Annotated in this window: 55 protein-coding genes and 1 riboswitch (2 of these 56 cut by a window edge); of the genes, 29 read left to right on the forward strand and 26 right to left on the reverse strand. The window is 54.5% G+C overall.

Annotated features, from left to right (window positions below):
- The 6 genes from NI000_RS19090 to NI000_RS19115 form a co-directional block, all read right to left on the reverse strand.
- A protein-coding gene (locus NI000_RS19090; protein WP_253413167.1) for a phosphodiester glycosidase family protein crosses the window boundary here: on the reverse strand, window positions 1-368 show its 5' end (the start). It extends 646 nt beyond the left edge of the window; 368 of the gene's 1,014 nt are visible here — the first part of the coding sequence; its start codon is at window positions 366-368; the stop codon falls past the left edge of the window.
- A gap of 469 nt (window positions 369-837) precedes the next feature.
- A complete protein-coding gene (locus tag NI000_RS19095) occupies window positions 838-960 on the reverse strand; it encodes an AgrD family cyclic lactone autoinducer peptide (protein ID WP_088833989.1) in 123 nt (40 codons plus the stop codon).
- Window positions 957-1,514: an accessory gene regulator B family protein gene (locus NI000_RS19100; RefSeq protein ID WP_253413051.1), complete on the reverse strand. Its 558-nt coding sequence runs from the start codon at window positions 1,512-1,514 to the stop codon at window positions 957-959. The genes NI000_RS19095 and NI000_RS19100 overlap by 4 nt, the downstream gene beginning before the upstream one ends.
- Window positions 1,511-2,185, reverse strand: coding sequence for a hypothetical protein (locus tag NI000_RS19105; RefSeq protein ID WP_253413052.1), 675 nt, complete (start codon window positions 2,183-2,185; stop codon window positions 1,511-1,513). Before NI000_RS19105 ends, NI000_RS19100 begins: the two co-directional genes overlap by 4 nt.
- 370 nt (window positions 2,186-2,555) lie before the next feature.
- Window positions 2,556-2,939 (reverse strand): hypothetical protein, encoded by a 384-nt coding sequence (locus NI000_RS19110; RefSeq protein ID WP_253413053.1) that lies wholly within the window; start codon window positions 2,937-2,939, stop codon window positions 2,556-2,558.
- Window positions 2,908-3,117: a hypothetical protein gene (locus NI000_RS19115; RefSeq protein ID WP_253413054.1), complete on the reverse strand. Its 210-nt coding sequence runs from the start codon at window positions 3,115-3,117 to the stop codon at window positions 2,908-2,910. Before NI000_RS19115 ends, NI000_RS19110 begins: the two co-directional genes overlap by 32 nt.
- A 281-nt stretch (window positions 3,118-3,398) precedes the next feature.
- On the opposite strand from NI000_RS19115, the gene NI000_RS19120 reads away from it, so the two are divergent.
- Both NI000_RS19120 and NI000_RS19125 read left to right on the forward strand, forming a co-directional pair.
- Window positions 3,399-4,070 (forward strand): class I SAM-dependent methyltransferase, encoded by a 672-nt coding sequence (locus tag NI000_RS19120; protein WP_253413055.1) that lies wholly within the window; start codon window positions 3,399-3,401, stop codon window positions 4,068-4,070.
- Entirely contained in the window at window positions 4,067-5,326 is a 1,260-nt protein-coding gene (locus tag NI000_RS19125; protein WP_253413056.1) for a helix-turn-helix domain-containing protein, read from the forward strand. Before NI000_RS19120 ends, NI000_RS19125 begins: the two co-directional genes overlap by 4 nt.
- A gap of 268 nt (window positions 5,327-5,594) precedes the next feature.
- On the opposite strand, the gene NI000_RS19130 is transcribed toward NI000_RS19125, so the two are convergent.
- Window positions 5,595-6,209, reverse strand: coding sequence for a helix-turn-helix domain-containing protein (locus tag NI000_RS19130; protein WP_253413057.1), 615 nt, complete (start codon window positions 6,207-6,209; stop codon window positions 5,595-5,597).
- Window positions 6,210-6,432: 223 nt separating this feature from the next.
- On the opposite strand from NI000_RS19130, the gene NI000_RS19135 reads away from it, so the two are divergent.
- From NI000_RS19135 to NI000_RS19145, 3 genes are all read left to right on the forward strand, one after another.
- Window positions 6,433-6,870, forward strand: coding sequence for a hypothetical protein (locus tag NI000_RS19135; protein WP_036682434.1), 438 nt, complete (start codon window positions 6,433-6,435; stop codon window positions 6,868-6,870).
- Between the two features lie 180 nt (window positions 6,871-7,050).
- Window positions 7,051-9,090 carry a glycoside hydrolase family 15 protein gene (locus NI000_RS19140; RefSeq protein WP_253413058.1) on the forward strand — a complete coding sequence of 680 codons (2,040 nt, stop codon included), beginning with the start codon at window positions 7,051-7,053 and terminating at the stop codon, window positions 9,088-9,090.
- Window positions 9,087-10,304, forward strand: coding sequence for a glucose 1-dehydrogenase (locus NI000_RS19145; protein ID WP_253413059.1), 1,218 nt, complete (start codon window positions 9,087-9,089; stop codon window positions 10,302-10,304). The genes NI000_RS19140 and NI000_RS19145 overlap by 4 nt, the downstream gene beginning before the upstream one ends.
- A gap of 69 nt (window positions 10,305-10,373) precedes the next feature.
- Here the strand turns inward: NI000_RS19145 and NI000_RS19150 are convergent, their stop codons facing one another.
- Window positions 10,374-10,883 (reverse strand): hypothetical protein, encoded by a 510-nt coding sequence (locus tag NI000_RS19150; RefSeq protein ID WP_253413060.1) that lies wholly within the window; start codon window positions 10,881-10,883, stop codon window positions 10,374-10,376.
- 77 nt (window positions 10,884-10,960) lie between these two features.
- Window positions 10,961-11,761, reverse strand: coding sequence for an AraC family transcriptional regulator (locus NI000_RS19155; RefSeq protein WP_253413061.1), 801 nt, complete (start codon window positions 11,759-11,761; stop codon window positions 10,961-10,963).
- Window positions 11,762-11,882: 121 nt separating this feature from the next.
- Between NI000_RS19155 and NI000_RS19160 the strand changes: the two genes are divergently transcribed.
- From NI000_RS19160 to NI000_RS19185, 6 genes are all read left to right on the forward strand, one after another.
- Window positions 11,883-12,311, forward strand: coding sequence for a disulfide oxidoreductase (locus NI000_RS19160; RefSeq protein WP_253413062.1), 429 nt, complete (start codon window positions 11,883-11,885; stop codon window positions 12,309-12,311).
- A 118-nt stretch (window positions 12,312-12,429) separates the two neighbouring features.
- Window positions 12,430-13,728: an alpha-glucosidase/alpha-galactosidase gene (melA, locus tag NI000_RS19165; RefSeq protein WP_253413063.1), complete on the forward strand. Its 1,299-nt coding sequence runs from the start codon at window positions 12,430-12,432 to the stop codon at window positions 13,726-13,728.
- A 377-nt stretch (window positions 13,729-14,105) separates the two neighbouring features.
- Window positions 14,106-19,469, forward strand: coding sequence for a S8 family serine peptidase (locus NI000_RS19170; protein WP_253413064.1), 5,364 nt, complete (start codon window positions 14,106-14,108; stop codon window positions 19,467-19,469).
- Window positions 19,470-20,103: 634 nt separating this feature from the next.
- A complete protein-coding gene (locus NI000_RS19175) occupies window positions 20,104-21,276 on the forward strand; it encodes a delta-lactam-biosynthetic de-N-acetylase (protein WP_253413065.1) in 1,173 nt (390 codons plus the stop codon).
- Between the two features lie 184 nt (window positions 21,277-21,460).
- Entirely contained in the window at window positions 21,461-22,270 is an 810-nt protein-coding gene (gene racE, locus NI000_RS19180) for a glutamate racemase (RefSeq protein WP_253413066.1), read from the forward strand.
- 69 nt (window positions 22,271-22,339) lie between these two features.
- Complete coding sequence (locus NI000_RS19185; RefSeq protein ID WP_253413067.1) at window positions 22,340-23,542, forward strand: M14 family metallopeptidase; 1,203 nt, start codon at window positions 22,340-22,342, stop codon at window positions 23,540-23,542.
- Window positions 23,543-23,621: 79 nt separating this feature from the next.
- Here the strand turns inward: NI000_RS19185 and NI000_RS19190 are convergent, their stop codons facing one another.
- On the reverse strand, window positions 23,622-24,179 hold the full coding sequence (locus NI000_RS19190; protein WP_253413068.1) for a DJ-1/PfpI family protein: 558 nt from the start codon (window positions 24,177-24,179) through the stop codon (window positions 23,622-23,624).
- Between the two features lie 171 nt (window positions 24,180-24,350).
- Between NI000_RS19190 and NI000_RS19195 the strand changes: the two genes are divergently transcribed.
- Window positions 24,351-24,587 (forward strand): hypothetical protein, encoded by a 237-nt coding sequence (locus NI000_RS19195; protein WP_054972183.1) that lies wholly within the window; start codon window positions 24,351-24,353, stop codon window positions 24,585-24,587.
- A gap of 61 nt (window positions 24,588-24,648) precedes the next feature.
- Here the strand turns inward: NI000_RS19195 and ytvI are convergent, their stop codons facing one another.
- The gene (ytvI, locus tag NI000_RS19200) at window positions 24,649-25,758 is read right to left on the reverse strand and encodes a sporulation integral membrane protein YtvI (protein ID WP_253413069.1); all 1,110 of its coding nucleotides are present in this window, start codon (window positions 25,756-25,758) and stop codon (window positions 24,649-24,651) included.
- 22 nt (window positions 25,759-25,780) lie between these two features.
- The gene (locus tag NI000_RS19205; RefSeq protein ID WP_253413070.1) at window positions 25,781-26,140 is read right to left on the reverse strand and encodes a winged helix-turn-helix transcriptional regulator; all 360 of its coding nucleotides are present in this window, start codon (window positions 26,138-26,140) and stop codon (window positions 25,781-25,783) included.
- A 170-nt stretch (window positions 26,141-26,310) separates the two neighbouring features.
- On the opposite strand from NI000_RS19205, the gene NI000_RS19210 reads away from it, so the two are divergent.
- From NI000_RS19210 to NI000_RS19245, 8 genes are all read left to right on the forward strand, one after another.
- Window positions 26,311-26,613, forward strand: a complete 303-nt coding sequence (locus tag NI000_RS19210) for a heme biosynthesis protein HemY (protein WP_010491539.1) — start codon at window positions 26,311-26,313, stop codon at window positions 26,611-26,613.
- A gap of 36 nt (window positions 26,614-26,649) precedes the next feature.
- On the forward strand, window positions 26,650-26,877 hold the full coding sequence (locus NI000_RS19215) for a DUF1450 domain-containing protein (protein ID WP_253413071.1): 228 nt from the start codon (window positions 26,650-26,652) through the stop codon (window positions 26,875-26,877).
- 160 nt (window positions 26,878-27,037) lie between these two features.
- Window positions 27,038-28,528 (forward strand): esterase-like activity of phytase family protein, encoded by a 1,491-nt coding sequence (locus NI000_RS19220; RefSeq protein ID WP_253413072.1) that lies wholly within the window; start codon window positions 27,038-27,040, stop codon window positions 28,526-28,528.
- A 184-nt stretch (window positions 28,529-28,712) separates the two neighbouring features.
- Window positions 28,713-29,945, forward strand: coding sequence for an MDR family MFS transporter (locus NI000_RS19225; RefSeq protein WP_253413073.1), 1,233 nt, complete (start codon window positions 28,713-28,715; stop codon window positions 29,943-29,945).
- Window positions 29,946-30,038: 93 nt separating this feature from the next.
- A riboswitch (cyclic di-GMP riboswitch) is annotated at window positions 30,039-30,130 on the forward strand.
- Between the two features lie 85 nt (window positions 30,131-30,215).
- Window positions 30,216-30,521: a hypothetical protein gene (locus NI000_RS19230; RefSeq protein ID WP_054972180.1), complete on the forward strand. Its 306-nt coding sequence runs from the start codon at window positions 30,216-30,218 to the stop codon at window positions 30,519-30,521.
- A gap of 115 nt (window positions 30,522-30,636) precedes the next feature.
- Window positions 30,637-31,446: a DUF2935 domain-containing protein gene (locus NI000_RS19235; protein WP_253413168.1), complete on the forward strand. Its 810-nt coding sequence runs from the start codon at window positions 30,637-30,639 to the stop codon at window positions 31,444-31,446.
- Between the two features lie 203 nt (window positions 31,447-31,649).
- Entirely contained in the window at window positions 31,650-32,147 is a 498-nt protein-coding gene (locus NI000_RS19240; RefSeq protein ID WP_253413074.1) for a CBO0543 family protein, read from the forward strand.
- Window positions 32,144-32,632 carry a CBO0543 family protein gene (locus NI000_RS19245; RefSeq protein ID WP_253413075.1) on the forward strand — a complete coding sequence of 163 codons (489 nt, stop codon included), beginning with the start codon at window positions 32,144-32,146 and terminating at the stop codon, window positions 32,630-32,632. The genes NI000_RS19240 and NI000_RS19245 overlap by 4 nt, the downstream gene beginning before the upstream one ends.
- Window positions 32,633-32,770: 138 nt before the next feature.
- On the opposite strand, the gene NI000_RS19250 is transcribed toward NI000_RS19245, so the two are convergent.
- Window positions 32,771-33,952, reverse strand: coding sequence for a THUMP domain-containing class I SAM-dependent RNA methyltransferase (locus NI000_RS19250; protein ID WP_253413076.1), 1,182 nt, complete (start codon window positions 33,950-33,952; stop codon window positions 32,771-32,773).
- A 141-nt stretch (window positions 33,953-34,093) separates the two neighbouring features.
- Here NI000_RS19250 and NI000_RS19255 point away from each other — a divergent pair, with 141 nt between their 5' ends.
- Entirely contained in the window at window positions 34,094-34,738 is a 645-nt protein-coding gene (locus NI000_RS19255) for an O-methyltransferase (protein WP_253413077.1), read from the forward strand.
- Between the two features lie 98 nt (window positions 34,739-34,836).
- Here NI000_RS19255 and NI000_RS19260 read toward each other — a convergent pair whose 3' ends face one another.
- Complete coding sequence (locus NI000_RS19260; protein ID WP_253413078.1) at window positions 34,837-35,610, reverse strand: IclR family transcriptional regulator; 774 nt, start codon at window positions 35,608-35,610, stop codon at window positions 34,837-34,839.
- A 246-nt stretch (window positions 35,611-35,856) separates the two neighbouring features.
- Here NI000_RS19260 and NI000_RS19265 point away from each other — a divergent pair, with 246 nt between their 5' ends.
- The 5 genes from NI000_RS19265 to NI000_RS19285 are packed head-to-tail and all read left to right on the forward strand — an operon-like array spanning window position 35,857 to window position 40,887.
- A complete protein-coding gene (locus tag NI000_RS19265; protein ID WP_253413079.1) occupies window positions 35,857-36,957 on the forward strand; it encodes an ABC transporter substrate-binding protein in 1,101 nt (366 codons plus the stop codon).
- Between the two features lie 9 nt (window positions 36,958-36,966).
- Entirely contained in the window at window positions 36,967-38,082 is a 1,116-nt protein-coding gene (locus NI000_RS19270; protein ID WP_253413169.1) for an ABC transporter ATP-binding protein, read from the forward strand.
- Complete coding sequence (locus NI000_RS19275; RefSeq protein WP_253413170.1) at window positions 38,075-38,932, forward strand: ABC transporter permease; 858 nt, start codon at window positions 38,075-38,077, stop codon at window positions 38,930-38,932. Before NI000_RS19270 ends, NI000_RS19275 begins: the two co-directional genes overlap by 8 nt.
- Window positions 38,929-39,732: an ABC transporter permease gene (locus NI000_RS19280; RefSeq protein WP_253413080.1), complete on the forward strand. Its 804-nt coding sequence runs from the start codon at window positions 38,929-38,931 to the stop codon at window positions 39,730-39,732. Before NI000_RS19275 ends, NI000_RS19280 begins: the two co-directional genes overlap by 4 nt.
- Before the next feature lie 57 nt (window positions 39,733-39,789).
- Window positions 39,790-40,887: a M20 family metallopeptidase gene (locus tag NI000_RS19285; protein WP_253413171.1), complete on the forward strand. Its 1,098-nt coding sequence runs from the start codon at window positions 39,790-39,792 to the stop codon at window positions 40,885-40,887.
- Between the two features lie 85 nt (window positions 40,888-40,972).
- Here the strand turns inward: NI000_RS19285 and NI000_RS19290 are convergent, their stop codons facing one another.
- The 7 genes from NI000_RS19290 to NI000_RS19320 all read right to left on the reverse strand — a co-directional run bounded on the left by NI000_RS19290 (window position 40,973) and on the right by NI000_RS19320 (window position 47,269).
- On the reverse strand, window positions 40,973-41,416 hold the full coding sequence (locus NI000_RS19290) for a hypothetical protein (protein WP_253413081.1): 444 nt from the start codon (window positions 41,414-41,416) through the stop codon (window positions 40,973-40,975).
- Window positions 41,417-41,432: 16 nt separating this feature from the next.
- Entirely contained in the window at window positions 41,433-42,059 is a 627-nt protein-coding gene (locus NI000_RS19295; protein ID WP_253413082.1) for an iron-containing redox enzyme family protein, read from the reverse strand.
- A gap of 349 nt (window positions 42,060-42,408) precedes the next feature.
- Entirely contained in the window at window positions 42,409-43,620 is a 1,212-nt protein-coding gene (locus tag NI000_RS19300) for an MFS transporter (RefSeq protein WP_253413083.1), read from the reverse strand.
- A 190-nt stretch (window positions 43,621-43,810) separates the two neighbouring features.
- Entirely contained in the window at window positions 43,811-44,572 is a 762-nt protein-coding gene (locus NI000_RS19305) for a metallophosphoesterase family protein (protein ID WP_253413084.1), read from the reverse strand.
- A 125-nt stretch (window positions 44,573-44,697) separates the two neighbouring features.
- On the reverse strand, window positions 44,698-45,672 hold the full coding sequence (locus tag NI000_RS19310) for an ABC transporter ATP-binding protein (protein WP_253413085.1): 975 nt from the start codon (window positions 45,670-45,672) through the stop codon (window positions 44,698-44,700).
- A gap of 50 nt (window positions 45,673-45,722) precedes the next feature.
- Window positions 45,723-46,514: an ABC transporter permease gene (locus NI000_RS19315; RefSeq protein ID WP_253413086.1), complete on the reverse strand. Its 792-nt coding sequence runs from the start codon at window positions 46,512-46,514 to the stop codon at window positions 45,723-45,725.
- Window positions 46,511-47,269, reverse strand: coding sequence for an ABC transporter permease (locus NI000_RS19320; RefSeq protein WP_253413087.1), 759 nt, complete (start codon window positions 47,267-47,269; stop codon window positions 46,511-46,513). The genes NI000_RS19315 and NI000_RS19320 overlap by 4 nt, the downstream gene beginning before the upstream one ends.
- A 383-nt stretch (window positions 47,270-47,652) precedes the next feature.
- Between NI000_RS19320 and NI000_RS19325 the strand changes: the two genes are divergently transcribed.
- Together NI000_RS19325 and NI000_RS19330 are read left to right on the forward strand one after the other, a co-directional pair.
- A complete protein-coding gene (locus tag NI000_RS19325; RefSeq protein WP_253413088.1) occupies window positions 47,653-49,275 on the forward strand; it encodes a CapA family protein in 1,623 nt (540 codons plus the stop codon).
- Window positions 49,276-49,401: 126 nt separating this feature from the next.
- Window positions 49,402-50,034, forward strand: coding sequence for a fumarylacetoacetate hydrolase family protein (locus NI000_RS19330; RefSeq protein WP_253413089.1), 633 nt, complete (start codon window positions 49,402-49,404; stop codon window positions 50,032-50,034).
- Window positions 50,035-50,081: 47 nt separating this feature from the next.
- Here NI000_RS19330 and NI000_RS19335 read toward each other — a convergent pair whose 3' ends face one another.
- Window positions 50,082-51,308 (reverse strand): HD-GYP domain-containing protein, encoded by a 1,227-nt coding sequence (locus NI000_RS19335; protein ID WP_253413090.1) that lies wholly within the window; start codon window positions 51,306-51,308, stop codon window positions 50,082-50,084.
- Between the two features lie 103 nt (window positions 51,309-51,411).
- Between NI000_RS19335 and NI000_RS19340 the strand changes: the two genes are divergently transcribed.
- Entirely contained in the window at window positions 51,412-52,248 is an 837-nt protein-coding gene (locus NI000_RS19340; RefSeq protein ID WP_253413091.1) for a DUF92 domain-containing protein, read from the forward strand.
- Between the two features lie 185 nt (window positions 52,249-52,433).
- Here NI000_RS19340 and NI000_RS19345 read toward each other — a convergent pair whose 3' ends face one another.
- The 4 genes from NI000_RS19345 to pepF all read right to left on the reverse strand — a co-directional run.
- A complete protein-coding gene (locus NI000_RS19345; RefSeq protein ID WP_253413092.1) occupies window positions 52,434-54,878 on the reverse strand; it encodes a beta-propeller domain-containing protein in 2,445 nt (814 codons plus the stop codon).
- Window positions 54,879-55,022: 144 nt separating this feature from the next.
- On the reverse strand, window positions 55,023-56,321 hold the full coding sequence (locus NI000_RS19350) for a sensor domain-containing diguanylate cyclase (protein ID WP_253413093.1): 1,299 nt from the start codon (window positions 56,319-56,321) through the stop codon (window positions 55,023-55,025).
- A gap of 180 nt (window positions 56,322-56,501) precedes the next feature.
- Complete coding sequence (locus tag NI000_RS19355; protein ID WP_253413094.1) at window positions 56,502-56,852, reverse strand: LapA family protein; 351 nt, start codon at window positions 56,850-56,852, stop codon at window positions 56,502-56,504.
- An 82-nt stretch (window positions 56,853-56,934) separates the two neighbouring features.
- Window positions 56,935-57,671: the final stretch of an oligoendopeptidase F gene (gene pepF / locus NI000_RS19360; RefSeq protein WP_253413095.1), read on the reverse strand. 1,054 nt of this gene lie beyond the right edge of the window; 737 of the gene's 1,791 nt are visible here — the last part of the coding sequence; its start codon lies off the right edge, out of view; the stop codon is at window positions 56,935-56,937.

Below are 57,671 nucleotides of genomic sequence, written 5' to 3' on the forward strand. Positions count from 1 at the left end.
TTTTCTCCCTTGCCGCGTGTGCCCGGAACGGCGATGCGCAGCGTTTTCGGATCGTTTACGATCAGCAGCTTGCCTTTAAAATTTTTCCCCTCAATGTCTTCAATCTCAACAGGAGGCTTTTTTTCGACGACCGTTGTCGCCGGTTTATGGTCAACGCGCACAAGGTCCTTATCCTTGATTTCGGAATACGTGTCGAACTGCGCCCAGTACCGGTCAACCCGTTTTTTGAGCTCTTCTTCGCCGATGAGGTATTTCGCCCAATCGCGGTGCTGTGTCGAAATGATCGTATCGGCCATCATCAAGCGCAGATTCGTGCCGGTTTCCGTTAGAAAAAACCACAAGCTGAATACACTTCCGAACAAAAACATGAAAAAGAACGTATACAGTGTAATTGAGGCCAAGGTGGATGAACGCCGTTTCTTCTTTTTAACCGGCTTCTTTTTTTTCTTTGCGGCAGCGGCAGCAGTCGTTTGAGTACGAGGACTGCCGGGCATTGGTACGGACATAATTCAAATCCTTTCCATGGTATGGTTAGATTCCATCCTCCTTTATAAACGAAATACAGCGAAAAAAGTTGCATGAAGAGGAATTTCAAAATGTAGACTTGAATCTTGTCGAGGTCTTGGGAGAACAGAAATTTAAGCTGCTTCTTAGTGGAGAAGCTGGCAATCGTCCGTTTCTTTGACGATGTGCTCAAATCAACTTCTTCGGAAAATTTAGGTGTCATTATCGGAGGAAAGGGGCTTGAAGGGGAGAAATAAACCGGCTGATACGGGAATCGACGGGCATGGATAAGGCTGGCAGACCTGCGGACTACCAGCCCAGAAAGCTAAGGCGTTATTTCTTAAGAAGTTCTTCCGGTGTTTCTGGGCGGTTGATCGAGAACGAGTTTGTTCCTACAAATAAAGCGGCCAAAGCCATTAGCAGTGAATTTGCTATGATAGCTAGTTTTTTTTTCAATTCATTACTCTCCTTTCAAAATAATCAATAATTTTGTAGGTATATTTCGTTGTTAGAACTGCCTGCAGTATAAAAGCGGCAGTAAAAACCGTGGATTTAATGAAAAAATTACTAGAGATTATAAGTAAGGTGACTATTTTTAACAAGGGATAAAATTTTTGAGGAATTCGGCTGACATCTTTAATATTGTTAGGAGCTGTAAAGAACAAGATAATAAATGAAATAATATTAAGGTACATGGATATGCTTGTGTACTCGGTAGGTACATTCGCAATGGTTATAAAAATTAGAATTGAAGTAATACAGCAAGCCACTGAAGAAGACAAATGAACTCCGCCGCTAACATAGCGAATCAACAAAAATATACCTATTCCTATAATCGCTTCATCGAAACGATTTGTGATAAGCGATATTAACAAGGAAACGGTTATGGCAAGACTCGTATTGATTGTTAAACTTAATGCATATTTTAATGCTATCTCTGATCCGGCATGTTCATTATGTTTGCGTATGACTTTTGCCAAGTAAGACGCGGCTGAATCGATAGGATTCATCTTTTTGATAACCTTTCTCTTCTTTCTTTCCATAGCTTTTGATTGTGTTTATATGCAAGTACGATGCCGGTTAAAAAAACGACTGCCAATGAGACAGGAATTGCAATATGAAATTTGGATTCTTTGAATATCATTGTCTGTACTTGAATAGCACATACACTTAGGATAAGAATACCTGACAGCCAAAAATTATATTTTTTCATCGAATCGTTTATTGTAAAGTGAAAGCCTATTTTATAACGTTGTAGAAAAATAATTAGCAGCACTTGAAGGGCTGTAACAATTAATTGCCAAACAACCGAGTGAACTAGATTGGTTTGTATTAATTGCTCAGAAGTTAAATTCATTTGAATTCCTATCGCGGCGACGAGGCCTTCGAAAGTTGCTGTTGCAATGTTAGCAATAATGCACATAAAGAAAGAAAAAATAATAGGAAGTCTGAAGAACAACATAATTAATACGATCTCTGATGCAAGGATTGATAAATACGCAAGGTTAAATTGTCCTAGATAATCACGTACATAAAACGAAATTAAAGATAGAATTATAGCGATAAAAAATACTTTATGTAGTGCATATCGGAAGTATATACGGAAAGAGGATAAAACCAACAACACCATTGCAAAAAATTCGATAGTCGTAAATACGGTTTTTACAAGAAAAGCAACCATGAGGAATCCCCTTTGAAAAACTATTAGTTAGATAGCTATTACAATTCATATGGTAAAAAGGTCCTATCACAATACTAAATTGTTTTTGGAAAACTTTAGAATCGTTTACTTCAAGATAAGTTTAATATACACATAATAAGTACACAAGAAAATTTTTGTCGAAAATTAGCGAATTTTAACTGTAATGCTTTGGTAAGATATACGCATATCGTTTATTCATGTTGGTTACTCTTGTTAGTGGTTGATACGGATACCTCTCTAAATCCCATACAACTAATCGTCTTTCGAATCTTTTATATAGTAATAAAAAGAGAAGGTCACGAAAAAACAGTACTTACAATAAATATCCAAAAAAGTTCCATACACCCTCCTATGTATCCGCTACTTCTTTTACATATAAATAATGAATGAGGGCGATCAAAAGAACGGTGCCCAGACTATAGGCCAGCACGCTTTTTGTTCCTACAAAAAACAAAGACGAAATAATAGCCATCAACAAAATAAGCCCACCGCTCATGATAAAAAATAAACTTTTGGTATAGCTCGGATTCGTAGAAGCGATTTTGGGGTTAAATTGAACGAAGGTAAATCCCACACGCATCTTTGAAAGTATTACTGCTGTTATCAAATTTAGAGAACTTAAGAAAACGGCAGGTAAAAGCGTCGCTCCATAGCCAAGGCAACAAACGCTTCCAATTGAAAACGGGTAATCAGTAAGTACATCAGCATTTGAAAAACGGCTGCAAAACGGCAAGTCCTAATAGCAGCAGTTTGGTTTGCGTGATGAGTGAAATTTGAGTAATGATGAAGGCGCTGATGATAACGCTCTTAAGATGAGATTTAATATTTTGTCGGAACAACGCCAAAGTCAGTACAAATACTGAGGACCAGAATATGATGCATAAAACCGCAAACAAACCAAGCTGCTCCATAATACACATCCTTACGCCGTATTCTTTGTTTGCTTTTCAAACAAACTCTCTAAATCTATCACTACGTTTGGTCAAGCAATCATGGCAAAGAAGCCTGGACTTTGGTAGTGTTAGAGGTAGAGGACTGACGTAACCAAAGCAGGCTTTTTTTGCTCCAAAGCTACAGTGTACAAGAGTCCGTGCTGAACTTCAAGCGACTTTATGCCATGTTTTGGCATAGGAACGGCTCGGTCCGAAGCGGGATGGAGCGATGATCTGCAGACAAAGAGAGGATACGCCTAATGACGGATGACGTATATTGCGGAGCATGGTGGGACGAATTTAGCGCCTTCTTTTCAAATGAAGATTTGTGGGATAACGGCAGCCGAAGCTTGCTGTTAAAGTATTTTGCGAAGTTTGCGGTCCGGGATGGAGGGCGACGCGTGCTTGATGTCGGCTGCGGGCCGGGAATCGGTACGATTCGCTTGAACGAGATGGGCTTTCTCGTGACGGGCGTCGATATTTCTCCGGCCATGGTCGAAAGTGCCAAGGCAAGGCAGGTCGAGGCGTATTTGTCGGATTGCGACCCGATTCCCGAGGAAGACGGGACTTTCGACTATGTGTTCTGCTGCACGGTGGTGGAGTGGGTGCGGAATCCGTACGGGATGATTCGTGAGATGGCCCGGGTGATCAAGCCGGGAGGCGGAATGGTTATCGCTTGTCTCGGTCCCGGCAATTTGCCGCATGAAGATGCGCTGAAACGTCTGCGGGGCGAGCCGACTAATTACAATATGCTGATGCCGGTCGAGCTGCATCGGCTGCTCTTGGACTGCGGGCTGAAGATCCGATCCATGACCGGTGCGCGAAGCCGTCATATCTCTCAAGAGACGTATGCCAAGCTCGATTGGATCACCAAATCGTACTGCAGCAATCTATGGATTATTGGAGCGGATAAGGAGGGGAGCTTGCTATGAACCTGGATCATTTCGGGCAGCTTATTCGATCCAGGCGCGAAGCCGTCCCGATGCTGCAGAAGGAGCTTTCTGAGGGCATTTGTACCCGCAGTATGATTTCGCGGATTGAAAATGAGGACTACTTTCCGCATATCACGATCGTCGAAAAGCTGCTGGACCGGCTTGGGATGCCGATTCTCGATTGGCTGGAACGGATGAGTGTGAAGGACCCCGATCAGAAAGCACTGGGGCTTATTCTCGATTACCTTCAGGAGAGATACGAGAAGGAACGGGATTGCGAGACGATCCGGAAGTGGATGGAACACTTGAAGGGGATACGGTTTGAGGTAAAGCCGGAGCACCGTGCCGGTCTGCATGCTCTACGGGCATTTGTCGAGGACGTTCAACAAAATTTCAAGGAAGCCGAGAGCGAATACAAGCAATGGATTGATCTGGCCCGAGAGCTGCAAGACGTTCCCATGCTTGCCGCCGGCCTAAACCGGCTTTCGTTCATGTATGTGAACATCGATCCGGGCCATGCCTCCGTATGGATTGAAGAAGCTTACGCTCTCGTGCAGCGCCACAGCGTTCCGCAGGAGCTTTCCATTTCCGTTCAACTTACGATGTCCGCCTATCGCTACGGAATCGGAGAGTACCATACCGCCATTTCACTCCTTCAGGCTATCAAAAGCAGGAAGAGGCTTTCCCCGATCTCCCGGTTTCGTTCGCATAATTTGCTGGGCAAATGCTACCAGGCTGTTGGGAAGTATGCGGATGCGGAGGAAGAATACAAGCAGACTGCCGCTTATTTTGCGTACCATCCTTCGTTTGAGCTGATCTTTAACAATAATATCGGGGATTTGTATGCCGATATGGGAGAGTACAAGCTGGCTTTCGAGCATCAGCGCCGTTCCTTGGAAATCGGAGAGGCGACCAAGCAGCCTTATTTTGTCGAGATTGCGCGGCTGCGGCTGGCGAAGCTGCATAACCGATGCGGCGAATACAAGGATGCGGAAACGATTTGTCGCCAGATTATCGGGCATAGCTGGAATAGCCGTAACATTCACATGGCAAAACTCATTTTATCCGAAACACGCTTCGCTTTGGGGGACGAGAGCTGTACCGGAATGCTGCTGGAGGTCGTTCAGTTTTTTCAAGAGCAGCCGGGAACGGATTCCGTCGAATACTTGAAGGAAGCGTATAAGCTTCTGGCCAAAGTCAACATGGCGCCTGAGGATACGGAGAAGCTGTTTCGTACCCAGGTGCGAATTTATTAAGGGAGGTTACACTTTTGAGGGGGTGACAAATTTCGTAACGTGGATTAATTTGGAGTATGGCAGCACTTAAAGAAGGACAACCTTCAGGGCGAGCGGCTAAAAAACTATGAACACTCTCAGCGAATGCATTCTAAACAGGAGCCGGAAGCATAGAATAATACTAACCGTTATTCACTCCCGCTCCTACTGGCAGAATCGGATACAAAAATAGCCCGCGGCAGTCGTTCGCGCTCACGGGCGGTGATAGACACAATGGTGCAGGATGAAGCTAGACGTTCTTCTCCGCTGTGGAGAAAGCTGCCGATTTGCCGCTTTTGCTGAAGGAAAATTCCAGACTCTTTTTGGTGTTGATCGCCACTTTGCGCAGTAGTTGTTCGTGGTATTTCCGTTGGCGGATTGCTGAGATGGTGACGAACGGGCCCTCGCCGTTTTCATTAAAATAAAGCCGGCCGCGCCTTTCGTCATATTTGCGGATGTGATTGAAATTGACGTAAAGATCGGTGTCCATCTTCTTGAAATCGTTCTCTTCCAACCGGTCCAAAAAGCTGCTGAAATCAAGCAGCGACTCAATGCTCCTCGTTATTGTCGCTCCTTTCTGGTAATACGTAATTTCTTTCATGCCGATCTCGATGAAGTAGACGTTCGACAGGTCCATATCCTCGTTTTGCTTGGGGGCCAGGGACGATGCAATATGACTGCTCATCAGATGCCCTGCCTTAATCATCAAATCGGTATAGGGGTAGCCGTATGCAGCCGACAGCTTCTGAAGCGTATCCGGCGACGGGGTTATTTTGTCATTGGTCGAACGGTTTCGCTCAAGCTCAAGATCCCGGATGTAGGCATGGGAAAGACCGCTTTTGCGAGCCGCTTCTCGCAAAGACATCGAACCTCGAAGACCCTCAAGAAATTTTCCGAAATCGGGAATAGGTTGTCCCAAACCTGGTCACTCCTCTCTGAAACTATTGTAATGGACAAACGTATGAAAGGAAATAGCAATTTCTAAAAAAGCGTTTATCATAGTTATCTGCCTCTTGACTCTATGTAATACGAATACTACATTAGAAGTAGCACACTTTTTTAGCTTTACAAAAGGGGGTGGGATTGTAATGAGAGACAAAGTTATGAATCGTTGGAGCACCTACGAACCCTACTATATTGAATTTAATGGTTATAAAGTAGCAGATATCGTCATTACCAGCCATGCGCTCAGCCGATGGTCGGAGCGTGTGGAGAACGAGCAAGGCGGAATTGAGCATATTTGCTCCTTTTTGTGGGAAAGATTGAAGAACTGTAAAGTCCAACCTTATTATGCAAATGAAAAAGACGTTTACCTGATTGACGATGACCTTGTGATGGTCGCCGAGTTTGTCGAATTGAAGGATGAAACCGATATTGCAGGCAATCCTCTGCATAAAATGATTGTCGTTACGTTCTTGGGCCGCGTATCCCAGGATATTCAACTTCGCGATTTGAAAGCCTATTACTCCTGGCTGCGCCACACCCGTCGCATGACCTTGGTGAAACACGGAAGAAAACGCAAATAAGCGGCACTTGCCCATAACCATATTCATAACGAAGGCTGGCCTCTACAGGTCGGCCTTTTCTTACATTTACTTTTAGTATACCATAATATACCAAAGGATGCGACGGGTTTTTATGTCGAATGCATAAATTCCTTCCACTCATGGGGAAAATTAGGGTGAGCAGGAAGGGGATGAAGCGTTATGGCCCGTGATTTGCCTATAGGCAACGGCAACGTGCTTATTAATTTTGACGTCCATTACAATGTTCGTGATATTTATTTCCCTTATGTCGGTCAGGAGAATCAAGCGCTGGATCATTTATCGCATTTTGGCGTGTGGACGGCGGAAGATTTTTTCTGGATCGACCACCCGGAGCTGAAGAAGCAGTCCGGCTATTTGAACGATACCCTGATTACGAACGTCGTCTGTACGCACGAACGGCTCGGCCTCAAGCTGCAGCTTCGTGACGGCGTGGACGTACAGGAGAATGTCTTTATCCGCAAGGTGGTCGTGGAAAACGACTGGGACCGGGAACGCGAGGTGAAGCTGTACTTCCATCTGGATCTGCATTTGTACGGCAACGGCGTGGGCGATACGGCATACTACGACCCGGAATTGAGATCGCTTGTATTTTACAAGGGGCACCGGTACTTGTCGTTGTCGGGCCGGGGGCCAGATCAGAAGGAGGCGGGAGTGACTTCGTATGCGACCGGGCAAAAGGAAATGAACCGGCTCGAAGGGACTTGGCGGGATGCGGAAGACGGACGGCTCGGCGGCAATCCGATTGCACAAGGGTCGGTTGACGGAACGGTCGAGCTGGCCTTGCGGGTACCGGCCAAGGGTGCAAAGGAAGCCTGGTTCTGGATTTGCTTCGCCCGGGCAGATCAGGAGATCCGCAAGCTGGAGCGCACGGTCCGTTCGGCTACGCCGCAAGCGCTGCTGCAGCGCACGTACAACTACTGGGGGCAATGGCTCGGACAGGATCGGCACGATTTGAAGCTGCTTGAGCCGGACATCGCTTCCTTTTACAAGCGCAGCCTGCTCGTGGTCCGCACGAATACGGACAACCGGGGGGCCATCTTGGCTGCCAACGATTCAGACATTTTGAAGTTTGCGCGCGATACGTATTCGTATATGTGGCCGCGGGACGGCGCGCTAATCGCGCATGCGCTTGACCGAAGCGGATACCATGCGCTGACGAAACGATTTTTCCAGTTTTGCAAGCGGGGCTTGTCGGAGGACGGCTATTTGCTCCACAAGTACAACCCCGACGGCTCCGTCGGTTCGAGCTGGCACCCGTGGGTCAATGCCCACGGCGAGAAGCAGCTTGCCATCCAGGAGGACGAGACGGCGCTTGTACTGTTCGCGCTGTGGCATCACCATCGTCAGGCCCGGACGCTGGATGAAGCGCGCGACGACTACGACAACCTCGTCCTGCCTGCGGCCGATTTCATGGCGCGTTATACCGACGCTTCCGGATTGCCGCTGCCTTCGCACGACCTGTGGGAGGAACGCTACGGCGTGCATTTGTTCACGGTCGCGAGCGTCTATGCGGGGCTGCTTGCCGCTGCGGGCTTCGCCGAGCATTTCGGGGACAAGCTGAGGGCGATGCATTACCGGGATAAGGCGGGCAGCGTGAAGCAGGCGGTCGAGCACTCGCTTTATTCCGAGCAGGAGCAGCGGTTTATCCGTTCGCTCTATTGGAATGACGAGAAGCAGGCGTACGAGCCGGATTTAACGCTGGATGCGAGCATGTACGCGATATTCGACTTCGGAATGTTTCCGCCGGACGACCCGCGGGTCGTTTCTACCATGAAAGCAATCCGCCAGCAGCTCTGGGTGCAGACGGAAGTGGGCGGGCTTGCCCGGTATTCCAACGATTATTATCATCAGGTGACGAAGGATGTCGGCAAGGTGCCCGGCAACCCGTGGTTTATTTGCACGCTCTGGTATGCGGAATATGTGATTGCCGCGGCGAAGAGCGAAGAAGAGCTGAAGGAGGCGGCCGATCTGCTGCGATGGACGATGAGTCATGCGCTGCCTTCGGGGATTTTGGCCGAACAGGTGCATCCGTTCAGCGGCGAGCCGATGTCCGTTTCGCCGCTGACCTGGTCCCATGCGACGTTCGTCAAGGTGGTGCAGGAATATTTGGCGAAGCTGAAGCTGTTCCGGCACCAGGAACGGGGCCGCGAGGATCAGAGTGACGCGAAGCTGCTTCATGCGGCGGGTGAGAAGCGATGAAGGCGGTGCGCGTAACCGGTCTGGCACCAGCGGGCGGAACGGGGGCCGGGGCGGCGTCGCCGAAGCTGGAGCTGGTTGAGGTCGAGCGTCCCGTACAGCAGACGAAGACGGACGTGCTTGTCCGCGTGCTCTGCATCGGCCTTGATGGGACGGACCGCGAGATCATGAGCGAAAAGTACGGCGTGCCGCCGGCTGGCGAAACGTCGCTGACGATCGGGCACGAATCGCTCGGCGTCGTGGAAGAGGCGGCTCCGGCCACGGGCTTCGCGCCGGGAGACGCGGTCTGCGCCTTGGTGCGCAGGCCGTGCGCGGAGCCGGGATGCGTCAACTGCCGCAACGGGCAGCAGGATTTCTGCGAAACGGGGCAGTATACGGAACGCGGCATCCGTGGCGCGCATGGGTATTTGTCTGACTATTATGTCGAGGATGCGAGATATTTGGTCAAGGTGCCCGCGGGAAGTCTCGCCTACGGGATCTTGGCCGAGCCGCAGAGCATTGTCGAGAAGGTGTGGAACGAGGTGCAGCGCATTCAGCAGCGGCTCGTCTGGCAGCCGAGGACGGCTGTAGTGCTCGGCTCGGGACCGCTTGGGCTGCTCGCTGCGCTAACGTGCCGGTGTCTGGGCCTGGATACTGTGGTATGGTCCAAGTCGCCGGACGATTCGATCGGGGCCGAACTGGTGCGGGCCTGCGGAGCGATGTACGCGCGGGCGGAAGACGAAGCGGCCGCCCCGGCGGGCTCCGGGGGCACTCCCGCCGAATCCCCGCTGGGGGCGTTCCTGCAACGAAACGGCCGGCGCGCGGACCTCATCTTCGAATGCACGGGCTACAGCCCGCTCGCGTTTGACGCGATGGCCGCCTTGGGGCCGAACGGTGTGCTGGCGCTCCTCGGCGTAACCCCGGGCAACCGGAGCATCCGGATTTCCTCCGACCAGATTAACCAGGAGCTGGTGCTGGAGAACAAATGCGTACTCGGCTCGGTGAACGCGTCGCGCAAGGACTTTGAAACCGGGCTGTACCGGTTGAAGCAGATGGAAGCCCGTTTTCCCGGCCTGCTGGGCAGATTGATGACCGACCGGCTGACGCTACAGCAGGTGCCGCAGCTGGATTTCGGCCGGATCACCGTCAAAGCTGTGGTCGATCTTGTGCCGCGGGAGCAATGGGCCGGACTGGTCCGGCACGAAGCGAACGAGGTGGCGTACAGCTTCTCGGTGTAAGGCAGCGTTTTTATAAGATGCGTAAAAAATAAGCGGGCAGCGCTTTCGAATGTGAAAGCGGCTGTCCGCTTATTTTTGTTTGGGATCACGGCGAGCAATGACGAAGCTTGTCAGCATAACCAAACATACGACTGCCCCGACCGCTCCTGCAACCGTCAAGCTCCATGGCGCTGACGGGGAGCCCTTGGGCGTAAAGGATGCCGGGGGAAAAGACGCCGTATCCCCGTTTCCCAGCTCCCACAGCGCCGTTCGGCCGCAGAGGTGCGCAGTCAGCACTCCGTTTTTCTGGGCGGCGTAGACGAGATACGCCTCGCCTTGCTGCACCGTCATCCACATGGTGCTTACCTGCACGTCGATTTTTCCGGAAGCGACGCCCTTCCAGGCTTCTGTCACCTCGAACGTCGTTGCTCCGTTTTTTCGCTCGCCAACGGCTTTGCCATGAAATACAACTGTGCTGCGGGCGAATTCCTCATTGACGGACGGTTGTCTGGCACAGGATAGCGCGTTTGCCTCTCCTGCAGGCCATATCAGCCCGAAGACCCAGATCAGAAGCAAGGCTGCCGGGAAATAGCGTCTCATCAGGAATATAGTTCTCCTTTCCGCTCGGGTGTTGGAGTCTTCCTCCCCTCAAGACGCGCCGGTCCGCCCAAAAGTTGCTAGCCTCCGCAGTCGTACGGATTGACCTGCTGATGGTGACGGTATTCGGAAGGCGAGCGCCCGTAATATTTTTTGAACTGCTTGGAGAAGTACAGCGCATCGCCGAAGCCGACGGAGGAGGCGACCTGCTCGATCGTCAGCGGCCCCTGAAGCAGCAGCTTCGCGCGCTCCATGCGGATTTTCAGCAAAAACTGCATGGGCGACAGACCGGTGTGCTGCTTGAACATTTTTGACAGGTGCGTCCGGTGGTACCCGAGCGTCTGAGCCATCTGCTCGATGGAGATCGGCTGGTAATACTGCAGCGTCAACCACCGAATCGCCTGTTCCACCTGCTGCTGAATGACGGAGCCTTCCTCTTTCGGCACCTCCTCGCGCATCCGGTCCTGTGCGTATTCGCCGAGCAAGAGGCGCAAGTAGCCGCCCGCTTGCATATCACAGCCGGGTTTGGAGAGCTGCAGCGTTTTTTCCAATTGATAATAAAGCGCTATTAATCGGCGCAGCCGGTCGGAGGAAATCACCGGTTTATCCGGGGAGATGCCGGCCTTGCCTAAAAACTCGTCCGCCCGTTCGCCCTTGAAGCCGACCCAGCGGTACGCCCACGGCTCCGAGGCATCCGAAACGTAGGTGACCAGCTCGCCGGGAAAAATAAAGAAGCTGCTGCCTCGCTCCAGACGGTAATCCCGATGCACGCAGCGAAAACTGCCCCGGCCCGAAACGACCGTATGCACCAAATGATAGTCCAGCACCTGCGGTCCGACCTTGTGCTGCGCTGCGGTCTGGGCGTGGCCTGCGAACAGCACGGTCAGCTCGCCTTTGCCGGGGTGAGGATTGAACGCCGCCTCGTGATAGACATGAGCTATGATGGTACACCTCCGTCAGTTTTGATATGATGTAGACAAGAAAGAAGGGAGAGATTGACGAATGAATTGGAAGCAGACCATCCGGGAGAACGGGCACCATCTGTCATGGGTTGTGGCGCTCACGGCTACGCTGGGGAGCCTGTATTTTTCGGAGATTATGATGTTTGCCCCATGCAAGCTGTGCTGGTACCAGCGCATCCTGATGTATCCACTCGTGATTATACTGGGCATCGCAGCCGTGCGCAAGGAACGACATATGTACCTGTATGTTCTGCCAATGTCCATTTGGGGCGGGGGCATTTCGCTATACCATTACCTCATGCAGAAGACCGACTGGTTCAAGACCGGAGCAGCGGCGTGCGGCCCGGTTCCATGCGACTTGGACTATATCGATTGGTTCGGGTTCGTCACGATTCCGTTCCTGGCGCTGGTCGCATTCGCGCTGATTACGGTTCTGCAAATTTTGATGTGGGTGGCTGAAAAGAAATAAGACGCACTACATTTCTCCATACGAAAGTGGTTTGTGTCCATATGCATTCCCAGCGAAGCGGAGTATAGTCAAAGCAGGTAAGACATTGACGTTTCCACAAGCGGGGAGGCAAAAGAAGATGGCAAAGATTACTTTTCTTGGAGCAGGCAGTACCGTATTCGCCAAAAACGTGCTCGGCGACGTCATGCTCACGCCGGCGCTGCAGGAGTTCGAGCTGGCATTGTTCGACATCGACTTGGAGCGGCTGAAGGATTCCGAGAACATGCTGAACAATCTGAAAATCTCGCTCGGCAGCGGCTGCACAGTGAAAGCGTATACGGACCGGAAGGAAGCGCTGCGCGGCGCGAAATATGTCGTGAACGCCATCCAGGTCGGCGGGTACGATCCTTGCACGATTACGGATTTTGAAATTCCCAAGAAGTACGGCCTTCGTCAAACGATTGCCGATACGATAGGGATCGGCGGCATTTTTCGGAACCTGCGCACCATACCAGTCATGCTGGATTTTGCCAAGGACATCCAAGAGGTTTGTCCGGACGCCTGGTTTTTGAATTACACGAACCCGATGGCGGTATTGACCAATGCGATGATTACATACGGCGGCGTCAAGACGGTAGGGCTATGCCACAGCGTACAGGCATGCGTGCCGCATCTGTTCCGCTGCTTGGGGCTGGACAGCGGGGGAGTGCAGGCGAAGATCGCGGGCATCAACCATATGGCATGGCTGCTGGAGGTGACGAAGGACGGCGTAGACCTGTATCCCGAGATCAAGCGCCGCGCTTCGGAGAAGCAGAAGGAGAAGCATGGGGATATGGTGCGCTACGAGCTGATGTTCCGGTTCGGCTATTACGTGACGGAATCCTCGGAGCATAACGCCGAATATCACCCTTACTTTATCAAGAAGAAGTATCCCGAGCTGATCGAGCAGTTCAACATTCCGCTGGACGAATACCCGCGCCGCTGCATCCACCAGATCGAGAAATGGAAGACGATGCGCGAGGAACTCGTCAACGACAAGAGCCTGACACACAGCCGTTCGAATGAGTACGCATCGTACATGCTCGAAGCGATGGAGACGGATAAGCCGTTCAAGATCGGCGGCAACGTGATGAATTCCGGACTTATTACGAATTTGCCGAAGGAAGCGTGCGTCGAGGTGCCGTGCCTTGTCGATGCGAGCGGCGTGACGCCGACGTATGTCGGGGACCTTCCGCCGCAGCTGGCCGCGCTCAACCGCACGAACATCAATACCCAACTGCTGACGCTGGAAGCGGCCGTCACCGGCAAAAAGGAGCACATCTACCATGCCGCGCTGCTGGACCCGCACACGTCGGCCGAGCTGTCGATCGACGACATCGTGGCGCTGTGCGACGATCTGATCGAGGCTCATGGCGATTGGCTGCCGAAATTTCGGTGAATAAGCTGTCGAAAGTATGGTAAATAAGATACATTGAAAATATTCAAGCGCTATAAGAGACAGGATTACCGATCTCTTGAAGCGCTTTTTTGTAGTGCTTGCATACCATTTTCTTATTTTATTGTATAAATTTACATATTTGTTCTTGTGCATCTTATTTTACAAGATTATACTATCATCATTATCAGCTACTCTATTAAAATCTCATAGGGATATGCTTCGACAATCGAATTCCCTTGCTTCGTCCCTGCTTGGAGGTGATTGTTCGTCGACTCTCATTCCGGTAAGGCATGACTTGAAAGCAACCAGATCCGCAGATGTTCTCTCTGGAGGATGCCACGAAATTGCTGAAACCAAGTCAAAGGAGCGGATGAATATTGTTGAAGCACAAAAAGTTAAGTAAACATCTTTCCCTGGGGATGGCTATTCTCCTATCGCTAACCTTCAGTTATCCGGCCAGTGCCGATAACACAAGCGTCTCTCAAAAGACCGATCTCAAATCCAGCTCTCCCCGCATCGCCACCGATAAAGTTTCTTCCAAGCTCAGCCAGCAGTTTGCCGATGACGAATACGTCACTTACCTCGTTAAAATGAAAGAGCAGACGGATACGACAGCTGCTTCCAAAAATGCCCTGCAAAAATTCACTGCCGAAAAAGCCACGCCAGCTGCAATCAAGCTTGCCAGACGGAGCTCCGTTGTCAGCTCGCTCCGCGAAACGGCTTCCCGCTCGCAGCAATCATTGGAACATTATCTGAAGAAAGAGCTTGAGCAGGGGGGAGTTAAGGATTACAAGAGCTTCTTTATTGTAAACGCCATGGCGGTAACGAGCAGCAAATCCGTCATGGAGAATATCGCCCAGCTCCCGGAAGTCGACAAAATTTTGCCGAATGAAGAGCGGTTCCTGGATAAAGTGGAAATCGACAAAGAAGCTGAGGCCAAAACGGATGCAGTCAAACAGGATAATGTGAAAACGGATGCGATCAAACCGAGCAACGTGGAGTGGAACATCTCCCAGGTCAATGCTCCTGAGGTTTGGGCCAAGGGCATCGACGGCACCGGCATCGTGGTGGCCAACCTGGATTCGGGCGTGGAGTACACGCATCCCGCGCTACAGCGCAAGTGGCGGGGGCTGGACGCTTCCGGGAACGTCGTGAATCCGGAGCTTAGCTGGTACGATCCCCACAGCAGATCGCCGCTGCCGGCTGACGGAGACGGCCACGGTACCCATACGATGGGAACGATGGTCGGTTCGGAGGCGAACGGCACGAACCAAATCGGAGTTGCCCCCGGGGCCAAATGGATCGCGGTGCGGATCTTCAACCCGAGCACGACCGACGCCATTATTCTTGACGGCGCCCAATGGCTGCTTGCTCCCAAGGATGCGCAGGGTAATCTTCACCCCGAGCTGGCGCCGGATGTCGTGAACAACTCTTGGAGCGGCGGCGCGGGACTCGACGAATGGTTCCGGCCCATGGTTCAAGCTTGGCGGGACGCGCAAATTTTCCCCGAATTTTCGGCGGGGAACAAGAGAGCGACGAATCCCGGCGGACCCGGCTCCGTAGCCAATCCGGCCAACTATCCCGAAGCGTTCGCCACCGGCGCGACCGACATCAACAAGAACTTGGCCGATTTCTCGCTCCTTGGTCCTTCTCCTTACGGCGAGATTAAACCGGAGGTTTCGGCTCCCGGGGTCAATATCCGTTCTTCCGTGCCGGGTGGAAAATATGAGGGCGGCTGGAACGGTACCTCGATGGCCGGCCCGCATACGACCGCGATTGCCGGGCTTCTGCTGCAAGCCAATCATTCCTTGACGGTGGATCAGCTCGAGCAAATCCTTATGGATACGGCGACCAAGCGAACGGACAGCCAATATCCCGTCACCCCGAACAACGGATACGGTCACGGCATCGTCAACGCGCTTGATGCGGTCGGGTCCGTCCTGGAGGGAGTCGGTACGGTATCCGGCAAAGTCGTAACCGCCGGGGACGATGACGATGCTCCCGTATTGGAGCATACGCCGTTAACCCTCGTTTTCAAGGGGCTGGATGCCCGGGTTTCCGCCCGCGTGAAAGATAATGTAGCCGTGAACGCCGTCGAATTGTTTGCCAAAGTGGCAGGAACGGATCATTACACGTACATTCCGATGGAGCGCAAGTCGGGCGACAGCAAGGACGGTATCTATGAAGCGACGATCCCTGCGTTTCTGCTCGACACGAAAGGGCTGGAATATTATATCCGCGTGAACGATTACGGCAACAACGGCTTTAACAGCAGCGTGTACAAGATTCCGGTATCCAGCGGCGTTAAGCCGGGCTATTTCCAGGATTTCGAGAAAGACAATATGGGCTTTACCACGGGAGGCGAAGGGGGCGCTTGGGCTTGGGGCGTTCCGAGCAGCGGTCCGGGAAGCGCTTATTCCGGGCAAAAGGTGGTCGCCACCAATCTGACCGGCACTTATCCGGCCAGCGCCAACTCCTATTTGCTTGCCCCGCCGATCGATCTTACGGCAAGTCCGGAAGGAGCCGTGCTTTCCTTTAAGCACTGGTACGACTTGGAAAATAATATCGACTTCGGCAAAGTGTACATCGCCTCCAAGACCAGCGACGATGCTTTCGTGCCGCTGTTGACCTTCACGGGAAGCAGCGGGGGCTGGAAAACGCAGTATGTGGACTTGAAGCCGTACGCGGGCCAAGAGATTTCCCTGATGTTTAATTTGACCAGCGACGCCTCAATGCAGAAAGCGGGATGGTATATCGACGATCTTTCCATCCAGCCGCCGGATCATGCCGCCCCGGCAGCCCCCGGCAGCTTGAGCGCTTCGGCAGACCCTGTCGGCAATGTCACGCTGACTTGGACTCCGCCCGCCGACGAAGATTTGAAGGAGTATAAGGTGTACCGCTCCACGCGTTCCGGCACAGGCTATGAAGCGATTGGCACAGTTACATCGGCAACGTATACCGATACGAATACGGTGGAGAATACCACCTACTACTATGCCGTAACCGCCAAAGATTACAGCGGTAACGAAAGCGTCAAGTCGAACGAAGCTTCGCTGACCGTTCGCCGTCCCGCTATCCTGTTCAGTGACTCTTTCGATTCGAATACGGATAACGGCTGGACCCACAGCGGAGCCAAGGACGAATGGGAACGTGGAGTGCCCGCTGCTCCCGGACCGGTAGAAGCCGTATCCAAGCCTAACGTATGGGGAACGGATCTGGACGGAACTTACGAGAACGGTGCCGACGCCTCGCTCGTTTCTCCGAGCATCAATCTGACGAATGTGACGAATGCAACGCTGGCGTTCCAGCATTGGTTTGAAATCGAAAGCGGCTACGACTACGGCTATGTGGAAATCTCGACAAACGGGGGAGACACTTGGTCCGAGTTGGGCAAATTCTCGCATAACACGAGCGGAAAGCAATGGAGCCCTGTTTACTACAATCTGGATAAATACACCGGGAAAGAGGTCCAAATCCGCTTCAGACTGAAAAGCGACAATACCGTATCGAAAGCCGGATGGTACATTGACAACTTCCAAGTACTGAATGTGACTACCGCCGTGCAGACGCAGAATACGGCTCCCGAGATGAATGTGCAAAAGCCGAAGCCGGTTTATGACAATCCGCTGTACAAGATCTCAAGAACTGAGAAAAGCGAGTTTAAGCCTGTAGTGAACAACGAGAGCGTAGGAACGGAGAGCTTGCCTGCAAGCGCAACTGTCACCGTGCTTGAAACCGGCCGTTCCGTCAAAACGGATGCTGCCACCGGACGCTACAGCTTGACACATGTGGCCGGCAAGTTCACGCTGAAGGCGGAAGCTTACGGGTACTATCCGCGGACCCAGTCTGTCACGATTACCGACGGGACCGACGTCAAAGCCAACTTTAATCTGGAAGCCATTCCTCACGGCCTAATTAACGGCACCGTGAAGGATGAACGTACCGGACAGCCGATCGCGGGCGCGGTCGTGGTTCTTCAGGAAGACCCCCGAGTCGCCCCTGTGACGACGAACGTCTATGGCGGGTTTAATCTGGATGTGATGGAAGGCAGCTATACGCTTTCCGTTTCGGCAAAAGATTACTATGGCAAAACGGCCAAAGTAACCGTTACTCCGAATGGCACCGTGGAGCTTCCGGTCACTCTGAAACCGTTCATCGGCTTCCCCGGTGAAATTGCTTACGACGATGGCACGCCCGAGAATGCAAGAGCCTTCAATGCGGCCAACAATGCCTGGGCCGTTCGGATGACGCCGGAGTCCGGTTCCGCGCAAGTGACGGGCGTATCGCTCCGCTTCTGGAACACGGAATGGCCGCAGCCGGGCGGGACGGCGTTCCAATACGCCATTTATGACGCTTCCGGCGCCGGTGGGGCACCCGGGCGTCAGCTTGCCGGTCCGTTCGACGGCACCGCGCTTCGCAACAATCAATGGACGACGTTGGATTTGGCCGAGCCCGTCACCGTACAGGGCGACTTCTATGTCGTCTATATCCAGACGGTAGCCAATCCGAATTCACCTGGGCTTGCAACCGATGAGAGCGGTAAAAATGCACTGCGCAGCTGGCAGCGCGTCGGCGGCGCATGGAGCGCTTCTCCCAAAGAAGAGGGGAACTACATGATCCGCGCGGTCGTCCGCTATCCGGTGAACGCGCCCGTTATTACGACGCCTGCCGATGACTTCTACACGAAGCAGCCGACCGTTGCCGTCACAGGAACTTCTCCGGCGAACGGAGCGACCATCCAGTTGTATAACGGAACGGAAGTGGCCGGAACCGCCACCGTGCAGAACGGACAGTTCAGCTTGACCGTGCAGCTTAAGCCCGGGGCGAACCTGCTGAGCGCCGAAGCGGTCGTAGGCGGCAAGCCGACGGACCGTTCGGAGCCCGTCACCGTCACGCTGGACCAGACACCGCCGGAATTGGTCGTTCTCTCTCCGGTGGAGGGAGCAAGAACCAATAGTGAGGTGCTTCACGTTACGGGGACGGCGACCGACCAGTTCTTCAGCACGCTGACGGTGAACGGGCAGCGGGCCGAGATTGGCAACGACGGCGCCTTCGCTCATCGTATTTTGATCAATCCAGGCCAGAACCTTGTGACGGTAACGGCAAAAGACCTTGCCGACAATGAAACGACGGTCACCCGTGCCGTGTACGTCGATCTGTCCCTGCCGAAAATCAATAATCTCTCGCCTGCGGCCGATGTTCGACTCACTGCAGGACAGCCGCTTCATGTATCCTTCGACAGCACGCCCGGCCTGAATGCCTCTTTCCGCGTCGAATTGCCGCTGCTGCTGAGCAGCAAGGCGCGTAACGAGATTCCGTTGACGGAAACGAGACCGGGACACTACGAGGGAACTTATCAGACACCGTCGTCCTTAGTACTTAACGGCGGAGTCGTCGTTGTCCGTGTCTGGGATCGTGCGGGCAACCAAGCGGAATTCGAAGCGCCTGGCAAAGTGTACGTAACCGGCACCCAGCCTCCGGCCAATGTGCCGCCGGTCGCAGCCATTTCGGCGCCGGATACGGCGAAGAAGAAGCAGCAGGTTACGTTTAACGGCTCTGCGTCCCGCGATGCGGATGGAAAAATCGTCCGTTACGAATGGAAGTTCGGCGACGGCGGAACGGCTACCGGCGTCAAAGCGAAGCACCGTTTTACCACCGCTGGCACTTATACGGTGCAATTGACCGTCACCGACGATAAAGGGGCTCAAAATACGGCGGTGCACAAAATTACGATCAAGTAAGCGAAAGCTGCTCATTCGGCCTTCTGCGTATCAGTCGAAAGACCTCTGCGGTTTTGCGCAGGGGTCTTAGAGTTGAGAAAATGGTCAATTGAGATAATAGAGGTTACGAGGGGTGGGGTATCCACTTCCGACCGCTGTTGTCCTCGGGAAATTTGATTGAAAGCCGCTTGTTAGCGGACATTTCCCGAAGACAAAGGCGGCCGCTATCGCTTCTCCAGTGGATACCCCACCTCCGTTTGCATCTCTATTTTTGAAAAGCCCACTTGCTCAACAAGCTCCGACCTTTGCACTTCCGCTGCAGAGGTCTTTTTTTATGTGCCATGCCCGGTATGGACTTATTCCGCGAGCAAGGAGGGAAGCAGCAGGAAGACCGTCGAGAGACTTTCTGAGCGCCTTAAGGGGGCCGACAGTATATTTTGTAGCTTTTTAGCCTTGCCTGTAGCATGGTTTTTTGGCTTTTGATTTTTCGATTTAGATTAGTCATCGCTTTTTTTGCGTAATGGACTAGCGATATACGTCGGTTTGCCACATGTTACGTCGTTTGGTAAAATATATACGAACAATTATTCGTGTTCGATCGATGGATTTCTGACCGTACCAAATGACTCCACGACCAACGAAATGGGGAACAGCGATGAACAACAAGACAAAGGCGACTTGGATGCTTGCAGCGGCATTGTCTCTCATGCTTGCAGCTTGCAGCAGTGAGCGCGCCGCCGAGCCGCCCGCGCCGACCGAGTCGCCGAAACCGGCCGAAACACCTAAGCCGACCGATTCACCGAAAACGGTTGAATCCAAGAAGTCATCCGCTTTGTCCGGCGATTCTTCGGTTGTCCCGGCCCCGCCGGCGACCTCCGTCAACTCGGAGTCAGCCAAGGACGCGAAAACGGAGAAAGAGACGAAAGAAGCAAAAGCTAAAGAAACAAAAGAAACGAAAGAAACGAAAACGACGAAGGACAAACCGAACACGTCCGAGCCTGCGGACAAGCAAAGCCAGCTATCCGGCACAGCAGGAGCTGTCAATGATAACGGCAAAGCGGGCGCATCCGGACCGAAAAATCCGGCCGCAGCCGTCACGGGCGGCAAAACGAAGGAACCACCGGCAGCAGGAACTGGAGACCGCAAGGCGCTCTCGTGGTATTACATGAAGAAGCCCAAAGGCCAGGTCCCGAATTTCCCGGCGGAGACGAAAAACTACACGAAAGACATGAAGGCGCTCTGGGTCGGGACCGGGAAAAAAGTATATTTGACCATCGATACCGGCGGTCCGCTTGGAGATATCGATACGTTGGTCAAGTCGCTGAAGGATAACAAGGTGAAGGCGAATTTCTTTATCGCGGGCTATAACGTCAAGAAAAATCCCGATTTCATCCGGACGCTTGTGGCTGACGGGCATCTAATCGCCAACCACACGATGACGCATACGGATATGAATACGCAAACCGACGAGCAGGTGCGCAAAGAAATCGAAGATTACGAGAAGCTTTATAAAGATGTGACCGGGAAGGACATCCAGCCGTATTTTCGTTTTCCGTACGGCCGCTATAATATGCACTTATTGAAAATGGTATCCGATATGGGGTACACGTCCGTCTTCTGGTCTACGGCCATGCGCGACTGGGAGCCCCGCAAGAACGGGGCGGAGGACCCCTACAACGACATCATGAACAATTTGCATGACGGCAACATTATTTTAATGCATCAAGGTTCGCCGGAAAACATCCAGGCGCTGGATAAAATCATCAAAGCCGTCAAAAAAGCGGGCTACGAGTTTGCGCTGTTAAGCGATATCGAGCCTCCGAAGTAGTTTTCGTCCGGCACGCTCCGTTTTGAGCCGTGACCCGCCTCAGGGCGGGTTTTATTTTTGGCCGGGGTCTGTTAAGATAAAATGATCCGAACGGCGGAACAAGCCGAACCGGACACCTTTCCTTTTCGCCCTACATACCATAAACCTAGAAGTGAACAGACCAACATAAAGGAAGCGAATAACCGTGCAGCAAGCGATAGCCATATTGGATTCAGGAGTCGGCGGATTGACGGTGGTCAAAGAGGTCATGCGCCAACTGCCGCAGGAGAAAATCGTTTATTTCGGAGATACCGCCCGGACGCCTTACGGACCGAGGCCGGCCGAGGAGGTTACTCGCTTCACGCATCAGATCGTCGATTATTTGCTTCAGTTTCACCCGAAAATGGTGGTCATCGCCTGCAATACGGCAACGGCCGTCGCCTTGGAGGAGATCCGCGCCAGACTGGCCGTTCCTGTGGTCGGCGTCATTCATCCCGGAGCCCGGGCAGCGATCAAAATGACCCGCAACCAGAATATCGGCGTTATCGGAACGATCGGAACGATCCAAAGTAAAGCCTACGAAACGGCGCTGCGTCAAATTTCACCTCACATTGAAGTCGTGAGCCGGGCCTGTCCTTTGTTCGTGCCTTTGGTCGAGAAGGGCGTATTCCACGGTGAGCAAACCCGGCGGGTCGTCGAGGAATCGCTCAGCGAGCTGAAGGAAACCCCGATGGATTGCCTGATTCTCGGATGTACGCATTACCCATTCCTTGCGGATACGATTGCTTCGGTCATGGGACCGAATGTTACTTTGATTAACTCGGCGGAGGAGACCGCGCGGGAAATCAGCACGATCCTGTATCACAAGGGAATGCTGGCGACCTCCAATAAGCTGCCGGTTCATCAGTTTTTTTGCAGCGGAGATCCGTGGATGTTCAAGATGATTGCGCAAGGATGGCTGAACGAGCAGATCAGGGTAACGCCCGTTGTCTGGCAGGTTCCGAATATTATATAGCTCTCCGGCATATGCATTAGCGAACCCCGGGCCTTCGCGTTCGGGCAGTGAGCTGAGGAGGGCTGTCGGATGACATTTCCTTACGTCGTCAGACGCGGAGATACGCTCCATCGGGTCGCACGACGGTACGGTATGAACGTGACGGCGCTTTATGGGGCAAATCCGCATTTAAAAGAACACAGCTACTTGTATCCCGGCCAAGTTATCCACATTCCCGTAAGAACGACGAGCCGCTACGTCATTCAAGCGGGGGATACACTGTGGGATCTGGCCCAACGGTTCAATATTTCGTTGCCGGAGCTCCAGTCGGCCAACCCTGATGCGGACCCGCGTCGTCTGCGGATCGGACAAACCATTGTGCTTCCCGTAAGCAAAGGCTTGACGATTGTCGAAACGGACGTGGAGTACGATTATGCGGAGCTTATGGATGATTTGGACCGGCTGCTGGACACGTATCCTTTTCTGGAAATGACCGTCATCGGTCAATCCGTGCTCGGAAAAGATATTCCGGCGGTGCGCATCGGCACCGGCCCGCGGGAAGTGCATTATAACGGGGCGTTTCATGCGAACGAATGGATTACGTCGCTGCTGCTGATGAAGTTCATCGAGGATTATGCATCGGCCTATGCCGGAAGGAAGCCGCTGCGCAACCGGGATATGACCGCACTATATGAGCAAACCTCGCTGTGGGTCGTGCCTATGGTCAATCCGGACGGCGTGGAGCTTGTGCAGCAAGGGGTTACGCCGGAGCATCCTTATTATGAGGAACTGCTCCGGTGGAATTACGATTCGCAGCAGTTTTCCCGCTGGAAAGCGAACATCCGCGGCGTCGATCTGAACGACCAGTTTCCGGCCCATTGGGAGGCGGAACGCGACAGGCGGGAGGTGCCCGGTCCGGGTCCGCGGGACTATGCGGGACCTGCGCCGCTGTCCGAGCCGGAAGCGCAGGCGATGGAGGCGTTCACCTACGGGCATTCGTTTCGCCTAGTGATGGCGTTCCATACGCAGGGCAGAGAAATTTATTGGAACTACCGGGGGCAGGAGCCGCCGGAAGCCGAAGAAGCGGCACACCGGCTGGCGAAGGCGAGCGGCTATCGGGCCGTCAAGCTGACAGGCAGCGATGCCGGCTATAAGGATTGGTTCATTCAGGAGTTCGGCCGCTTAGGGTTCACCATCGAAGCGGGAATCGGCATCAACCCTCTACCGATCGAACAGTTCCCGCAAATGTACGACGACGCGATCGGAATCATGCTGGAAGGGTTGAAGCTGTAGAGGCTGCTCCGGCACAGTCAAAAAAGAAGTGCTTCCGCGAAGGTCCAGTGATCCGTGGCGGAAGCACTTCTTTTTCACTTTACTTCAAAAGCTTCAAAAATTCGCGCATGAATCCCGGCAGATCGGGCCAGGCATGCCCGGTGACGAGCTTTCCGTCCACATGAAGCGTGTCCGGGCCATAGGTGGCGCCGAGGCGCTCGATATCGGGGCGGCAAGCTGTATACGCGGTCATGGTGCGGCCCTTGAAATAGCCGTAGTCCGGAAGCGAGGCGAACACCTGAGCCGCATGACATATGGCTCCAACCGGCTTGTCGGCTTCCAGAAAATGAGTGATGATGCGGGGGACATTGGCATCGGAACGGATGTATTCCGGCGCCCGGCCACCCGGTATGATCAGCCCGTCATATTTGGACGGGTCCACTTCCGCAAAGGCAATATGAGACGGAAGCCGGTGACCGAGCTTCTCCGTATAGGTCTCCCAACCTTCGACGAAATCGTGCACGACGGTGTGAAGCGTCTTCTTCACAGGCGAGGCGATGACCGCTTCGTACCCTTCCTCCAACAGCCGGTAGTACGGGTAATACACCTCCAATACTTCAACCGCGTCTCCTGTCAGTACAAGTATTTTCTTGGACATGGTATCACTCCTTGGTAAAGGTTGGAATGTCACTCTCTCATTATGCTGGATGGGGGAAAAGCTGTAAACGGGTTGAAATTGTCGGGATTTGTCGAATCATTTCAGGATTGACGAAAGATGGTGTATACTGGAGTGAGAGGCCATTCGTACAAGGAAAGGGGACGATTCGTCATGTGGAAGCGATTGTGGTCACTGCGGCATTGGGGTCATGTATTCCGCCGAATTCTCCCGCTGCTGCGCTCGCCCAAAGTGCCGATAGGGGAAAAGCTGCTGTTCTTCGTCCCTGCGCTCGTGTATTGGATTATGCCCGATGCGCTGCCATTGATTCCGCTGGACGATATCGCCGTTACGATGCTGCTCATGAACTGGTTCACCGACCGGGCAGAGCGCAAATACGGCGCCACCTAAACCATAATCAATACAACAAAGAGCTGCCCGCCGGCAGCTCTTTTCTTCTCTATAGACGCCGCTATTTGCTCTTCGGAAGCTCCGGCTCGTACTCCTCCGCCGGCATGCGGATCCATTTCTTCAAGTAGCCTTGCTCGTACAGCGCTTTGATCAGGATGATGAGAATCGGCGATAAAATCAGTCCGGCCACGCCGAACAGAGACAGCGACACGATCATGAAGGAAAGCATCGTAAAAGCGGACACCCCGAGCGAGTCGCCCGTAATTTTCGGCTCCAGGATTTGTCTGGCGGAGATTACGACCGCGAGCAGGACGGAGAGCCAGATGGCCAGCGTCGTTTGGCCGACCACGAACAGGTAGATAATCCACGGAATGAACAGCGTCGAGACGCCGAGCAGCGGCAGCACGTCGAAGATGGCGGACAGCAGCGCGATGGAAAACGCATTTTTGATATTCATGACGAGCAGCGCGATGAAGATGACGGCAAACGTCACGCTAATCAGCTTGGCCTGCGCCTTGATATAGGTGACGATGCCGATCAGCACGTTTTCGCGGAGAAAGTGGAACGCTTTCTTGAACGTGTTGGGCGTCTTGTCCTCCGCGATCCGCTTCCAAGATTCGATCTCGATGCTTAGAAAATAGGCGAGAATGATCGCAATGACGAAGTTCACCACGAAAGCCGAAAAGGACGTAAGGACCGTAAACGTGCTGGTCAGGAACGAGCGGGCGATTTCGGTCGCTTTTTTCGCGATTTCCGCCGAATATTCCTTCGCTTTATTCACGATCTCTGCCGTCGGCAGCGTGCCGAAGCGGTCTTGCAGTGTGTCCGTCTGCTTGGCGATTTCCTGTGTCAGCACCGCGGCATATTCGGGCAACTTGTCTTTCAGGTTGACGATCTGGCTCGTGAAGATGACTCCGGCGCCGGTAATCGCTCCCAGAATGATGAGCACGAAAATGATGGTCGAAATCGCGGAAGCGATCGCCTTCTTGATGCCCCTGCGGTGCAGGAAGCGCGCGAACGGCTCGATGATCATGTAAACGATAAACGCCAGGAAGATCGGGGTCGCAATGCGGTACAGGTAACTGAAGACGAACATGAACAGGTACACGGTAATCACAAGCAAAGCGATGTCGAAGATCGTTTTGTAATATTTGCGGTAAAAAGAAATCATAGGTCACCTCGGAATCTCAGGGTCAGCACCATTTGGCCGCCCACAGCTTCATTTCTTTTAACATTCGGTGCAAATCCTCGCCTTTGGGCGTCAGCGTGTATTCGACCGTAACGGGGACGGTCGGATAAGCCGTCCGCTCGAGCACGCCGTTTTCCTCCAAGTGGCGCAAGGTATCCGTCAGCGATTTGGGGCTGATGGTTGAAATGTTGCGCTGCAGCTCGCCAAACCGTTTCGTTCCTCCGAAAAGCTCCCGCAGAACGAGAAACGACCATTTGCCGCCGATCACGTCAAGCGCTTTTTCGATCGAGCACTCGATATGAACCGGCTGCTTGGGGACATAATTGCCGGGGTGCCGGTTTTGTTTGCTTTCCGTCAATGACATCTCGCAGTCTCCTCGCTTTCCATTCGTGCGTGAGTTCATATACCTGTAATCATATCAGAAAGGGGCGGCTTCTTACCAGCATTTGTGAACCGGCTGCGGAAGGTTGCTTTCGTTCCCGGGTTTATATACAATAAGGGGAAAATGCTTATTAGTGGGAGATGTGCCTGAACATGAAATGCAAAATTTCGCGCAATGCCGCCAAAGTGCTTTTGGCTGAGATGGAACAAGAGGAAAACAAAGAATTGAAGCTTCGCGTATATGTAACGCACAAGCACGGCGATCATGCGCACTACGGGCTCGGAATGGACACACCTACGGAAAATGACGTGGTCGTGACCACCGACAGCGGGATCGACGTTATTTTGCAGAAGGACGAGCCGCTGCTGGACGGCGTGCGCGTCGACTACTTCTATTTGCCGGAGGAAGGCTTTGCGGTCACCAATCCGAGCAAAGGCAACCACGGCGACCATTAATCGGCCGCCCGGATGCCTCAGAAAGGATAACTCCGCATGGCCAACGATATTCGCGTCTGCGACAAATGCAAGCATATGAAAATGAAAACCGCGCTGCCGAAGCTGCAGAAGCTGGCGCCTGACGCCGACATCAAAGTCGGCTGCAAGTCCTATTGCGGTCCGTGCTCGCGGTTTGCCTTCATTTATATTAACGGCCGGTACGTGACCGGCGCAACGGAAGACGAAGCGATCGAGAAAGCAAGCAAGTATATTAAGAAGAAATGATGGACGAACCTCCTGGCGCAGTTTGCGGCCGGGAGTTTTTTTTATGGCTGCAAGGCTTTACAAAATCTTCATATGCCCTTTACATCGTCGAAACAATCGGCAACTATGCTAAGAAAAGTGAGTCCAAGAACCTAGTTTGATTCGCCGGAGGGGTATCGTCATGATGAAACGTTGGTTGAAAAAGAGAAAATGGCTGGTCCTGTCGCTCGCCGCAATGACGCTCATGGGAGCGCAGACCGCAGCAGCCGCAGAAGGCGGCATGGAAGCGATCGGCACGAAGTTCGGCATTTGGTCGGGCGGTAAAGAAGTGAAGACGGACAAGGCTCCCGTCCTGATCGACGGCAGTACCTATGTCCCGCTGCGCGCACTGGGAGAAGCGCTGGGCAAGCAGGTGGAATGGAACGAATGGACGCAGTCGATCCGGCTGAAGGAGATGCCGAAGGTTGCAGCCGTACACGAATGGAAAAATCCGGGGACGCTGGTAGGCAACTTGAAAGAGGGCGGCTTCTCGGGGCTGATCCATCTGCCGGGCGACCCGGCCGACGTGTTCTATACGCTGGCTGACCGTGGGCCGAACGGCGAGTTCGGCAAGGACAAGCTGCGCACGTTCCCGAACGAGGCGTACGTGCCGCGCATCTACAAGATTAAAGCGGCCGGCGGAACGATCGAAGTGCTCGAAACGATCAAGCTGCATTTGCCGGCCGGGAAAACCGACAAGTTCAGCAAGACGGCGGAGCTCACCGGTCTGCCGAACATGGAAGGCAGCGACGAAGTTCCGTACGACGGCAGCGGCACGAAGAAGCTGGCTTACGATCCGGACGGGCTGGACCTTGAAGGCATCGCCTATAACCCGGTGGACGATACGTTCTGGTTATCGGACGAGTACCGTCCTTCCGTGCTGCAGGTGAAACGCGACGGTACGGTTGTCGGACGGTACGTGCCGCAGGGAGCGAAGGAGCAATTGGTTGCGGCGGGCGCGCAAACGGAGATTTATGACATTTTGCCGGCGGTGTACGCGAAACGGATTCCGAACCGCGGCTTCGAAGGCGTCACGATTTCGCCGGACGGCAAATATTTGTACGCTTCGATCCAGAGCCCGATGGCGGTTCCGGATAAAAAGACGGGCGAAGCGTCCCGCAATATGCGCATCTTGAAGATGGATTTGGCCGCCAAAAAAGTCGTCGGCGAATATTTGTACATCGCGGAGAACGCCGATTCGTTCATGAATGTGAAGCAGAAGGACGTCGTCATCAGCGACTTATCCGCCTTGAGCACCGATGTGCTGCTGGTGGACGAGCGCGATAAAAACAGCGGCAAGGAAGCGCAAATTAAGCGCATTTACCGGGCGGACTTCTCGGCGGCAACCAATCTGCTCGGCACAGAGCACAGCGACAATCTGGAGAAGCTGACGCTGGCGCAAATCAAGGAAAAAGGCATCGTGCCGGCCGGCAAGGAGCTGATCGTGGACGTGGCGAAGCTGGGTTACCCGCACGAGAAGCTGGAAGGGCTTGCGGTAGTGGACAAGCATACGATCGCCGTTGTAAACGACAACGATTTCGGCGTGGACGGCTACGACGACCAAGGCCAGCTGAAGGTGAACGGCAACCCGACGCAAATGTACCTCATCCAGGTCGGCGAAGAATTAAAATAAAATCGTCAGTGCAGAAAGAGCTCGTCCAGGCGGACGGGCTCTTTTTCGTCACGCCATTATTTTTTGCCGAATGTCTGGGCAGGCTCGACCAATTGCTGTATAATGAAATCCTGTTTCATTCCATGGCTAATTTTACCGAAGGTTAAATATACCGGGGGTTACACACGGAGAGAAGGTCGGTACGATGTTCGCAGCTGTAAAGTCTCGTTTGCTTCATTTTTTACGCGAGTATCATCCGATCGTGCATGTGCTGCTTGTAGGAACCGCTCTGGCGCGGATCGCTTCGTCCATGAGCATGCCGTTTCTGGCCATTTATTTGTCGCGGGAGTCGGGGCTGCATCCGATCACGATCGGCGCGATCATCGGCATCGGCTCGCTTGCCGGCATGGCGGGCGGCTTCGTCGGCGGAGCTTTGTCCGACCGTCTGGGACGCAAGTTCATCATGATGGTTGCCTTGATCGGCTGGGTGATCGTCTTTGCCGGCTTTGCGCTTGCCAAATCGCCGCTGCTCTTCATGCTGTTCAATATGCTGAACGGGCTCTGCCGTTCGCTCTACGAGCCGGTATCGCAAGCGCTGATGGCCGACGTGACGGTGAAAGAAAAGCGGCTTAACGTCTTCACGATGCGTTATCTTGCGATCAATGTCGGCGTGGCCGTCGGACCGCTGCTCGGCGCCTACTTCGGCATGTTCGAAGCCTGGCTGCCGTTTCTGGTTACGGCTTTCATTTATTTGACCTACGCGGGGTTGCTCTATGCGCTGCTGCAGGCGTTCGGCATTCGTCAGATCGAAGGGGAGCACCGCAGCGGGGTGACGGTCCGCTCGGCTTGGCGGGTCATCGCGAGCGACCGTGTATTCCGTTATTACATTGCAGGCGGGATTATCGGCGCGATCGGCTATTCGCAGATGATGGCCACCTTATCGCAATACGTGCAGCAAAGCGTAGCCGACGGGGCGACGCTGTTCGCGCTGCTGATGACGATCAATGCGGTGACGGTCGTCCTGCTGCAGGTGCCGCTGTCGAAAATGTTCGAAAGCCGCGGTCCGATGGCCGCCATTGCGGTGGGCGGTCTCATGTTTGCGCTTGGGGATGTCGGCTATGCGGTATCCACCGGCTGGATCGGATTTATGATCTCCATGGTTTTGTTCACCGTCGGGGAAGTGCTGAATTTTCCGGCAACGAACATGCTGATCGACCGATTGGCGCCGGAAGGAATGCGGGGCACGTACTTCGGCGCGCAGTCGTTTACGAATCTCGGGCATTTTCTCGGTCCTTTGGCGGGCGGTGTGCTTTTGTCGGAATGGGGAGGCGGTCCGCTGTTCTCCGTGATGGCAGTCGTAACGGTGGCGGGAATATATTTTTACTGGAAAGGTCAGCAAGTCTATAAAATGTTTCATAATTCACATGAAAATTCATGAAAATAGGCCGTAAGAACTATGTATTCTATAGGGTTGATCTTTTATCCTAAGAGATGAGATTCAATCATACACAAAAAGACAATTTTCGAGCGTGCTCGATAAAGGCAAACCGGGCGAAGGCCCGCGGGCGCAAAGCTATAGAGGCTAAGGCGCCGAGGTTGCGTGATGCCAGCCAGTTTACCGAAGGCACGGAGACGCGCGATGATAGATGCGGACTCCCGTACCGTCAACGGAGAGTCTTTTTGTTTGCATATAAAGGAGCGAGAACGGATGGCAGATCAGAGCCAAGGACGGAGCATCATGACGAAGCAAGGCTTCTATACCAAAGTGGGCAACGATTTCGTCGGCGTCTTTTTGTCGAGCGAAGGCCCGAAAATGTTCATTAATCGCGAGGTGTACGAGCTCGCATCCTCCTGCTGGGACGTCGAAATGGTTAAAGGGCGCAGCCGGCAGGTCATTACGTTTTATTGGCGCGGCGAAGTGAAGCTTTCCGTGCGGTGCGAAGCGGACAATGAAGTGTTCATGTCGCTCTTCGATTATTGGAGCTGCCGGGCGCAAGACCTCCGTCACGCCTAGCGGCCGCCTGCCGATCCCGATTCTCTCTTTCGAATAGGCACTCGCCCCGGTCGTGGTGCATACGATGCTTGTAGCACATGACGGCTTATCGGCCAACGGGGAGGCAGAGACAGGGATGGCAACGGATTTCGAGACATCTGCGGCGTTCGAACACCGGTTCTGGCTGCAGGTGATGGGAGATCATGCCCGGTTTATTAAAGATTCGCTGTCTGCGGACGAATCCGAAGAGGTGACGCGGGCCCGGGGAGTGATCGCGGCCTTCGACGGTCTGCTGCAGCGTGCCCGCAAGACGCAAGAGCGCGAGCGGCTAAGCGAGATTACGCGGGAGGCGTACCGCTTGACGCAGCAATTGCGCAGCTTCAAGCTGCATCTGCTGCAGAGGCAGTTGATCGGGAAGATCACAATCGGACTGTCGGCTTCGTTTCTGAGCCATATGGTGAACGAGGCTGAGGAATATTTGCGGGTGCTGGGGAGTCTGCTTTCCGGGCAACCGGCCCCCGTGTTCCATGAGCTTCATCATCATCTGGTTTGGCTGCAGGATGCCTACGGGCATGCGAGCTCGATCGCAAGCGATCTCGATATGGCGGAATCGCGTTTGAACGAGATGGCACGGACGTTCGATCAGCATTTTCGCGAATTTTATTTAAAAGCGGTCGAGCTGGCCGGGTATTTGCGCGCGAATGTGAAGAAATTTCCGGCTTTGCTACGTTTCGGCAAAGAAGTGGAGCTCGAAATGGCGCTGTTCATGCAGTTTCTGCGGGAGCTGGAGGAGCTGCGGCTTAGCAAGCAGGCGCTCGGGACTTTGTCGCCTTTAATGGCAGATCATATGTCTCGCGAGGAGTGCTACTACCTGATGAAGCTTTCTCAGTCATCGGAGTATAAAGCGCCCGTCTGCGACCCGGCCCGTCCCCGCGTCGAGACTTAGCTTGAATAAATCGAATACATCCTTACAAGGCCCAAGCTGAATCATTGCTCTGGTCTCGTAAGGATTTTTTGCTTTTGGCCAAAAAGGGGTCAGGAAGGTTAAAGCGGCAGGCAAATGGAAATATTGGATGGTGTCGTTCAAGACATTGTTGACAACATTCATCGTCGAATCCGATGAAGTTGCAACGGAGGACTGATACCCCTATGGCCAAGGAACAATCCATCCTGTTTTTGATGTGGATCGCCAGTGTGCTACTGCTTGGTATGACCGGACGCCGACGTGTGAGAGCCACTGTGCTTCTAATCTTTATTTTTCAAGCACTGACCTGGTTGTTGAGTTTGGTGCTGACGAGCTTGTCCTTGTTCGAATTTCCGGTGCGGGAATTGCCGAGGGCGACATCGATTAATTTTACGTCTGAGTTTATCTTGTTTCCGGCTTATGCCGTATGGTTTCACTATACGTATCCCGAGTGGAAAAGCAGGGCCCGTCAGATCGGGCATTATGCGCTGTTTGCCACGCTTTTCGTCGCGTTTTACAGTTTGCTTGGGCACTTCACATCGCTTGTGAAATTTCACGCTTCGCCGGCTTGGCTATATCTTACCTTTCCGGGTGAGCTCTATATTACCCGGCAGGTGTTCCTGTGGTTCGTTCGGGAGGAACCGGGAAAGTCTGTTGCAGGCTTATCGGAGAAACGGTTATGAGCAGATTCATCGAGCAGTGGATTCTTTTCTTCGTCTGGGGGATGACACTGGCTTCCCTTTTACTCATTCCGAAAGAGAAGTATCGCGTCGCGCTTATGGTTTTTTTATTTAAACAGTGCGTCACCTGGCTGCTCGGGCTTCTTGTGGTCGAGTGGGAATGGATTGCCTACCCGGTCCGGTTGTTTTGGAAGGTGAATGCCACCAGCTTTACATTCGAATATTTCGTCTATCCGGTCATTTGTATTTTCTTTATGCTGTATTATCCCGAGCGCCGGGGCGGATGGGCGAAGCTCGCGTATTACGCGGCTTTTACGACCGGAATCATGGTGCCGGAATACGTGATCGAGCGCTGTACCCGGCTTATCGATTACTTGCACTGGACCTGGTATTGGAGCTGGATCAGCTTGTTTCTCACGTTCGGGATGTCCCGGTTGTTCTACGTATGGTATTTTAAGCCGGTGCGGCCGGCAAAAATCAAGCCCTGAGCTTATTGCTTAGGGCTTAGCTTGTCAAGAAAGTGGGCATTTACAAAAATAGAGATGCAAACGGAAGTGGATACCCCACCCCTACGTAACCTCTATTATCCCATTTGACCACTTTCTCGACACTCAGAAGCCCTGAGCTTATTGCTCAGGGCTTGGGTTCGTCTCCCGGTCCTTGCGCCATGCGTATAAGCCGCCGGGTGCGAAGTACTGGTACAATTGGCATTCGATTCGTCCGTTAAACAGCTTCCGCTTCTTGTCTGCCGGCCGATTCATGTAATGCTCAAACTGCTTGGCCGGGGTCAGGACAAAAGCGGACCAGGTAGGGAGCTGCGCATACAAGTGTCCGAAATCGCGGACGGCGCGTTCCGCTTCGCTCCGGTCGCCCAGTCGTTCGCCGTAAGGCGGGTTCGTAATGGTGCAGCCGTAATCTCCTTGCGGCCGCGCTTTGGCTACCGGCAGTGTCTGCAGGCTGAGCTCCTTGGCCAGTCCGGCCGCTTTGGCCGACGCTTGGGCAACCTCGATCGCGCTGCGGTCGAGGTCCGAACCGGCGATCTGCAGCGGCACGTCGTCGCGCACGAGATCGTACGCTTCTTCGCGCGCTTCCTGCCATAACGACTCGGGGACGAGCGGCCACGCCTCTGCATTGAAGCTGCGTCTCAGGCCCGGTGCCAGATTCCAGCCGATCATGGCCGCTTCGACCGGGATCGTCCCCGAGCCGCAGAACGGATCGTACAGCGGGCGCTCCGGCTGCCAGCGGCTGAGCAGGATCATGGCTGCCGCCATCGTTTCCTTCAGCGGCGCTTCGGTGACCAGCTTGCGGTAGCCGCGCTTGTGCAGCCCGGGGCCCGTCGTGTCCAGCGTAATCGTCGCGATATCGTTCAGCAGCGCGACCTCGATAACGAAGCGGCCGCCCGTCTCGCGGAACCATTCGGTTCCGTAGCGCACCTTCATGCTTTCGACGACGGCTTTCTTCACGATGCCCTGACAGGCGGGAACGCTGGACAGCTGCGATTTATGCGAGCGTCCTTCGACCGGAAACTCGCCGTCCTCGGGAATCCATTCCGGCCAAGGCAGCGCTTTGACGCCTTCAAACAGCTCGTCGAAGGTGCGCGCCGGGAACTGTCCCATTTTGACCAGCACGCGGTCGGCGGTCCGCAGCCACAGGTTCGCCCGTGCGATCGCCAGTGCGTCTCCGACGAACGTGACGCGGCCGTTCTCAACCGTCACCTGATCGTATCCGAGGTCGCGGACTTCCCGGGCGACAACGGCTTCCAGGCCCATGGGGGCGGTAGCAATCAATTCAATGGTGTTCGATGTCAACGCTTGCTCACTCCTTGGAAAAGCCATACAATAAACTAGTATAGGCGATTGGCCCCGATTATACAACGGCGGCGGGAACAAAGGTAAGGAACGGTACAGCCGTACGCCCTACGAGGACCAAACGGAGGAGGAAGAACGGAGATGACGGAGATGCCATTATCGGCGGAAGCGTATTTGGAAGGGTTGTTCGAGCCCGATGCGGAGCTTGAGCGGGTGCAGGAAGGCATCCGGGAGAACGGGATGCCGGAAATTTCAATCGCGCCGGGGTACGGCCGGCTGCTGACGATGCTCACGCGGCTCGTTCGCGCGGAGCAGGTGCTGGAGATCGGGGCGCTGGGCGGCTACAGCGGCATTTGCTTGGCGCGCGGCCTGTCCGACGGCGGCAAGCTGGTATCGCTGGAGCTGAAGCAGGAGTATGCGGACTTGGCGCACAAGCACTTGCGCGAAGCGGGGCTCGGCGACAAGGTCGAATACCGGATCGGTGAGGCGCTGGATAGTTTGGAGGCGCTGTCGGCGGAAGGACGGCGGTTCGATCTGTTCTTTATCGATGCGGACAAGGGCAACTATCCGAATTATTTGGAATGGGCGATCAAGCTGGCCCGGCCGGGCGCGCTCATCCTCGGCGACAACCTGTTGATGCGCGGCAAGACGACCGATCCGGAGCAGACCGGCAACGCCGTGACGAAGATGCGCCAATTTAACGAAAGCATAGCGCGCGATCCGCGTCTGGAAGGCGTGCTGCTGCCGGCGTATGATGGCCTCGCCATTGCAAGAGTGCGGGGATAGAGGCAGGCAGGTGAAGATGTAGACATATAGCGAAGAGACGGGTTCCCATGGTCGTGGCGACGAGGGAACCCGTCTCTTTTGTCTGTAAAACCTCCGCTCTAAGCCCCTGTGGTCCCTGTCCCCCGATAGCCGAGCTCGTGCGATATGGCGCGTGTAATCCCCACCACCTCTTGAATCCACTGTTCATGGTACGGCAGCATACGATCGGTCGGGCCGATCACGCTGACGGACGCAATCGCTTTCCCGTCGGCATCGAAGATCGGCGCTGCGATCCCGGTCGCGCCGACATTGCGCAGGTTTGAGCTCAGCTCGTATCCTTTCGTCCGAATGTCCTCCAGCCTGCGTTTCATCGTCTCCGCGTCGGTAATCGTATATGCGGTATACGTTTTCAATTGATCCCCCAGCACTTCGTCGATGAAAGCGTCGTCCCGGTAAGCCAAAATGGCGCGCGCCGCCGAGGTGGCGTACATCGGAAACCGCCGGTGCTCCTCCGCATTGAAGCGGATCGGATACTGCGAGTCGATTTTATCGACATAAATGGCATCCTGACCGTCAATGACGCACAGCGTGACGAGCTCCTTGGTCTTATCCGAGAGCTGGGTAAGAAACGGTCTGGCGAAATCGACGAGATTGTGATTTTTCAGCACCTTGTTGCCGAGCTCCAGCAGCGTATAGCCGAGCGAATACTGCTTGGTTGCGGGATTTTGCTTGATAAAACCTTCGCTTTCGAGCGTCATCAGCAGCTTGTGCACCGCACCCTTGGATAGCTCCAGCTTGCGGCTCAAATCACTCACGCCGAGCTCTTTTGGAGAATCGAGAAATAATTTCAGCAGCTTGCAGCCGTTTTTGACAGAGGATAAATGGTTGTCCATAACCTTCGTGCTCCTTGCCGTCGTTGAGTTGAGGGACGGTTTGAAATGTAGAGTAAGTGTAACATAAAGCGGGCAATTTTCCCAGAATTCGCTTTCGCATGTTAGAAAACATAACATTGAAAACGTTTTAATAAAAATAAACTATTGCGCTTTATCCAAGTTACGTGCTAAAATCTCCTTGTGTTTCTCGTATAGTAAACGATGTTCACGTATAGTGAACGATACCACATCCGAGGAGGAATTTCAATGAATAAAAAAATGGGGGTTCTAGCGGTATTGACGCTTTGCGGCTCGCTGCTCGCAGCATGCGGATCAGGGAAGCCGGCGGCATCGGGTGAAGCGGGGCAAGAACAAGCCGGCGGTACGAAGCCGGAGAAGCAGCTCGTGATCTCCGGTAACGGAGCTACGGTAGAGCAAATGATGAAGGACGAAGTGTTCAAAAAATTCAATGAAAAATATCCCGATGTGAAGCTCACTTATGTATCCGGCGTCGCCACTGAAATCGTGGCCAAAGTGAAAGCGCAAAAAGGCGCTCCGCAAATCGACGTAACCGTGATCGAAGCGGGCGAGCAGGAAGCCGGCCGTGCGGAAGGGCTGTGGGAGCCGTTGAACGATAAGGACGTTCCGTCCATGAACAAGGTTTCTCCCGAACTGAAGGTGAAGGACAACAGCGGCGTAGCGGTCAACTTTACCCCGATGGGTATTTCATATAATGCGGAAATGGTGAAGTCCAAGGGCCTCCCGGTGCCGGAGTCGTGGAACGATCTTGCTCGTCCGGAGATGAAGGGGAATTTGACGCTCAGCGAAATTTCCAGCAACTTCGGCCGTTCCGCGCTGATCATGCTTGCTTATGCAAACGGCGGCTCGGAGAAAAATATGGAGTCTGGTTTTAAAAAGTTGGAAACGGTTGCGGGCTATATGCCGACTTTCGCCAAGAGCGCAGCGCAGTTGCAGCAAAACCTGCAAAACAAGACGGCTGCGTATACGGCTTGGACGATGGCACGCAGCTTGGTACAGAAGGACGCCGGCCTGGATCTCGAATTCGTCATCCCGAAGGAAGGTGCGAACCTGGTGCCTACCGTAGCGTCGATGGTCAAAGGGGCGAAAAACCCGAACGCCTCCAAGCTGTTCATCGAGTTCCTGCTTTCGGACGAAGTACAGGCGATGTACGCAACCAAGCTGTACTACAATCCGGCAACCAAGGTAAATCTGCCGATGGATATTTCCAAGAAGCTGAGCTTCGACATGAAGAAAGCCGTCAAATTCGATTACGAAGTTATCAGCAGCAAAACGCCGGAGTGGCTCGACCGCTTCAATAAAGAAATTGCGCCGAAAGTCGGCAAATAGGTGAACGACATGATAAAAACGATCGATGTGGAGCTCAAAGGCATTCAGAAAAAGTTCGGATCCAACGTGGTCGTGGAACAGTTCAATCTGCAAGTGGAGCAGGGGGAATGCGTTTCGTTCCTCGGTCCTTCCGGCTGCGGCAAAACGACAACGCTCAATATGATCGCGGGCTTTCTTGAGCCGGATCAGGGCGAGCTGATTATTAAGGGTAAAAAGATGAACGGCGTGCCGTCCAACAAACGGGATCTCGGCATGGTGTTTCAGACTTATTCGTTGTTCCCGCATATGACGATCTTTGAAAATGTGGCGTACGGGCTGAAGCTGCGCAAGACGCCAAAGGCGGAAATGCAGGAGCGGGTGCGGAAGGTGCTGGAGCTGGTCAAGCTGCCTCACGTGGCCGACCGCTACCCGAAGCAGCTTTCGGGAGGCCAGCGGCAGCGCATCGCCATCGCCCGCGCGCTCGTGACCGAGCCGTCGCTGCTGCTGCTGGACGAGCCGCTGAGTAACCTGGACGCCAAGCTGCGCGAAGAGCTTCGCGACGAGTTAAAGCGGTTGCAGCAGGAGATCGGTCTGACTACCATCTTCGTGACGCACGATCAGGAAGAGGCCCTTTACCTGTCCAACCGGATTGTGGTGCTGGATCACGGGAAGGTGGAGCAGATCGGCACCCCGTGGGAAATTTACAACCGCCCGGCGTCCGAGTTCGTACATACGTTCATCGGCAAGTCGAACCGGTTGTCCGGCAGAGTGGAGGCAGTGGGAAGCCAGACCCTGTCGCTCGTGACAGAGGACGGGCATCCGCTGCGGGCTGCGTTCAAAGGCATTGCGCTTCAAGCGGGAGACGCCGTCTCCGTCTATGTTCGTCCCGAGCGGATCGGCTTTGCAGCTGGGAGCGGCGAGAATTCCTCCGGCAGCGTCAATCGGGTGCAGGGCGTCGTCCAACTGATCTCCTTCCTCGGGGCTTACGCCGAATGCGAGGTGCAGGTCGGCCGGTATACGCTGAATGTGCGCATTCCTTCCGACCGTCAGGACCGCGAATGGTCGGTCGGTGATTCGGTATGGCTGGAATGGAAGCCGGAGGACGTGTTCGTTTTCCCAAGGAAGGGGCATGAGACCGATGGGTAAAGGCAAGTCATCCGCTGTCCGGAGCGCCGCCCTGCTGCTGCTTCCAAGTCTGGCCGTCGTCGCCGGCGTGTTTTTGCTGCCGATGTTTTATATTTTTCTTCTCAGTCTGGAGGGAAAGCAGGGGCAGTTCACGCTGGAGAACTATACGATCTTTTTTAAAGATCCTTACTATCTTCAAATTTTATGGCGAACCGTCAAAATGGGCTTGCTCTCGGTGCTGGCCTGTCTGGTGCTCGGCTATCCGGTGGCGATGTTCATGGCCCAGACGTCGGGCAAACTGCGCGGCATCATTACGTTCCTGATCATTTCCCCGCACTTGATCAGCGTCGTCATCCGGAACTTCGGCTGGGTCGTCATCCTGGGCGAGAAGGGCTGGATCAACAGCACGCTGCTGAAGCTGGGGCTCATTGACACGCCGCTCAAACTGCTCTATAACGAGCTCGGCGTCGTCATCGGCTTGACCGATTCCTTGATCGTGTACATGATTCTCGCCATCGCGACGAGCCTGTACCAGATCGACGGCTCGCTTTATAAAGCGGCCGGCATTCTCGGCGCGGGCAAGGTGCGCACGTTCTTCACGGTAACGCTTCCGCTGACGCTGCCCGGCATTGTCGCCGGAACGACGCTCGTGTTCAGCCTGTCGATGAGCGCGTTCGTTACGCCGGCGCTGATGGGAGGCACATCCGTGAAAGTGCTGCCGGTCATCGCTTACGAAAAAATTATGGCCCAGCTCAACTGGCCGCTGGGAGCGGCGCTTTCGTTCCTGCTGCTCGGTTCGACCATCGCGCTCGTCTCGCTGTTTACGCGGCTTATCGAAACGCGGCGCTATAAAGAGGTGTTCTCCTCATGACCAAACGAATTTCGCCGCTCGGCATTATCACGTTTCTCGTCGTCTTGTTCGTCGTGTCGCCGCTGCTGGTCATCATCCCGACCTCGCTGACGTCGGCCAAATATTTGTCGTTTCCGCCGGTCGGATTTTCCTTTCAATGGTATGCCAAAATTTTCGACCGGCCGGAATTCGTCGATTCGTTCTGGTTTAGCCTGCAGCTGGCGGCGCTGACCGCCGTCATTTCCACGCTGCTCGGCACCATCGCGGGACTTGCGCTGCACAAGTACAAGTTTCCCGGCAAAGGGCTGATCAACGGGCTGCTGCTGTCGCCGCTGACCGTTCCCGCGCTGATCATCGGGATTGCGGCGCTGCTCTTTTTCACGCGGATTGGACTGGCCGGCACGTTCACCGGGCTGCTGCTCGCGCACACGCTGATCTCGATTCCGTATGTGGTCCGGCTCGTGCTGACGGGGCTCAGCTCCTTCGATTATACGCTGGAGAGGGCGGCCTACATTTTGGGCGCCAAGCCTTTGAACGTCTTCTGGGATATCACGATGCCGCTGCTGAAGCCGGCGATTATATCCGGCATGATTTTCGCTTTCCTGACTTCGTTCGATAACGTGACGGTGTCGTTATTTCTCGTCTCCCCGACGACAACGACGCTCCCGATGGCGCTGTTCAGCTACATGCAGGAAACGTTGGACCCGCTCGTCGCGTCCGTATCGTCCGTCGTGATTTTACTGAGCTTGGTGTTCATCATTATATTGGAAAGGGGATACGGATTGGACCGTTTGTTCGGATCGAATTCGCATTCCCATTAACGGAGATGCTGCGGTGTGAAGTCAATAAAAGATCGGATTGAACAATATTTGCCCGAGATGCTGGCGCGGCTTGAAGCAAGCGTCAATATGGATTCGCCGTCCGCCGACAAAGCGCTGAATGACCGGATGGCGGACTGGTACGCGGGTCAATTCAAGGAAATTACCGGAGGTACAGTCGTCCGGATTCCGAACGAAGTGTACGGCGACCGGCTTCTGTGCGAGGTAGGGCAAGGGGATAAGCAGATTTTGCTGGTTGGTCATTTCGACACAGTCTGGCCGCAAGGAGAAGCGTCGCATCGGCCGTTTCGCATCGGGGACGGACGCGCTTACGGGCCTGGGGTCTACGATATGAAGGCGGGGCTGATGCAGGCGATGTTTGCGGTCAAGGCGCTGCAGGAGTCGGGGCGGTTCCCGGCAGATAAAAAAATCGTGCTCCTGCTCAACAGCGACGAAGAGCTCGGCAGTCCGACGTCCCGGGCTTTTATCGAAGAACAGGCCAGGAAGTCGGCCGTCTCCTTCGTGCTGGAGCCGCCGATGGAGCCGAGCGGCGCGCTGAAGACGGCGCGTAAAGGAAGCGGCCGGTTTAAGCTTGCAGTGCAGGGCGTTTCCGCGCATGCCGGCGTGAACCCGGAAAAAGGCGTCTCGGCGATCCAGGAGCTCGCTTCCCAGATCCATCGGCTGCATGCTTTAACCGATCCCGCTGTCGGGACGACGGTGAACGTCGGCGTCGTCAAGGGAGGCATCGGCTCCAACGTCGTGGCGGAGCACGCGGAAGGGGATATCGACATCCGCGTCGCCACGGCGGAGGAGGCCCGGAGAATCGAGCAGGCGCTGGGCGAGCTGGCTCCCGTGCTGCCGGAAGCCCGGCTGCAGCTGACCGGCCGGATGATGCGTCCGCCGATGGAGCGGACGGACCGGACGGCGGCGCTGTTCGCGCTGGCCCGGGAGATTGCCCGTGCCGAATTCGGCGTCGAGCTGGAGGAGACGCATACGGGCGGCGTCAGCGACGGCAATTTTACCGCTGCCGTCGGCACGCCGACGCTGGACGGACTGGGGGCCCGGGGCGATTACGCCCATTCGCCTGACGAGTATATCCGATTAGATGAAATTCCGTTCCGTACGGCGCTTCTCGCGGAGCTGATTGCACGGTGCTAGAGGGGTTCGCGCATTCGCGCAAGCAATAAAATAAGGCCGGGAAGCGCGTCTGAAGCGTTCCTGGCCTTATTTATATATGCCGCATTTATACGCTAATGGGCCTGTCGATCAGCTCGTTGGACGAAATGCCCAGAAAGACGTAGGCTTCCTTTTTCATGACGCTCGGATCGTCGTTCCAGAAGCTTTGCAGCACGTTGATAAATCCGGAAGCCCGCGCGATGCGGTCCATTTGCATTTTCATAATCGATCCGCTGCACAGCACGGCGCACTGGGACACTTGAGTCAAAATGCCGCCCTGAAGCTGTTCCCAGATCGCGTTCACTTCGGGAGAGAAGACGATGGGGCGGCCGTTTTTTATCATGAAACGGTTGTCGACGAGAAGCTTGGCTCCGCTCATCGTAGAAAGGCTGCTTTTTACCAGCTCGCTTGCTTGGGTGGCGTCCTCCACCGTCAACGAATCGAGTACCTGCCAGGCCAAAACATTGTTCGTGCGGTCAATGTGATGCTTAAAAACGTCTTCGAATGCCATATCTATTATTTTCCTCCTATTTAAACCAGGACGCGAGCATGATATCGAGCGAACGGCACGTGTATCGAACCAAATGCTCGGCTTCCTTTAGTTCTTGATCGTTCATATCTTGAATGAGATGATAGACGCTGCTGTGCTCCTCGTCCGCCTCGCAATGAACTTCCCAATACTCCAGATTCGTAAATCCGGCTCTTTTCAAAATCGCGTAGGCGTGCAGGTACATGGCAAGGGCGTAGCCTTCCGCCGTACTGTTCACAAGAAGCAGAGACAAGTTTTCGCTCATGGAGCTGACAGCGCGGTACTGGAGCGAAATGAAGTCCTCGGTCTCATAATTCGGAAACGATTGTTCGGGGTCGTCAAGCCCCAAATCCGTCATCCATTGGCGGAGCATTTCGGCGTGGTCCTTCTCTTCCTCGTAATGGGTGGAGAAGACATCGTGTCCGACATCCGGGAACCGTTCCCAGCGCAGCTTAAGAAGCTCTCCGAAATGCTTGGACAAATGGTATAAGTGCATGCACCATTTGAAATTTTCCGGCTGTGCGCTCTCGGGAAATCGGGTGAAAAAAGGATTCGACTTTTTTGCTTTCTCAAGTTCTTCTGCGATGATCGTCGAAATCGTCTCAACAACTTGTGATTGCATCATGAATTATCTTCCTCTTTTCTCTGTTGAATTGGATGCTTCCCGGGGAACGATAGATGACGGATCATAGCGGTTTTCTGGTTCACCTCCTTTGGAAACACCATAAATAGGCAAGCAGGAGGAAAAAATTATTTAATTTTCTTTACTATTTCTTACATTCTTATTATCGGATACATTTTCCTTCTTGTTAGGAAAAATGGCATAATTTATTTACTAAGTTTTCATTAAAGTTCACTGATTTGTCAAATTTTCGGGTAAAATGGGCAGAAAATCATAGATTTTTGGCAAAAAAATCCTGCAAGCCCAGGATGTTAAAGCACCAAAGGCTTACAGGTTGATCGCCAAAGCGTGGTTATGAAGGGGATTGGGTCGATTTTTGTCGGAGCAGAATCGATTTTCGAGCCCACAAGCCGTTAATCAAGAGCAGGACGGCCGAAACGAGAAAAAGCTGCTGGATCGTCATCACGCCGGAGATCGCTCCGCCAACGACGGGGCCCAGCATGTTCCCGAGCGCAAGCGCGCTCGTGTTGAAGCTGTAGGAGCGGCTTTCCATCCCGTTCGGCGTATATTTCCGGATGAGCGCGTTCACCGTAGGGAGCAGTCCTCCGAGAAAAATGCCGAGAAAAAACCGGGCCGCGCAGAGCTGCCACACGTTGTGCACGAAGGCTTGGGGGATCGAAGCCACGGCGGCGCCGAGCAGGCACGTCACGAGAATTTTCTCCGGCCCGATCCGGTCGGACAATTTGCCGAATACCGGCGAAGCGATCATATTGGAGAAGCCGGTCACCGATCCAACCAGACCGGCGTAGAACGCCAGCATCTCGTCCTGTCCGTGAAGCTGCTGGACGAACAGCGGGAGAAGCGGCATGACGCTGAGCAGCGAGAATTGGATCAAGAAGGTGACGGAGTACAGCGAAGGAAGCTGCGAAATGCGCCTCAGCTCGTTGAATGCCGCCAGCATGGACTGCTTTGGCTTCTGGAGCGCTTTTTTCGTGTCGAACGTTTCCTTCACCAGCAGCGCTGCAAGCAGCGAGGCGGCGAAGAGCGTAGCGCCCGTCACGTAGAAAATGTTGCGGAACCCGATCCATTCCGCCAGCAGCCCGCCGAGAAACGGCCCGAGAATCGACCCGGCGACGGAGCCGGATTGCAGCGTGCCCATCGCGAAGCCGACCTTCTCCCGAGGCGTGGTAGCCGACATAAGCGCGACTCCTGCTGGCACGAAGCCGGACACCGTGCCGTTCAAGAGGCGGAGCAGAAGCAGATGCCAAGCGCTGGTTGAGAAGCCCATCAGCGTCATGACGATCGCCATGCCGAAGCCGGAGCGCAGCAGCATCACCTTGCGCCCGTACCGGTCGGCGAGTCCGCCCCAGATCGGCTGAAAGATAAAGGAGGTGACGAAATTCCCCGCAAAGATGACTCCGGCCCAAGTAGCAACGCTATGAGGGTCATGGAGGCCCAGCTCCTGCAAATACAAAGGCAAAAAAGGAACAATCATCGTCATGCCGGCCATGACCAAAAATTGTCCCACCCATAATACGATTAAGTTAACCTGCCATTTCGCCACGCGAGCTCGCCTCTTTTCAAGCTGACCATCGCATGCAAACCGAATAACACGTTTGCCGTCATCTGTGTGCTGGTCTATGTAATGTAACGTTCGACATGATTCGAGTATACTCCCATTATTTCTGCGATGCAAACGTGTTCGGGGCAAGGGGACGATTGGTTATCCCGGGCGTGACACGAATGCCAGCCCGTTATTTCCGCTCGATCCCGCTGCGAATTTCGCCGACGAAACGCTCCAGATTGGGCAGACCGACGCGTTCGGCGACGGCGACGGCTTTCTCGACGTCATAAGGCACGCGGACGAGCTGAACGGAGAACGGAGCAGGCTCCAGACAGGCCGGATGCGACGTCTCTCCTTCCAGAATGGCATAGCTCGCATAAGGGAGCCCGTCGTAAGGTGCGCCGACGCTGCCGGTGTTGAAGAGCAGCAGACCTTGTCCCGCCTTCGACTTCAGCGTCTGGACGTAAGGAACGTGAATATCCCCGTAGCCGATGACGTCCGGGGTCAGCTCCGTGCCCGCAAAGCCGCCCGTTTGATCCGTATTTTGGAACATTGCTAGCTTTTCCTTCTTATTAGCCTTACGGAGCACACGATGATAAATGCTTTGCGCGGAAGCATGAAAAAGACGGACGCGGCGTCCGCTTAGCCGGAGCTCGGCGGAAAACGGCAGCTCGCGCAAGTAGCGGAGCCGTTCGGTCCCGAGCTGGCGCTGCTGCCACAAGCCCGTTTCCTTGTCCTGCGGGTTGTTGATGCCGTGATCCCAGTTGCCCTGCACCGTCGTTTCGCACAGCTCGCGAATGCGGTCCACCGCCTCGCACGGCTGCGGTCCTTTGCCGACCAGATCGCCGAGGCAGACGATGCGCCGGATACGGCGGCGGCGAATATCCCCAACTACCGCCTCCAGCGCAGGCAAGTTGCCGTGGATGTCGGAAATGACGGCAATGTTGTCCATGATGTAAGGTTCCTCCTGTTTCTGTAGCTCCCAAGTGGCTGATCCTTCCATTATAGCACATGCAAAGAACCTTCGGAGAACGGTATTCTCGGAAGGTTCTTATTTTTTACCGCTTTGTCAGCGTCTTAGTACACTTTATGAATGATCTCTTCGAAATCCGGCTCCTCCATATGAACGTCCCGGGCCGTTCCATATCGCTCCAGCCGGCGGAGCACCTCCAATGCGGGCAGCTCCTGTCGGTTGAAATGGACGGTCAGCTCGCAGCCGTTCGCAGCCGCAACGGTGAAGCCCGACTCCGGCTCCGTAGCATCGTCCAGAGAAACCTCGGCTTCAAACGATACGCGCAAAATCGTCGGCAGTCCGATGCGCTCCCGCAGCTCCCCGATTGTTCCGTCGTACGCCAGCGACCCGTGGTTGATCACCATGACGCGGTCGCAGAGCTGCTCGATGTCGTCCATATCGTGAGTCGTCAGCAGCACCGTTTTGCCGAGTTCCCGGTTTACTTTGGACAGCAGCCCGCGAATGTTGCGTTTGGCGATGACGTCCAGTCCGATGGTCGGCTCGTCAAGGAACAGGATGTCCGGCTCGTGCAGCAGTGCGGCGGCAAGATCGGCCCGCATCCGCTGGCCGAGCGACAGCTTGCGGACCGGCGTATCGGCGAATTCGCCGAGGCCGAGCAGCCCGTCCAGCTCTGCCAGCGTCCGCTGCTGCCGCTGACGGTCGATGCGGTACATCGCGCACAAAATATCGAACGAATCGCGTACGGGCAAGTCCCACCACAGCTGGCTGCGCTGGCCGAAGACGACGCCGAGCCGGGAAACGACCCGGCGGCGGTCCTTATGCGGGCTCATGCCGTCGATCCGCACCTCGCCCGAGGTCGGGTGCAGAATGCCGGTCAGCATTTTGATCGTCGTCGATTTTCCGGCGCCGTTCGGACCGATATATCCGACGAACTCGCCCGAGCCGACCGTGAAGCTGATATCGCGGACGGCCGTTTTTTCCGCCCCGCCTCCGGTTACGGCCGCTTTGATCCGCTCCCACCGGCTTAAATGGGGGGCGGGAATGCGAAAGCTTTTATGTAAATGCCTAACCTCAATCATCGGTTCATTCGCTCCTTTCAGATCTGGCAGTTATGGAAGTCCTAGTAAAATCAACTTCCGCTGCTCTGGTAGCGGCTCAGGCCGAACCGCCAAAACCGCAGCATGAGCCACAGGAACACGACGGCAAAAGCCATGACGGCGGGCAGCAGCCACCAGCCGAATTCGCCTTTCACGATATATAGCGCCGGCATGTAGTTTGCCATCCCGACAGGGATCAAGGTGAGCAGCAATGTCCGCAGCCATCCGGGATACAGCTCCATCGGATACTGCACGGCTTTGTTTGCGGCATCTTCCGTCAAATTTTGCAGTTCGCCGACCCGTGTCGTCCAGAAGCCGAACGTTGCGGTGCCGAGTCCGATAGCGAACAATAACGCCGCGCCCGTCACCAGAACGACGAGAGTGAGCGGAATGGCCGCTGCGGTCACCTGTCCCGAGCTAATCATTTGTCCTAGGCAAAGCGTCAGGATGATGCCGCCCTGCACCCATTCGCCGAGCATCAGGCGGAAATTTTGCGACATTAGCGCCAGCAAGACGGGAATCGGGCGGACGAGCAGCTGGTCCAAATCGCCGGAGACCAAATATTTCTCCAGATGATGCACGTCGTTGGCGAAGCTGCGGTAGAGCGCTTTGGACAGCAGGATGGTGGCATACAAATAGCCGATTTCGTACAAGCTCCAGCCTTGAATCGAGTCGAATTTCCACAAAATCACGGAAAGCAGCAAAAAGTCCATCATACTGACAAGAGCCGCGAGCACGGTGGATAGCCAGAAATTGAATTTGTACTGCATCCGGCTGCGGACGCTGGCTTTGACCAGCAGCAAAAACATGCGTATCGTGCTCATCCGCCCTGCACCTCCACTTTATTCCGCACAATAGCGGTTGCGGCGAGGCAAAGCGCAGTGAACAGAACGCACCACAAAAGACCGCCGTACATTTCGGACGGGGAAGCGAGGCCCAAATAAATTTTGCTTGGAATGTACTGCATGTACGGATAAGGCGTCAAGTACGCGATGCGCTGCAGCCATTGCGGCAGCCATTCGATCGGAATAAGAAAGCCGGAAAGCACGCTTGAGATGGAATTGTGAACCCAAAACAGCCAAGTCGATTCGGTAGTCCAGAGGGCCGTTACGCCGATGAGGTAATTCACGCAAATATTCATATAGGCGGCCATCGCAAGCGCCGTGGCGAAAGCGAGCCAGGTGCCGGTACTGTGCGGAACCGGAAGCGAAAGCATCCATATGTAAATCAGGTAGATGGGGATCGTCTTGTAGAGCAATTGGTAGCCGATTTGTCCCCATTCGCGGCACATCAACTGGTAAAACAGATGAACGGGACGCATCAAGTCGGTTGCGATCTGTCCTGTACGTACGGAGCGCTCGATCCCGAGTCCGTTGGTCACGAACAACGTAACCCACAGCGTCGCTTGGTTCAGCGCGACATAATGGATGACGGTTTGCAGGCTGTAGCCGTGCATGCCGTCCTGCTGTCCGATGCCCTGCCAGATCGAGACGTAGATCAGCCCGAAGACGATGCTGGCAACCGTATTGACCGCATGGGACAAGCGGTACTGCAGATTGCGTGCGAACGCTTTCTTCATTAAGACAGGGAAAAGCATAGACACCTCCGTAAGCTTGGATTGGAGCTTTGCTGGTAACGGCAGCGAAGTCCGGTTCGCCGGGTTCGGCGAGGGATGAGGCGGATTGAGGTGAGTTGCCTAAAAAGTCGAGAGAAAATCTATATTACCAGAATAAGGGGGGGCTTGGCAATCGTTTTTTTTAGGTAATTGTGCCCCATGACCACAGGCGGGTGATTTGCTATAATGGGAAAGCAAAGAGAACATATGCGCTGATTCGCAGCGGGATAGGATAGGGGTAGGTTAAGATTCAGAAGGAACCGATTGATACGGAGCAATCGCGTAAGGAAAAGCATGAACAGGAGAAGGAGCAGAAGCAGAAAAGAACGCTCTGGATAAAAATTGGCTTGTTAAGCCTCATCACGGCTGGCGCCTTCGCATATTTGATTCAAAAGCTGGACCCTCCGCAGGAGCGGGACAAAGGGGGCGGACTGGATTTGCCTCCGAAGATCGAAGCGATGTCCAAGCCGCCCGCGACGACGACTCCGGGCGTCTCTCCAGAGAAGCCGCCGACAGCGGAGAGCGGTACGGCGACGGCGCCTCAGGAGCAATCCACCAGAGTCAAGCTCACGTTCGTGGGCGATGTGATGTTCGGCAGCAAGGTGGATGACCTGCTCCAAAAGAACGGCTACGATTATCCGTACAAGCATGTCAAGCCGTACTTGGAGAAGGCGGATATTACGGTGGCGAATCTGGAAACGCCGATCACGACAAGAGGCGCGGCCCAGGAGAAAGAATATGTGTACCGGTCGTCACCGCAGTCGCTGCCCGAATTGAAGCGTGCGGGCGTCGATCTGGTCAATCTGGCCAACAACCACAGCATGGACTATGGCGTCGAAGGGCTGCTCGATACGCTGGATTATCTTAATGCCCAGGACATCAAGCACGTCGGTGCGGGCCGGAATTCGGACGAAGCGTATGACTACGTGATTATGGAGCAAAAAGGCATGAAGATCGCCTTCCTCGGCTTCAGCCGGGTCATTCCCGATACGAGCTGGTACGCCGGCAAATCGAAGCCGGGAATGGCAGAGACCTACAGCACGAAACTAGCATTTGAAGCCATCGCCAAAGCGAGAGCCGAGGCGGATCTGGTCGTCGTCATCGCCCATTGGGGAGAAGAGCGCAAGGCGTACCCGGTCAAGTCGCAGACCGATCTGGCAAGGCAGTATATCGATCAGGGCGCGGATCTCATCGTCGCCAGTCACCCGCATGTCGTTCAAGGCTTCGAGCAGTACAAGGGCAAATGGATCGCCTACAGCATGGGCAATTTTATATTTACGACCAATGACAATCCGAACACTTGGGAAAGCATGATTTTGGAAGCATCCTGCACCAAGGAGCGAAGCTGCGACCTAAGCATGGTACCGATTCTGACCAAGTGGGCTCAGCCGGTCCCGATGATCGACGAGGCCAGGGACCAACTGCTCGAGAAGCTGACGAACTTGTCCGTCAATGCGCAGATTGACAAGGAAGGACGGATTACGCTTGGCCCGTCCCGCACGATTCCGTCCGAAGCGGAAGAGAAGCCGCCTGTGAAGAAGGAGACGGGCATCGTCGACGGAACGTCCAAAACAGCCGTCAAACCGCCAGCGGACGGGACAAAAAAGCCTGCCGATTCCGGCAAAGCCGCCGATCCGAAGAAGGCGGAGCAGGGCAAAAAGTCCGAGATCGGGAAGACAACGGAAACGGGCAAGAAGACAGATGCGGATAAAACGCAAACCGGGAAGACAGGAGAATCGGGCAAGACGCAGGGAACCGGCAAAAATACCGAAGGCAAGAAAACGACCGAGGAAGGCACCAAATCGTCCGAGGGTGGTAAAAAATCGCCCGAAAGCACCAAGAAATCTGCCGAAGATCCGAAGAAATCGACCGATGCCAAGAAACAGACCGATTCCAAAAAGACGAACGAATCTTCAAAATCCTCCGGCGAAACCCGCAAGACGGAGGAAGACCGGAAAACATCCGGCTGAACCTAAAACGGCTGCTCCATCGCATGGGGCGGCCGTTTTTTACGATGTGCAAGCGTTGAGATTCCCCCAAGCCGGGCTTATAATGAAGGCGGACTCTTATTTTAACGGAAAAGGAACGATCCGAATATGAATGAATCGATTCGCAACATTTATTGCGTAGGACGCAATTACGGGCTGCATGCGGTGGAGCTTGGCAACGATATTCCGGAGGAGCCGATGATTTTTACGAAGCCGACACATGCGCTGGCAGCGGTTGACGGCGGCGAAATCGAGCTGCCCGGCGGGCGGGGCGAGGTGCACTACGAAGCCGAGCTGGTGCTCCGTATCGGACAAGCTTATAAAGAGGGCATCACCGTAGACGAGCTGGTGGACCAGCTGGCGCTGGGCATCGATTTTACCCTGCGGGACGTGCAATCGGCGTTGAAAAAGAAAGGCCACCCCTGGCTCCCGGCCAAAGGGTTTAAGGGCTCGGCGGCGCTGACCGGATTCCGTCCGTTTCCCGGCTTCGGGCAAGTCAAGCAGGTAGAGTATTCCTTGAACCGGAACGGTCTTGAAGTACAGCGGGGGAACCTGAACGACATGATTTTTGATCTGCAGGTGATCGTGGATTATATCGCTGCACATTACGGCTTGGGTGAAGGGGATATCATTTACACGGGCACGCCTGCGGGCGTTGGGGCGGTGAACGACAGAGACCGCTTCGAGTTGTTCTGGGGTGAGCAGACTTTTGGCGCTTTTACAGCAAGGATCGGGAAGTAACGGGTCCCGGATTGGCAAGCGATCTGTCGCAGCCGGCTTCCGAACGATCACGCCTCGGAGGCCGGGCTGGACAGGGCTGCGTCGGAATAACGTTTTCGGACTTCCAAAAGCTTGGGCAGTTGTTCCATGAACACATCGACGATTTGCGGGTCGAAATGCGCCCCGCGCTCCTCCTCAAGCAGCTTCAAAATCGGATCTAGCTCCCAAGCCTTCTTGTAGATACGCTCGCTGCCGAGCGCGTCGAATACGTCGGCAATCGCCGTAATGCGTCCGTAAATGTGGATTTGTTCCCCGCGAAGACCGCGGGGATAACCGCTGCCGTCCCATTTCTCATGATGCTCGTGAGCGACGATTGCCGCCGCTTTCAGGATGCGGCGCTTTGAATTTTTCAGCAGACTGTAGCCGATCGTCGTATGCGATTTCATGACGTCGAATTCTTCGGCCGTCAGCTTCCCGGGCTTCTTGAGGATGGCGTCGGGGATGGCGACTTTACCGATGTCATGCATAGGGGAGGCGTTCTTCAGCAGCTCGGCTTCCTCTTCGCTCATTCCGAGGCCGAGTGCAAGGAGGTACGAATATTCGGCGACACGCTTGACGTGATTGCCCGTCTCCTTGGAGCGGTTCTCGCCGATTTCGCCCATCGTCAAAATAATTTCCTTCTGCGTTTCCTCGATTTCGTGAGACAGCAGGGCCGATTCCAGTGATTTTCCCGCATACGAAGCGGCCAGCGTCAAATATTCCAAATCCTTCTGTGAAAAATGCCCGCTTTTCGTGAGCTTGTTCATCGCTTGGAAAGCTCCCGTGATTTCGCCTTCGTTGTTGCGGAACGGGACGACCATCAGCGCTTTCGTGCGATAGCCGGTTATGCCGTCCATGATGATGGCGCCACTTTTCAGCACATCCGCAAACTCTTCGTTCGCATAAGCGTCGTCGACAAAGATCGGACGGCTCTCCCGGACGGCCAGACCGACTAGGCCTGAATGGACGGATATCCGAAGCGGGGGCGCCCCATGGGCGACGGTGGAATATAGCTCGTCCTTGTCGCGATCCAGCAGCCAGACCGTACAGCGGTCGGAGACAACCATCTCCCGTCCCATGTCTGCCATCAGCATCAGCAGGCGGTCCAGCTTGCGCTCGTTGCAGATTTTGGCAGCATAATCGAAGATCACCCGGAGCATTTCCTGCGGTTCGAGGTCTTCTTTGGCCTGTCTCTCTTCTTTATCGTGCGCCTCGTACAACGCTTCTCTCTCCCCGGTACCTTTTTTCCATCTCAAGTCAAATCATATTATAATGGCAATAGGTCTGTAAACATAGGACTGTCGAAAAACGTAATTTTTTACGATCCTATTCATGGGGTTGGAAGGGGGCTCGGATGAGTTGCAGCATTGGATCATCGGATTGGCAGGAAGCGTTCTGATTGCCGGAGCGGCGTACAGGAAACGTTCGCTGTCTGGATCGGGGTTTGCCGCGGCGGTCCTGCTCGGAACGCTGATGTATGCGGCAGGAAGCTTGGCTTGGTTCGGGACGCTGATTGCTTTTTTTATCTCGTCTTCGTTGTTGTCGAAGTGGAAGAGCAAGAAGAAGGCGGCTGCCGAGAGCGGCTACGCCAAATCCGGTCGGAGGGATGCCGGCCAGGTGCTTGCCAACGGCGGCCTAGGGCTCGCTCTTTGTCTGGGAGCCGCATTTGTACCGCATCCGGCTTGGTGGGCCGTCTACATCGGTGTGATGGCAACGGTGACTGCGGACACGTGGGCGACGGAGATCGGCGGCCTCAGCCGTACGGCCCCGCGCTCCATCGTCAGCGGCCGTCCGGTGCCGCCAGGCACTTCCGGCGGCGTATCGCCACTCGGACTTGCCGCATCCGCGGCCGGCGGCTTGTTTATCGGCGCCGTCGCATGGGCGCTGGCGGCGCTGCAACCGGAGCAGGCAGGGGACGCCTCTGCGTGGGCGGTCTCCGTCCGGTCGGCGGTCGGCCTGTGCGTCCTCGGGCTGGTTGGGGGCCTCGCCGGGTCGCTGGCCGACTCGTGGCTCGGGGCGGTGGTTCAGGTCATGTACCGCTGCCGCGTCTGCGGGAAAGAAATCGAAAAAAACCGCCACTGCGAGGCAGCGGCGGTTCGAATCCGAGGGTTGGCGTTCATGACCAACGACACGGTTAACGCTTTAAGCTCGGCGTTTGGCGGCGCCGTAACTCTCCTACTCTCGCTGTGGCTGTAACAGCGGTTTAATCCTCTTCCTTGCGGGAATAAGCGAGCTTCGTTACATACATGGTGATGCCCGAGATAAGCAAAGCGACGATGATGCTGATAACGATAACGGTAGTTACCATGGCTTAAGCAGTCCTCCAAGCGGATAAATGTCACTTCGGTCATTGTACCCCATGGAGGACAAAAAGCCAACCGTTACGGATTGCGCGGCTTCCAGGCCGGGAGCTGCAGCGAGCCGACTTCGCGCAGCGTGTTCAAATTGTTTGCTTTCAGCATGTCGGGCGAGGACGAATACAGCGTATCGCCGATATACAGCAGGCGCTCGATATTGCGTTCGCTGCCGTACCAGTGCTGGCCTGCTTTGTTCATATCGTCTCCCGTCAAGTGCGTGATCTTGCCGCGAAGCTGGAAGCCTTTTTGCAGATCCAGCCCGTAAACGTAAGCGCCCTGGAAGGTGAAATCCCCGTATTTCGATGCGTTTTCCTGCGTGTTGGCGCCGGTCTTGTCTTTCAATTCCGCAACAGTGACCGGGAAGGCGAGCAGCGACTTCTCCTTGGAAAACAGCAGCGCTTTATGATTGTGCAGCAGCGGCGATTCGGTCCCCCGGTCGCCGATCGTTTCCTTGAACAGCTCCTTCGGATTCGCCACATCGGATACATCGAACAGAGCTAGCTTCATGCCTTGATAGAAAGCGACCGTGTCAGAGCCGTCGCCTTTCTTGTTAGCCACTTCCACGGCTTCCTTGCCGAAGCCGATCAGATGGTTCTCGTCGTACGGATGCAGGTAGTCGCTGTAGCCCGGAATTTTCAGCTTGCCGAGCATGGCCGGCGCTTGAGGGTTGCTCAGGTCCAGGACGAACAGCGGATCGGTATTTTTGAACGTCACCATATAGGCGCGGTTCCCGGCATAGCGTACGGAATAGATGCGCTCGCCCGGGGCCAGTCCTTCCAGCTTGCCGACGACGCTTAGCGATTCGTTCAACACATACACGTTATTTTTCGACGTATGTTCGTCGTTCCGCCACATGTCGCCGCTTGTGGTGGCGATGCGGAAGTAGCCGTTGTGCTCATCCATCGAAAATTGGTTCAGCACATGTCCCGGCACCTTGCCGCGTCCGACATACCGGACCGTTCCGTTATCCATGCCGAATTTATAAATGGCGCTTGTCATACTAAGCGGCGCGGGCATGACGCTGGCCTTGCCGTCCGTCTGCACCGTCTGCTCATTCTCTTTCACCGGCTCGTATTCGCTCACGGTGACATACAGGTTGTCGGGAGAAGCGTAGACGTTTTGACCGGAGCCGAGATAGCTCGTCACCTGCATTTTTTGATCGGGCTTGCTAAGCTTGAGGCCTCCGATCAGCAAATAGTTCGGCTCGACGGCTTTCGGGAAGTACCGGATATCCTCGTAGCCGATCGTAATAAATTGGTCTCCGGCAGCGGAGTCGCGGTAGGCCGGCAGCGATTCGTTCGCCTGCTTCGCGGCGGAGTCCGCCTCTTGGCGCATGATCCAAAAATAATTCATCGATTTGTTCGTTACGACGTACAACGAATCGCCGACTTTGCGCGAAGAGACGTAATGTCCTTCCAGCTCCGCCTCGCGGACTTGCTTTAGCTGGGTCCGGTCGCCAAGCTCGTAAACGATCGTCTTCGTCGTTGAACGGGTCGGGCGTCCGGGCCATACGACCATCTTCTTGGCTTCTCCGATGCTCGGCTCTACAGTAGCCGCAGGGCTGGCGTCATAAGGAATCGGTCCCGGCTTCTCGTACGTCGGATAAGACGTGTTGCCGACAACGACGAGATAGTTGTTATCGACATACAGCTCCTGCGGATAAAAATTCGGGTCCGCCCAGTAGACGGTGCTGACGACGCTCATGCTTTCGGCCGGATACGCTTTCGTCACGAGAACGCGGTCGCGATTCACCTGATAGATGTAGGTGCCGTCCGACTTGATGACATCCGCTTCATCGACGCCCTGCACCTGTACGTTCGTGCCGGAGTAGGAGGGAGCCGCTGCGTCAGAAGACTGCTTGGCGGCACTGCCGGCGGCTTGCGGTGCGGCAGCGGACGACTTCTCGGTGACCGCGACCGCATTATCGCCCAGTAAGATCATGCCACGTCCGCCGCCGTGAACGGAGGCGGATTCCTTGAGCAGCGCTTCCATCCGTTCCCGCGAACCGACGGTCGGCAAGCTTTTGTCCGCGTCGGCAATCGTTACGTGCTTGTTCAGGCCGTCCCAATAAACGTTAAAATCGAACGACTCGCTGAAAAAGCGCAGCGGTACCAAAATATTTCCATTATCGAGCGCGGGCGCTTCGTCCAACGTGATGGCTTCGCTTTCGCGGAAAGCTTCCTTGCTGTCCAGCCGAAGCTTGATCGAGCGATCCGCTTTACTTGCCGTGGCCGATCGTTCGGCTTCGTCCCACTGTACCTTCACTCCGAGCGCATCCGATAGCTCGCGAAGCGGCACCATCAGCGTGTTTCCGATCAAACGGGGCTGCACGGACAAGCTGACGGTCTGTCCGTTTAGCGTCAGCGCGATGGCTTGCCCCGTATCCGCCGCCACCGATAACGGCGCCGGGGAGACGGAAGTAAGGAGCGTCAATGCCAACATGCCTGCAAAGAGTGTTCTTTTCTGCACTTGTTTTTCCTCCTTTGATGTGTCGTACCCTCTTTGTACCCTTTTTGGAATATCTTCATGTTCACCCCTACTGACGTGCCCCCCGAAGAAATTGTTTCATCAAAAACCGCTCTTTTCCAAAAAGAAAAAGAGCGGTGTGCCGATTTATTCGTCGTCATAAGCTATAGCCCGGTTCCGCCCTTCCTGCTTGGCCCGATAGAGCGCCTTGTCCGCGCGGATAATCAGCTCCCGCGGAGAGACGTCGCGGACGGGAATCATCGTCGCAACTCCCAGACTCGCGGTAACGAACGACGAGACGGCGGAGCCGCGATGAGGGATGCGTAGAAGTTCCACCTCCGAGCGCATTCGCTCGGCCACGTAAAGCGCGCCCCGACCGTCCGTAACCGGCAGCACGATGACGAATTCCTCGCCGCCGTATCTTGCAGTCATGTCGCCCGGACGCTTGGCTGCGCGCCGCATCGCTTCGGCCACATATTGGAGGCAGGCGTCGCCGTCATGATGTCCGTAGGTGTCGTTATACCGCTTGAAATAGTCGATATCGAGCAGTATAACGGAAAGCGGCGTGGAGAAGCGCATGGCATGCCGCCATTCCTTGGCAAACCGCTCATCGAAAAACCGCCGGTTGGCGAGCCCGGTCAGCGCGTCGATCGAAGAAATTTTTTGCAGCAGCTCGTTCGTTTTCATCAGTTGCTGTTCCGTTTGCTTGCGCGAAGAGATGTCCCGGGAGATGCAGATCACCGTTTGTCCGTTTCCCGAATCGTGTTCGTCCCCTGTAATTCGTCCGCTTGTTTCGAACCAGACATAACCGCCGTTTTTCGTGCGAATCCGGTACGAGCTCAAAGGCAGATTCGGCGCCGTCTCCATAGGGGACGTAATCCCGGGGATTTTCGTCAAATCCTCGGGATGAAACAAATCGTAGGCGCTGATCCCGATCAATTCCTTGGGCTCGTACCCGAGCAGAACACGGCAAGAAGGGGAGATATACAAAATACGGCCGGACAAATCGTGCATCGACACAACGTCCGTGCTTTGCTCTATGAGAGTCCGGTAAAGAGAATCGCTACCCGCATCGCTCTCCAGAATTTGTACGAAAAGAGAAGCCGGCGATCCGTGTGGCCGGGGGACGACGGGCGCCGTGACGGAGCACGGGACCAGCGTGCCGTCGCTGCGGATAAGCCTTGCTTCGAACGGCTGAGCTCCGGGCGTCCCGTCGACCAAATCCTTCATTATACTATGAATCTGCTTTCTATCGTCGGGATGAATAACAGGTTCCCAAGGCATGCCGTTCAAGGCCTCTTCGGGATAGCCGATTTGCTTGCCGAATGCAGGATTGACGCGAAGAAATAGGCCTTCTTCCGAGAAGAAAGCCATACCGTTCGTGGATAGCCTAAATGCGCTGAAATATAATTGGGTTTGCTCTGCATCCGTCCATTGATCAACCATGCTGCCGGCATCCTTCCTGCATGGATTACGTCCTAGTAACTAGGAAAATCGTTCCATAAACTCGCACTTACTATATTAATGAAAGTGGAGTTTTTGATCAATGAGGATGGAAAGGTTATGGCAGATTTAATATAAATTTTACTATTTCTTGACTATTTAAAAAACGATCGGCATAAACCGTTATTTGTTGGAGTTCTTTCCGTCTTCCGCATGTTCCAAGTCCGCATCTGCGGAAAGAAACGCCCGGCTTCCCGTGTCTTCGGTAACGGTCAGAGCTTGCTCGGAGGACGTCTCGTTCAGCCGTTTCTCAAGCTGCTTGATCTTACGCTGCAGCTTGATCTGGCGGAACAAGCCGATCAGGAAGGCGATCAAGCCGCCGAGCAGGGTAGATCCCAGTATGACCAGAATAAGCGGAATGTCGGCTTGGGTGAATAAAAAATTCACGCGGACGGGCTCCACGTTAATAACGGCGAATACCGCGGTAATAAGGGCAAAAAGCAACGTGCTGATCAACATCCATTGGGCTCTCATCGAAATCGTCTCCTTTTGACTGCTGCATGAAGGGGCAAAAAGGCCGAGCCGGGCAATACCGGACTCGGCCTGTGTCGGCGGCTTATTTCGCCAGCGCTTCCATTTGCTCCAGAAGCTCTTTGAATACGCTCATCGCCTGTTTGATCGGTTCCGGCGTCGACATATCCACGCCTGCCTTCTTCAAGATATTGATGGAGTAGTCGCTGCTCCCGCTTTTCAAGAAGCCGAGATAGCGGTCGACGGCCGGCTGGCCCTCGTCCAAAATCTGCTTCGCGAAACTGGTGGCAGCCGAGAAGCCGGTGGCATATTTGTACACGTAGAAGCTGTTGTAGAAATGAGGGATGCGCGCCCATTCCATCTCGATGTCCTGATCTACCGCCATATCCTTGCCGTAATACTGTACGTTCAAATCGTAGTAGATTTGGCTCAACAGCTGCGGGGTAAGCGTTTCGCCTTGCTCCGCTTTTTCGTGAATGATTTTCTCGAACTCGGCAAACATGGTTTGCCGGAAGACCGTCGTACGGAACTGATCCATATAGTAGGTTAGCAGGTACATTTTTTCTTTTTTGTCCGTCGACTTCTTCAGCAGGTAATCCATCAACAGCGCTTCGTTCAGCGTGGATGCGACTTCCGCGAGGAAAATCGTATATTGCGCGTAGCGGTAAGGCTGATTCGCGTCCGACAAGTAGGAATGGAGCGCGTGGCCCATCTCATGCGTCAGCGTGAACATGCTGTTCAAGTTGTCCTTGTGATTCAGGAGCACGTACGGATGGGTGCCGAATGCGCCCCAGCTGTAGGCCCCGTTGCGCTTGCCTTCGT

The organism is Paenibacillus tyrphae (assembly GCF_024158745.1).
In the GTDB taxonomy this organism is placed as follows: domain Bacteria; phylum Bacillota; class Bacilli; order Paenibacillales; family NBRC-103111; genus Paenibacillus_G; species Paenibacillus_G tyrfis_A.

What these genes read in the sequence shown, in the direction of transcription:
- NI000_RS19105 (WP_253413052.1), bottom strand. Translation starts at nt 2,185, where the DNA reads ATGGTTGCTTTTCTTGTAAAAACCGTATTTACGACTATCGAATTTTTT.
- NI000_RS19220 (WP_253413072.1), top strand. Translation starts at nt 27,038, where the DNA reads ATGATGAAACGTTGGTTGAAAAAGAGAAAATGGCTGGTCCTGTCGCTC.
- NI000_RS19100 (WP_253413051.1), bottom strand. Translation starts at nt 1,514, where the DNA reads ATGAATCCTATCGATTCAGCCGCGTCTTACTTGGCAAAAGTCATACGC.
- NI000_RS19210 (WP_010491539.1), top strand. Translation starts at nt 26,311, where the DNA reads ATGAAATGCAAAATTTCGCGCAATGCCGCCAAAGTGCTTTTGGCTGAG.
- NI000_RS19125 (WP_253413056.1), top strand. Translation starts at nt 4,067, where the DNA reads ATGAACCTGGATCATTTCGGGCAGCTTATTCGATCCAGGCGCGAAGCC.
- NI000_RS19195 (WP_054972183.1), top strand. Translation starts at nt 24,351, where the DNA reads ATGTGGAAGCGATTGTGGTCACTGCGGCATTGGGGTCATGTATTCCGC.
- NI000_RS19350 (WP_253413093.1), bottom strand. Translation starts at nt 56,321, where the DNA reads ATGGTTGATCAATGGACGGATGCAGAGCAAACCCAATTATATTTCAGC.
- ytvI (WP_253413069.1), bottom strand. Translation starts at nt 25,758, where the DNA reads ATGATTTCTTTTTACCGCAAATATTACAAAACGATCTTCGACATCGCT.
- NI000_RS19230 (WP_054972180.1), top strand. Translation starts at nt 30,216, where the DNA reads ATGGCAGATCAGAGCCAAGGACGGAGCATCATGACGAAGCAAGGCTTC.
- NI000_RS19330 (WP_253413089.1), top strand. Translation starts at nt 49,402, where the DNA reads ATGAATGAATCGATTCGCAACATTTATTGCGTAGGACGCAATTACGGG.
- NI000_RS19190 (WP_253413068.1), bottom strand. Translation starts at nt 24,179, where the DNA reads ATGTCCAAGAAAATACTTGTACTGACAGGAGACGCGGTTGAAGTATTG.
- NI000_RS19225 (WP_253413073.1), top strand. Translation starts at nt 28,713, where the DNA reads ATGTTCGCAGCTGTAAAGTCTCGTTTGCTTCATTTTTTACGCGAGTAT.
- NI000_RS19115 (WP_253413054.1), bottom strand. Translation starts at nt 3,117, where the DNA reads ATGGAGCAGCTTGGTTTGTTTGCGGTTTTATGCATCATATTCTGGTCC.
- NI000_RS19120 (WP_253413055.1), top strand. Translation starts at nt 3,399, where the DNA reads ATGACGGATGACGTATATTGCGGAGCATGGTGGGACGAATTTAGCGCC.
- NI000_RS19255 (WP_253413077.1), top strand. Translation starts at nt 34,094, where the DNA reads ATGACGGAGATGCCATTATCGGCGGAAGCGTATTTGGAAGGGTTGTTC.
- NI000_RS19215 (WP_253413071.1), top strand. Translation starts at nt 26,650, where the DNA reads ATGGCCAACGATATTCGCGTCTGCGACAAATGCAAGCATATGAAAATG.
- NI000_RS19260 (WP_253413078.1), bottom strand. Translation starts at nt 35,610, where the DNA reads ATGGACAACCATTTATCCTCTGTCAAAAACGGCTGCAAGCTGCTGAAA.
- NI000_RS19270 (WP_253413169.1), top strand. Translation starts at nt 36,967, where the DNA reads ATGATAAAAACGATCGATGTGGAGCTCAAAGGCATTCAGAAAAAGTTC.
- NI000_RS19175 (WP_253413065.1), top strand. Translation starts at nt 20,104, where the DNA reads ATGAACAACAAGACAAAGGCGACTTGGATGCTTGCAGCGGCATTGTCT.
- NI000_RS19240 (WP_253413074.1), top strand. Translation starts at nt 31,650, where the DNA reads ATGGCCAAGGAACAATCCATCCTGTTTTTGATGTGGATCGCCAGTGTG.
- NI000_RS19295 (WP_253413082.1), bottom strand. Translation starts at nt 42,059, where the DNA reads ATGATGCAATCACAAGTTGTTGAGACGATTTCGACGATCATCGCAGAA.
- NI000_RS19275 (WP_253413170.1), top strand. Translation starts at nt 38,075, where the DNA reads ATGGGTAAAGGCAAGTCATCCGCTGTCCGGAGCGCCGCCCTGCTGCTG.
- NI000_RS19140 (WP_253413058.1), top strand. Translation starts at nt 7,051, where the DNA reads ATGGCCCGTGATTTGCCTATAGGCAACGGCAACGTGCTTATTAATTTT.
- NI000_RS19130 (WP_253413057.1), bottom strand. Translation starts at nt 6,209, where the DNA reads ATGTCTTTGCGAGAAGCGGCTCGCAAAAGCGGTCTTTCCCATGCCTAC.
- NI000_RS19320 (WP_253413087.1), bottom strand. Translation starts at nt 47,269, where the DNA reads ATGAAGAAAGCGTTCGCACGCAATCTGCAGTACCGCTTGTCCCATGCG.
- NI000_RS19355 (WP_253413094.1), bottom strand. Translation starts at nt 56,852, where the DNA reads ATGAGAGCCCAATGGATGTTGATCAGCACGTTGCTTTTTGCCCTTATT.
- NI000_RS19235 (WP_253413168.1), top strand. Translation starts at nt 30,637, where the DNA reads ATGGCAACGGATTTCGAGACATCTGCGGCGTTCGAACACCGGTTCTGG.
- NI000_RS19290 (WP_253413081.1), bottom strand. Translation starts at nt 41,416, where the DNA reads ATGGCATTCGAAGACGTTTTTAAGCATCACATTGACCGCACGAACAAT.
- NI000_RS19280 (WP_253413080.1), top strand. Translation starts at nt 38,929, where the DNA reads ATGACCAAACGAATTTCGCCGCTCGGCATTATCACGTTTCTCGTCGTC.
- NI000_RS19265 (WP_253413079.1), top strand. Translation starts at nt 35,857, where the DNA reads ATGAATAAAAAAATGGGGGTTCTAGCGGTATTGACGCTTTGCGGCTCG.
- melA (WP_253413063.1), top strand. Translation starts at nt 12,430, where the DNA reads ATGGCAAAGATTACTTTTCTTGGAGCAGGCAGTACCGTATTCGCCAAA.
- NI000_RS19315 (WP_253413086.1), bottom strand. Translation starts at nt 46,514, where the DNA reads ATGAGCACGATACGCATGTTTTTGCTGCTGGTCAAAGCCAGCGTCCGC.
- NI000_RS19135 (WP_036682434.1), top strand. Translation starts at nt 6,433, where the DNA reads ATGAGAGACAAAGTTATGAATCGTTGGAGCACCTACGAACCCTACTAT.
- NI000_RS19285 (WP_253413171.1), top strand. Translation starts at nt 39,790, where the DNA reads ATGCTGGCGCGGCTTGAAGCAAGCGTCAATATGGATTCGCCGTCCGCC.
- NI000_RS19305 (WP_253413084.1), bottom strand. Translation starts at nt 44,572, where the DNA reads ATGGACAACATTGCCGTCATTTCCGACATCCACGGCAACTTGCCTGCG.
- NI000_RS19150 (WP_253413060.1), bottom strand. Translation starts at nt 10,883, where the DNA reads ATGAGACGCTATTTCCCGGCAGCCTTGCTTCTGATCTGGGTCTTCGGG.
- NI000_RS19205 (WP_253413070.1), bottom strand. Translation starts at nt 26,140, where the DNA reads ATGTCATTGACGGAAAGCAAACAAAACCGGCACCCCGGCAATTATGTC.
- NI000_RS19245 (WP_253413075.1), top strand. Translation starts at nt 32,144, where the DNA reads ATGAGCAGATTCATCGAGCAGTGGATTCTTTTCTTCGTCTGGGGGATG.
- NI000_RS19145 (WP_253413059.1), top strand. Translation starts at nt 9,087, where the DNA reads ATGAAGGCGGTGCGCGTAACCGGTCTGGCACCAGCGGGCGGAACGGGG.
- NI000_RS19310 (WP_253413085.1), bottom strand. Translation starts at nt 45,672, where the DNA reads ATGATTGAGGTTAGGCATTTACATAAAAGCTTTCGCATTCCCGCCCCC.
- NI000_RS19185 (WP_253413067.1), top strand. Translation starts at nt 22,340, where the DNA reads ATGACATTTCCTTACGTCGTCAGACGCGGAGATACGCTCCATCGGGTC.
- NI000_RS19160 (WP_253413062.1), top strand. Translation starts at nt 11,883, where the DNA reads ATGAATTGGAAGCAGACCATCCGGGAGAACGGGCACCATCTGTCATGG.